This window comes from Flammeovirga sp. SJP92 (assembly GCF_001583495.1).
Classification (GTDB): domain Bacteria; phylum Bacteroidota; class Bacteroidia; order Cytophagales; family Flammeovirgaceae; genus Flammeovirga.
The window spans coordinates 1-57671 of record NZ_LQAQ01000042.1; the positions used below are offsets into that span (position 1 = coordinate 1).

At 34.3% G+C, this 57671-nt stretch carries 63 protein-coding genes (1 of these 63 running past the window's edge); 25 read left to right on the forward strand and 38 right to left on the reverse strand.

Annotated features, from left to right (window positions below; all coding sequences use genetic code 11):
* The 6 genes from AVL50_RS10225 to AVL50_RS10245 all read left to right on the forward strand — a co-directional run.
* Window positions 1-2314 (forward strand): DUF935 family protein (locus AVL50_RS10225; protein WP_062616405.1); only part of this gene is annotated, 2314 nt, incomplete at its 5' end.
* A gap of 164 nt (window positions 2315-2478) precedes the next feature.
* On the forward strand, window positions 2479-4341 hold the full coding sequence (locus AVL50_RS10230; protein ID WP_062616406.1) for a phage tail tape measure protein: 1863 nt from the start codon (window positions 2479-2481) through the stop codon (window positions 4339-4341).
* 22 nt (window positions 4342-4363) lie between these two features.
* Window positions 4364-4864, forward strand: a complete 501-nt coding sequence (locus tag AVL50_RS10235; RefSeq protein ID WP_172826807.1) for a phage virion morphogenesis protein — start codon at window positions 4364-4366, stop codon at window positions 4862-4864.
* On the forward strand, window positions 4864-5400 hold the full coding sequence (locus tag AVL50_RS10240) for a hypothetical protein (RefSeq protein WP_062616408.1): 537 nt from the start codon (window positions 4864-4866) through the stop codon (window positions 5398-5400). Before AVL50_RS10235 ends, AVL50_RS10240 begins: the two co-directional genes overlap by 1 nt.
* 38 nt (window positions 5401-5438) lie before the next feature.
* Window positions 5439-5651 (forward strand): hypothetical protein, encoded by a 213-nt coding sequence (locus AVL50_RS32945; protein ID WP_157491255.1) that lies wholly within the window; start codon window positions 5439-5441, stop codon window positions 5649-5651.
* Between the two features lie 105 nt (window positions 5652-5756).
* The gene (locus AVL50_RS10245; protein WP_062616409.1) at window positions 5757-5963 is read left to right on the forward strand and encodes a hypothetical protein; all 207 of its coding nucleotides are present in this window, start codon (window positions 5757-5759) and stop codon (window positions 5961-5963) included.
* Window positions 5964-6007: 44 nt separating this feature from the next.
* Here the strand turns inward: AVL50_RS10245 and AVL50_RS10250 are convergent, their stop codons facing one another.
* Both AVL50_RS10250 and AVL50_RS10255 read right to left on the reverse strand, forming a co-directional pair.
* Window positions 6008-6511, reverse strand: a complete 504-nt coding sequence (locus AVL50_RS10250; protein ID WP_062616410.1) for a hypothetical protein — start codon at window positions 6509-6511, stop codon at window positions 6008-6010.
* Between the two features lie 3 nt (window positions 6512-6514).
* Window positions 6515-7717, reverse strand: coding sequence for an ImmA/IrrE family metallo-endopeptidase (locus tag AVL50_RS10255; RefSeq protein ID WP_062616411.1), 1203 nt, complete (start codon window positions 7715-7717; stop codon window positions 6515-6517).
* Window positions 7718-7991: 274 nt separating this feature from the next.
* Between AVL50_RS10255 and AVL50_RS10260 the strand changes: the two genes are divergently transcribed.
* Window positions 7992-8378, forward strand: a complete 387-nt coding sequence (locus tag AVL50_RS10260; protein ID WP_062616412.1) for a hypothetical protein — start codon at window positions 7992-7994, stop codon at window positions 8376-8378.
* Window positions 8379-8445: 67 nt separating this feature from the next.
* On the opposite strand, the gene AVL50_RS10265 is transcribed toward AVL50_RS10260, so the two are convergent.
* The 13 genes from AVL50_RS10265 to AVL50_RS10330 all read right to left on the reverse strand — a co-directional run bounded on the left by AVL50_RS10265 (window position 8446) and on the right by AVL50_RS10330 (window position 16282).
* On the reverse strand, window positions 8446-8760 hold the full coding sequence (locus tag AVL50_RS10265; protein ID WP_062616413.1) for a hypothetical protein: 315 nt from the start codon (window positions 8758-8760) through the stop codon (window positions 8446-8448).
* A 3-nt stretch (window positions 8761-8763) separates the two neighbouring features.
* Complete coding sequence (locus AVL50_RS10270; protein WP_062616414.1) at window positions 8764-8946, reverse strand: hypothetical protein; 183 nt, start codon at window positions 8944-8946, stop codon at window positions 8764-8766.
* Window positions 8943-9281 (reverse strand): hypothetical protein, encoded by a 339-nt coding sequence (locus AVL50_RS10275; protein ID WP_062616415.1) that lies wholly within the window; start codon window positions 9279-9281, stop codon window positions 8943-8945. Before AVL50_RS10275 ends, AVL50_RS10270 begins: the two co-directional genes overlap by 4 nt.
* A complete protein-coding gene (locus tag AVL50_RS10280) occupies window positions 9278-10009 on the reverse strand; it encodes a hypothetical protein (RefSeq protein WP_062616416.1) in 732 nt (243 codons plus the stop codon). Before AVL50_RS10280 ends, AVL50_RS10275 begins: the two co-directional genes overlap by 4 nt.
* A complete protein-coding gene (locus AVL50_RS10285; protein WP_062616417.1) occupies window positions 9987-10274 on the reverse strand; it encodes a hypothetical protein in 288 nt (95 codons plus the stop codon). The genes AVL50_RS10280 and AVL50_RS10285 overlap by 23 nt, the downstream gene beginning before the upstream one ends.
* A gap of 294 nt (window positions 10275-10568) precedes the next feature.
* The gene (locus AVL50_RS10295) at window positions 10569-10967 is read right to left on the reverse strand and encodes a hypothetical protein (RefSeq protein ID WP_062616419.1); all 399 of its coding nucleotides are present in this window, start codon (window positions 10965-10967) and stop codon (window positions 10569-10571) included.
* Between the two features lie 12 nt (window positions 10968-10979).
* Window positions 10980-11615 carry a DUF3164 family protein gene (locus tag AVL50_RS10300; RefSeq protein WP_062616420.1) on the reverse strand — a complete coding sequence of 212 codons (636 nt, stop codon included), beginning with the start codon at window positions 11613-11615 and terminating at the stop codon, window positions 10980-10982.
* Window positions 11616-11685: 70 nt separating this feature from the next.
* Complete coding sequence (locus AVL50_RS10305) at window positions 11686-11976, reverse strand: hypothetical protein (protein WP_062616421.1); 291 nt, start codon at window positions 11974-11976, stop codon at window positions 11686-11688.
* A gap of 47 nt (window positions 11977-12023) precedes the next feature.
* Complete coding sequence (locus tag AVL50_RS10310; RefSeq protein WP_062616422.1) at window positions 12024-12509, reverse strand: hypothetical protein; 486 nt, start codon at window positions 12507-12509, stop codon at window positions 12024-12026.
* Window positions 12510-12511: 2 nt separating this feature from the next.
* Window positions 12512-12796: a hypothetical protein gene (locus tag AVL50_RS10315; RefSeq protein WP_062616423.1), complete on the reverse strand. Its 285-nt coding sequence runs from the start codon at window positions 12794-12796 to the stop codon at window positions 12512-12514.
* 34 nt (window positions 12797-12830) lie between these two features.
* The gene (locus AVL50_RS10320) at window positions 12831-13832 is read right to left on the reverse strand and encodes an ATP-binding protein (protein WP_062616424.1); all 1002 of its coding nucleotides are present in this window, start codon (window positions 13830-13832) and stop codon (window positions 12831-12833) included.
* A complete protein-coding gene (locus AVL50_RS10325; protein WP_062616425.1) occupies window positions 13810-16092 on the reverse strand; it encodes a hypothetical protein in 2283 nt (760 codons plus the stop codon). The genes AVL50_RS10320 and AVL50_RS10325 overlap by 23 nt, the downstream gene beginning before the upstream one ends.
* Complete coding sequence (locus AVL50_RS10330; protein WP_062616426.1) at window positions 16079-16282, reverse strand: hypothetical protein; 204 nt, start codon at window positions 16280-16282, stop codon at window positions 16079-16081. Before AVL50_RS10330 ends, AVL50_RS10325 begins: the two co-directional genes overlap by 14 nt.
* A gap of 128 nt (window positions 16283-16410) precedes the next feature.
* On the opposite strand from AVL50_RS10330, the gene AVL50_RS10335 reads away from it, so the two are divergent.
* From AVL50_RS10335 to AVL50_RS10350, 4 genes are all read left to right on the forward strand, one after another.
* The gene (locus AVL50_RS10335) at window positions 16411-17049 is read left to right on the forward strand and encodes a S24 family peptidase (RefSeq protein WP_172826808.1); all 639 of its coding nucleotides are present in this window, start codon (window positions 16411-16413) and stop codon (window positions 17047-17049) included.
* 169 nt (window positions 17050-17218) lie between these two features.
* Entirely contained in the window at window positions 17219-17836 is a 618-nt protein-coding gene (locus tag AVL50_RS10340; protein ID WP_062616428.1) for a T9SS type A sorting domain-containing protein, read from the forward strand.
* Between the two features lie 1080 nt (window positions 17837-18916).
* Window positions 18917-19369 carry a hypothetical protein gene (locus AVL50_RS10345; RefSeq protein ID WP_157491256.1) on the forward strand — a complete coding sequence of 151 codons (453 nt, stop codon included), beginning with the start codon at window positions 18917-18919 and terminating at the stop codon, window positions 19367-19369.
* An 85-nt stretch (window positions 19370-19454) separates the two neighbouring features.
* Window positions 19455-19901, forward strand: coding sequence for a hypothetical protein (locus tag AVL50_RS10350; protein WP_062616430.1), 447 nt, complete (start codon window positions 19455-19457; stop codon window positions 19899-19901).
* 70 nt (window positions 19902-19971) lie between these two features.
* On the opposite strand, the gene AVL50_RS10355 is transcribed toward AVL50_RS10350, so the two are convergent.
* Both AVL50_RS10355 and AVL50_RS10360 read right to left on the reverse strand, forming a co-directional pair.
* Window positions 19972-20964, reverse strand: a complete 993-nt coding sequence (locus AVL50_RS10355) for an NAD-dependent epimerase/dehydratase family protein (RefSeq protein ID WP_062616431.1) — start codon at window positions 20962-20964, stop codon at window positions 19972-19974.
* Entirely contained in the window at window positions 20957-21763 is an 807-nt protein-coding gene (locus AVL50_RS10360) for an SDR family oxidoreductase (protein WP_062616432.1), read from the reverse strand. The genes AVL50_RS10355 and AVL50_RS10360 overlap by 8 nt, the downstream gene beginning before the upstream one ends.
* Before the next feature lie 477 nt (window positions 21764-22240).
* On the opposite strand from AVL50_RS10360, the gene AVL50_RS10365 reads away from it, so the two are divergent.
* Together AVL50_RS10365 and AVL50_RS10370 are read left to right on the forward strand one after the other, a co-directional pair.
* Window positions 22241-22681: a hypothetical protein gene (locus AVL50_RS10365; protein WP_062616433.1), complete on the forward strand. Its 441-nt coding sequence runs from the start codon at window positions 22241-22243 to the stop codon at window positions 22679-22681.
* A 619-nt stretch (window positions 22682-23300) separates the two neighbouring features.
* Window positions 23301-23642 (forward strand): hypothetical protein, encoded by a 342-nt coding sequence (locus AVL50_RS10370; protein ID WP_062616434.1) that lies wholly within the window; start codon window positions 23301-23303, stop codon window positions 23640-23642.
* Here AVL50_RS10370 and AVL50_RS10375 read toward each other — a convergent pair.
* The 5 genes from AVL50_RS10375 to AVL50_RS10395 all read right to left on the reverse strand — a co-directional run bounded on the left by AVL50_RS10375 (window position 23637) and on the right by AVL50_RS10395 (window position 28211).
* Window positions 23637-24575, reverse strand: coding sequence for an IS3 family transposase (locus AVL50_RS10375; RefSeq protein WP_063850656.1), 939 nt, complete (start codon window positions 24573-24575; stop codon window positions 23637-23639). The genes AVL50_RS10370 and AVL50_RS10375 overlap by 6 nt on opposite strands.
* Window positions 24576-24583: 8 nt before the next feature.
* Window positions 24584-24868, reverse strand: a complete 285-nt coding sequence (locus AVL50_RS10380; protein WP_062616435.1) for a transposase — start codon at window positions 24866-24868, stop codon at window positions 24584-24586.
* 528 nt (window positions 24869-25396) lie between these two features.
* On the reverse strand, window positions 25397-26623 hold the full coding sequence (locus tag AVL50_RS10385; RefSeq protein WP_062616436.1) for a hypothetical protein: 1227 nt from the start codon (window positions 26621-26623) through the stop codon (window positions 25397-25399).
* Window positions 26624-26780: 157 nt separating this feature from the next.
* The gene (locus AVL50_RS10390) at window positions 26781-27554 is read right to left on the reverse strand and encodes a hypothetical protein (protein WP_062616437.1); all 774 of its coding nucleotides are present in this window, start codon (window positions 27552-27554) and stop codon (window positions 26781-26783) included.
* Window positions 27555-27557: 3 nt separating this feature from the next.
* Window positions 27558-28211 (reverse strand): hypothetical protein, encoded by a 654-nt coding sequence (locus tag AVL50_RS10395; protein WP_062616438.1) that lies wholly within the window; start codon window positions 28209-28211, stop codon window positions 27558-27560.
* 89 nt (window positions 28212-28300) lie between these two features.
* Between AVL50_RS10395 and AVL50_RS10400 the strand changes: the two genes are divergently transcribed.
* A complete protein-coding gene (locus AVL50_RS10400; protein ID WP_157491257.1) occupies window positions 28301-28798 on the forward strand; it encodes a hypothetical protein in 498 nt (165 codons plus the stop codon).
* A gap of 337 nt (window positions 28799-29135) precedes the next feature.
* On the opposite strand, the gene AVL50_RS10410 is transcribed toward AVL50_RS10400, so the two are convergent.
* On the reverse strand, window positions 29136-32501 hold the full coding sequence (locus tag AVL50_RS10410) for a CHAT domain-containing protein (protein ID WP_062616441.1): 3366 nt from the start codon (window positions 32499-32501) through the stop codon (window positions 29136-29138).
* Window positions 32502-32702: 201 nt separating this feature from the next.
* Between AVL50_RS10410 and AVL50_RS10415 the strand changes: the two genes are divergently transcribed.
* The 8 genes from AVL50_RS10415 to AVL50_RS10450 all read left to right on the forward strand — a co-directional run bounded on the left by AVL50_RS10415 (window position 32703) and on the right by AVL50_RS10450 (window position 38801).
* Window positions 32703-33692: an AraC family transcriptional regulator gene (locus AVL50_RS10415; protein ID WP_082795748.1), complete on the forward strand. Its 990-nt coding sequence runs from the start codon at window positions 32703-32705 to the stop codon at window positions 33690-33692.
* Between the two features lie 233 nt (window positions 33693-33925).
* Window positions 33926-34453 carry a hypothetical protein gene (locus tag AVL50_RS10420; protein WP_157491258.1) on the forward strand — a complete coding sequence of 176 codons (528 nt, stop codon included), beginning with the start codon at window positions 33926-33928 and terminating at the stop codon, window positions 34451-34453.
* 11 nt (window positions 34454-34464) lie between these two features.
* Window positions 34465-35067 carry a hypothetical protein gene (locus AVL50_RS10425; RefSeq protein ID WP_157491259.1) on the forward strand — a complete coding sequence of 201 codons (603 nt, stop codon included), beginning with the start codon at window positions 34465-34467 and terminating at the stop codon, window positions 35065-35067.
* 674 nt (window positions 35068-35741) lie between these two features.
* Complete coding sequence (locus AVL50_RS10430) at window positions 35742-36305, forward strand: hypothetical protein (protein WP_062616445.1); 564 nt, start codon at window positions 35742-35744, stop codon at window positions 36303-36305.
* A 387-nt stretch (window positions 36306-36692) separates the two neighbouring features.
* Window positions 36693-37304 carry a MarC family protein gene (locus tag AVL50_RS10435; RefSeq protein ID WP_062616446.1) on the forward strand — a complete coding sequence of 204 codons (612 nt, stop codon included), beginning with the start codon at window positions 36693-36695 and terminating at the stop codon, window positions 37302-37304.
* Between the two features lie 17 nt (window positions 37305-37321).
* Window positions 37322-37816 carry a mechanosensitive ion channel domain-containing protein gene (locus AVL50_RS10440; RefSeq protein ID WP_062616447.1) on the forward strand — a complete coding sequence of 165 codons (495 nt, stop codon included), beginning with the start codon at window positions 37322-37324 and terminating at the stop codon, window positions 37814-37816.
* Between the two features lie 106 nt (window positions 37817-37922).
* Window positions 37923-38435 carry an adenine phosphoribosyltransferase gene (locus AVL50_RS10445; RefSeq protein WP_082795749.1) on the forward strand — a complete coding sequence of 171 codons (513 nt, stop codon included), beginning with the start codon at window positions 37923-37925 and terminating at the stop codon, window positions 38433-38435.
* Window positions 38436-38483: 48 nt separating this feature from the next.
* Window positions 38484-38801 carry an antibiotic biosynthesis monooxygenase gene (locus AVL50_RS10450; protein WP_062616449.1) on the forward strand — a complete coding sequence of 106 codons (318 nt, stop codon included), beginning with the start codon at window positions 38484-38486 and terminating at the stop codon, window positions 38799-38801.
* A 73-nt stretch (window positions 38802-38874) separates the two neighbouring features.
* Here the strand turns inward: AVL50_RS10450 and AVL50_RS10455 are convergent, their stop codons facing one another.
* The 5 genes from AVL50_RS10455 to AVL50_RS10475 form a co-directional block, all read right to left on the reverse strand.
* Window positions 38875-39222 carry a hypothetical protein gene (locus AVL50_RS10455; protein ID WP_157491260.1) on the reverse strand — a complete coding sequence of 116 codons (348 nt, stop codon included), beginning with the start codon at window positions 39220-39222 and terminating at the stop codon, window positions 38875-38877.
* 185 nt (window positions 39223-39407) lie between these two features.
* Entirely contained in the window at window positions 39408-40580 is a 1173-nt protein-coding gene (locus AVL50_RS10460) for an adenylate/guanylate cyclase domain-containing protein (protein WP_062616451.1), read from the reverse strand.
* Between the two features lie 11 nt (window positions 40581-40591).
* The gene (locus tag AVL50_RS10465; RefSeq protein ID WP_172826809.1) at window positions 40592-41803 is read right to left on the reverse strand and encodes a Pycsar system effector family protein; all 1212 of its coding nucleotides are present in this window, start codon (window positions 41801-41803) and stop codon (window positions 40592-40594) included.
* Between the two features lie 10 nt (window positions 41804-41813).
* Window positions 41814-45446, reverse strand: a complete 3633-nt coding sequence (locus AVL50_RS10470; RefSeq protein ID WP_062616453.1) for a metallophosphoesterase — start codon at window positions 45444-45446, stop codon at window positions 41814-41816.
* 1 nt (window position 45447) lies between these two features.
* Window positions 45448-46269, reverse strand: a complete 822-nt coding sequence (locus AVL50_RS10475; RefSeq protein WP_062616454.1) for an SdiA-regulated domain-containing protein — start codon at window positions 46267-46269, stop codon at window positions 45448-45450.
* Window positions 46270-46562: 293 nt separating this feature from the next.
* On the opposite strand from AVL50_RS10475, the gene AVL50_RS10480 reads away from it, so the two are divergent.
* Together AVL50_RS10480 and AVL50_RS10485 are read left to right on the forward strand one after the other, a co-directional pair.
* Window positions 46563-47438: a phosphatase PAP2 family protein gene (locus AVL50_RS10480; protein WP_062616455.1), complete on the forward strand. Its 876-nt coding sequence runs from the start codon at window positions 46563-46565 to the stop codon at window positions 47436-47438.
* A 256-nt stretch (window positions 47439-47694) separates the two neighbouring features.
* Window positions 47695-48393, forward strand: a complete 699-nt coding sequence (locus AVL50_RS10485) for an SDR family oxidoreductase (protein WP_062616456.1) — start codon at window positions 47695-47697, stop codon at window positions 48391-48393.
* Between the two features lie 107 nt (window positions 48394-48500).
* Here the strand turns inward: AVL50_RS10485 and AVL50_RS10490 are convergent, their stop codons facing one another.
* The 10 genes from AVL50_RS10490 to AVL50_RS10540 all read right to left on the reverse strand — a co-directional run bounded on the left by AVL50_RS10490 (window position 48501) and on the right by AVL50_RS10540 (window position 56789).
* On the reverse strand, window positions 48501-49178 hold the full coding sequence (locus tag AVL50_RS10490; protein ID WP_062616457.1) for a hypothetical protein: 678 nt from the start codon (window positions 49176-49178) through the stop codon (window positions 48501-48503).
* Between the two features lie 133 nt (window positions 49179-49311).
* Window positions 49312-50175 (reverse strand): glycoside hydrolase family 25 protein, encoded by an 864-nt coding sequence (locus AVL50_RS10495; protein ID WP_062616458.1) that lies wholly within the window; start codon window positions 50173-50175, stop codon window positions 49312-49314.
* 92 nt (window positions 50176-50267) lie between these two features.
* The gene (locus tag AVL50_RS10500) at window positions 50268-50936 is read right to left on the reverse strand and encodes a thioredoxin family protein (RefSeq protein ID WP_062616561.1); all 669 of its coding nucleotides are present in this window, start codon (window positions 50934-50936) and stop codon (window positions 50268-50270) included.
* A 196-nt stretch (window positions 50937-51132) separates the two neighbouring features.
* Window positions 51133-51660, reverse strand: a complete 528-nt coding sequence (locus tag AVL50_RS10505; RefSeq protein ID WP_063850660.1) for a TlpA disulfide reductase family protein — start codon at window positions 51658-51660, stop codon at window positions 51133-51135.
* A 944-nt stretch (window positions 51661-52604) separates the two neighbouring features.
* Window positions 52605-52937 carry an STAS domain-containing protein gene (locus AVL50_RS10515; RefSeq protein WP_062616461.1) on the reverse strand — a complete coding sequence of 111 codons (333 nt, stop codon included), beginning with the start codon at window positions 52935-52937 and terminating at the stop codon, window positions 52605-52607.
* A 2-nt stretch (window positions 52938-52939) separates the two neighbouring features.
* A complete protein-coding gene (locus tag AVL50_RS10520; protein WP_062616462.1) occupies window positions 52940-54571 on the reverse strand; it encodes a SpoIIE family protein phosphatase in 1632 nt (543 codons plus the stop codon).
* The gene (locus AVL50_RS10525) at window positions 54571-55155 is read right to left on the reverse strand and encodes a SpoIIE family protein phosphatase (protein ID WP_062616463.1); all 585 of its coding nucleotides are present in this window, start codon (window positions 55153-55155) and stop codon (window positions 54571-54573) included. Before AVL50_RS10525 ends, AVL50_RS10520 begins: the two co-directional genes overlap by 1 nt.
* A complete protein-coding gene (locus AVL50_RS10530; protein WP_062616464.1) occupies window positions 55143-55532 on the reverse strand; it encodes an ATP-binding protein in 390 nt (129 codons plus the stop codon). Before AVL50_RS10530 ends, AVL50_RS10525 begins: the two co-directional genes overlap by 13 nt.
* Window positions 55522-55899: an STAS domain-containing protein gene (locus AVL50_RS10535; RefSeq protein WP_062616465.1), complete on the reverse strand. Its 378-nt coding sequence runs from the start codon at window positions 55897-55899 to the stop codon at window positions 55522-55524. The genes AVL50_RS10530 and AVL50_RS10535 overlap by 11 nt, the downstream gene beginning before the upstream one ends.
* 2 nt (window positions 55900-55901) lie before the next feature.
* A complete protein-coding gene (locus AVL50_RS10540) occupies window positions 55902-56789 on the reverse strand; it encodes a protoglobin domain-containing protein (protein ID WP_062616466.1) in 888 nt (295 codons plus the stop codon).
* A gap of 366 nt (window positions 56790-57155) precedes the next feature.
* Between AVL50_RS10540 and AVL50_RS10545 the strand changes: the two genes are divergently transcribed.
* On the forward strand, window positions 57156-57671 hold the 5' portion of the coding sequence (locus tag AVL50_RS10545) for a GNAT family N-acetyltransferase (RefSeq protein WP_062616467.1). The gene runs 27 nt beyond the window's last position; only the first 516 of its 543 coding nucleotides appear in the window; its start codon is at window positions 57156-57158; its stop codon lies off the right edge, out of view.

Consider the following 57671-nt stretch of genomic DNA (forward strand, 5'->3'; position numbering starts at 1 on the left):
GAAGAATCTACTAAGAAAATACTTTATCACCCGGAACGGTGAAAAAGATGAAGAAGCGACAAAGCTATTCAATCAGCCTGCTATAAGACGCTTCTTCAAAATCGCATTGGAGTCACTATTCAAAGGAAACACTTTGACTGAAGTTAGCGAGATTGACGAGAAAGTAATCAGTGACTTTTTATTGATCCCCCGTGAAAATGTCGACACAAGAAAGAAAAAAGTCTATCTCAACGAAGATAAAAGCAAATGGATCAATTATGATGAAATCAGCTATAAGCCTTATGTGATCGAAATATTATCTCCTTATCATTTAGGTATCTTGAACAAAGTGGCTCCTTATGTGATTTGGAAACGCAATGCGATGCAGGCTTGGGCAGAATACACGGATATTTTTGGTATTCCTTTTCGTCATGCCACCACCAATTCAAAAAATCAAAAAGAGATTGATCAGGTGGAAATGATGCTGAAGGAAATGGGTAGCGCAGCTTATGGTGTTTTCCCAGTTGGTACAGAGGTGAAAATCGAAGGGAGTGCTCAACCTGACGCTTACAAGGTTTTTGATATGATGATACAAAGATCCAACTCTGAAATATCAAAAGCCATCAACTCCGTGACCATGCTTTCCGATGACGGTTCAAGTAAAAGTCAGTCAGAAGTACATGAACGTATGCAGGAGCGTTTAAGAAATTCCGATGGACTTTTTATTAAAGAAGTGGTCAACTACAAGTTAATCCCACTTTTGATCACACACGGTATTTTACCGGAAGGATCAGAGTTCGATTGGGACAACACGCAGGCACTAACCAAGGAAAAGCAATGGGAAATCACAAAGGAGCTGTTGCGTACACATAAAATCCCTACAGATTGGTTAAGTACGAATTTCAATATCCCTATTGAGGGAGAAAAAGAAGCACAGGTAAATTTTCCCAAGGGGAGTAATGAGTCAAAAGCATTACTCCCGAACAAGGATTTAAAAGCGGTTTACACACCTATTAAGATGCAATTAAACCTTCCTGATTATCCTAAACAGGGATGTTGCAGTGGATTGCATAATAGTGAGTTTTCAGAGTCCGAGGAAATCAAAAAAGCCACAGCTGACATTCTAAAAGCCTACAAAAAGGGAAAAGAACTCTCAATGACCGACAAACACGCTTACCAATTGGGAGTGGCTACCGCAAAGGAATTATACCAGGTACTTTTATCTGAATGGAACGACAGGCTTCAAAAAGTACACAACGTCTATAATGCTCCAGACCATAAAGCGGTGATGGCAATGGAAACAAACCTATTTCATTTCAGCTTTGCGAAAAGCAATTCTGCATTAATAGAACTGAACAACTTATTAGTACAGGAAGACGGAAAGGTGACGCCTTATGAAGATTTCCGCTACGAAGCGAAAAAGCTCCTTTCAAGGTACAACAAAAACTATCTGAGAGTCGAATACGGCAAAACAATAGCCGTAGGTCAAAACGCTTCCTCTTACTTTGAAATGATGGACAATGAAACAAAGTCCGCTTATCCTTATGCAAAGTATACCACCGTAGGTGATAGCAGAGTAAGAGACAAACACCGCCTGCTCGATGGATTGGTATTCAAAAAGGATGAAACTTCTTGGAGAAAGTTTATAGGACCCAATGGTCATGGATGCCGTTGTGAGATAGAGGACTTTACGGACGGTATTCCTCCGGAAATCAGTAATGGAAGTGATGTCATTGCTCTTTTAGGGGAAGATTACGACAAAATGAAAAAACAAGGGTTTGCCGTCAATTTCGCAGATCAGAAAGAAGTTTTCACTCAAAATCAGCTTTATATCAAGAATTGGGAAATTGGCGATTCTATCAATGAATTGAATGCCAAGACCTTTGACCGTAAGAAGGTGGAAGACCTAATGAAGGCTTCCAAGAACACTCTTCCTTTTGACCAAGGTATCAATGAAGAAGATATTGCGGATCTGTTTTTAGAAGACACAGTACTCAAAGGGATGCCCTTCAGGGACTACAACGGCAGACTTCTAAAGCTAACTGCAAAAGACTTCAAGCGACACACGAAAGGGAAATATATTAAAACTCCGCAATTGAGACATCAGTTATTTCACTTGGTCGAAGAAGTATTGAATAATCCAGACGAGGTATGGCTTTACAATTTGAACCAAGGCAGACCGATGAACAACAGGTACGTGAAGTTTTATAACGATAGAGTGATGATTGTAGAAACAGAAATTTCCTCGAGCGGTGAATACTTTATCAGAACTTGGTATCCAAATCAAGGGAAAAAGAGTTTGGAGGATTTCAGAGTGGGAATTCCGATAAAATAAAAAAGGCTTCAAAATGAAGCCCTTGGTGATTTTAACAGGGGTATTACTTTCTAAGGCGGTTATCCAAAGCGTATCTCGTGCGTTGGTCGTCACCAGCCAGACGCGCACTACGTTGACAAGTCAACCCTGCATAACAAAGATACACAATTTCAATAATTTATAAAATGTCAAAACGAAAAATACAGGTTATCCTTGATCTGAAAGACCGGCTTTCTAAAGGAATAACCAAAGCCAAAAATAAGGTCAATAAGACCGTTGACGGCTTGAATAGGAAGATTGGCAGTTTTAAAGCAAAAAACATGGAGATGTTTTCGGCAATTTCCTCAGAGATTCCCGGAGTAGGTCGGGCTTTGGAACTGCTCTCCAATCCGTATGTTGCAGGAGCCGTGGCAGTCGCCGGCATGATTGTCGGCGTAGTGAAATTGACAGGACACCTTATGAACTTGAGTAAGGAAACGAAAACAGTTCAGACGGACATCAGCACTACAATGGGACTGACTGGCAATGCACTGAAAGAAGCAACTGCCGATTCGCAGGCACTCACCAAAGTCTTTAATGTGGATAGAAGGGAGCTGATCAACTCCGCTAATGCCATGAGTAAAGAGTTTGGCATTTCGGCAAAGGAGTCAATGGGAATAGTCGAAAATGCTTTGATCGCTACCAATGGAGTGATTGACCTTGATCAGTTTCGAGAGTATTCTACACAAATGAAAGCTGTAGGTATGAATGCCGATCAAATGGCGGGATTAGTAGCAAAAGCCTTCAAAGATGGCGTCTATCAAGACAAAGCAATTGATTCGATCAAAGAAGCGAACTTAAGATTGAAAGAAATGCCCAAAGCAACTCAGGAGTCTTTAAGTGCATTGGGGTTGAATGCTGACGAGATTCAAAAAGGACTAAAAACGGGAGCCTTATCAACGATTGATGCAATAAAGATGGTCAGTCAAAAACTGGGAGAATCTTCCGGACAAACCAGACAATCTGCAATTGCTAATATTTTTGGATCACCGGGGGAAGATGCAGGGGAAAAATTCCTCACCTCTTTAGCTACTGCTGAGTTCAGCATGAAAAAGATGATCAATTTGCAAGATCCTTTTATCCAAAAGCAAAAAGAACGCTTAGGGTTGGAAAAAGAGCTTTCAATGAAAATACAGGCTTTTTCGGGTGATTTCAATAAGCTTTCAAATGTATTCCAAGTAGCTTGGCTCAAGGCAAAGATCTTGTTTTATGACGGCATTGGAAGAGGCATTGCTTATGTAAAAGAAATGTTCGCTCCTTTAGTTTCTGCACTCAATACCTTTTTTCAATATGATATAGCGGTGGCAGGAATATTACTGCAAACGGTATTCAATAAGTTGAAATTCCTTTTTAATGGAATATTGGAAATCATAAGGATAGTGGTTTCTGCGGTTACTGGGTTTATCAATCTTTTTAATTTCGCGAGGAAAATGCTCTTCCAATTTGTGAACTGGGTCTATGAGGTATCCGGAACAAAATCAATACTGCACAAACTTTTCGGTCTAGATGAGTCAGACTCCATCACCAGTAAGATTAAAGAGATATTTGATGGTATCGCCATCCGACTGGAAGGACTGACGGGGTTAGCAAAAAAATCATTGGATGTAATCAATTATGGTATTAGAGGAGAATTTTCAAAAGCGAAAAGCGGTTATGCAGAACTGAAAACAGGATTGAAAGATGTATTGTCTGATGATTATGTCAAAAGACAAAAAGCATTGCGAAACCCAACAGTGGAGAAAGTAACCCAAGGGAAAAAGAATGTCAATGATTTAATATCGCATTATGACAACACTTCTATTAGTGGCGGTTCTGCTTCCAATCCTGATACTATAGCAGACAAGGCGAAAGCTTCCCACAATATCACAGTCAATGCCAATTTCAAGGGTGCGGAGCAAATTACCGTACATCAAGAAAATGGAGATGACAGTCAAGTCAATGACATGTTGGATATGATGGAGGAGATGTTTGTAAGAGCACTTAATAATTATGTAAGGGGTTATGGATGATCTTAGGAAATTAACAAAGGAAATGGAGGAACTGTCAAAACTACATCGGCAGTTCCCTACCATAGCCGGAACGGAAGGGAAAGCTTTTTTCAAGGAGCGTTTTCGTGCTCAGAATTGGATTGACACACATACCGAGCCGTGGAAGCCCCGCAAAGATCCAAAAGGAAAACACAAAGGGAAAGCGATATTGGTACAGTCAGGAGCACTGAAAAGAAGCATCAAAGTACTGCACAAAGACAGAAGTCACGTGATTATAGGCAGTGCCAATATACCTTACGCCCAAGTGCACAATGAGGGATTTAGAGGAAAAGTAAAGCAGACCGTAAAAGCCCACACAAGACGAAAACACCAACGAGCTTTAAGAAACGGAAAAACGGTGAGCTTCCTTCCTCAAAAGGTAAAACAATATTCCAGAACGCTAAATATGAACATTCCGAAACGTCAGTTTATTGGCGACAGCGCTTATTTAGGAAAACGACTGGAAAGAAAACTGAATGCTAGAATTCTAAAAATAATAAAGTAATGCTTGAGATTTACAACGCTATTAAAGCACGTTTAAAGGAGCGTGAAGACCTGTTTAAACAGTTGGATCTTCCACCCGTAAAACACATCGACTATGACAAAGGGCAATACCTCAGTCCACAGGATTTTGAGATATTCCCAATGCCGGCACTTTTCTATACCTACAATGCCACATGGAGAAACAAGCCGGGCAATACTCAAATAGGAACAGCCACGGTAGACCTGAAGATTGTAATGCCTACTTCTGCTAGTATTGCACTCAATAGCTCTTCTATATTACAAGCGGAAGAAGTGCTGAATTATCACAAAGTGGTACATGCAAGCCTGCAAGGGTTATCCACAAATGAGGTAAGTCCACTGCGTAGAACACAAAGCGGTGATGATCCAAGCCCAGTAGGTCTACATATTCATAATATCACCTACACCGCAGAAGTGACAGACAATTCCACTCATCTTTTAGAAGGGTATGTGGATACAGAAATTGAAGATTTAAATATTAATGGAAAGGTAGGAGCAATAGAATTTTTAATTGAATAACCCCAATCGTGTATTATTTTATTGCGTAATTTTACACTATGACGGCATTATCAACCAGAAAAATTAACAGTGAACTGAGGTACCACGCCCTCCAAGAACGCTTTGATGAGCTGTACAACAAAAAACGACTTCGGCATGATGATGTTCTCCTTCAATTGGTCAATGAGTTTTATGTTGGAGAGGAAAGCATTCGGCGTATTCTTCGAAAAAGACTAATTCCAAAGGAACAGCTTTTAAGGTGTAAAAAATAAGGCTACTTGCAGGGTGCAAGTAGTCTTACTTTTTTTCTCTCTGAAAGTCAATTGTTAACGTGTAATTAATAGTAAATATTTACCAACCATTTAAAACCTTGAAAAATGGGAGAAATAGCCGATGAACGTGGTGATATCTGTGATCAAATTTGTGAGTATCTGAAAATTGATGAGAATGCATACGATGCAATATTTGGAGATTGTATAGCTGGAGCACTTGAACCAAGCCTTATTACAGTCGAAAATAATATAAAACTTAATAAGTACATTATAGAAGATGGTACTTTAAAAGTTAAAGACGACACCATTTAAACAAAAAGGCTACTTACATAAAATAATGTAAGTAGCCTTTTTAATTAGATTACATAAAAATCATCCTCATTTATATATCCTTCTTCAATGCTTAATTGTTTAAATGATAGCATTAGTTCAAAATAATCAGGATGACCATAATCTTTAAGCCATTTGTATAAAGTATCTAATACTTTATAATGCCTGTGAGTGGGAGCAAACCTTGCATCACCTCCAATTTTCTTGCCTTTTATTTTTTCTAAACCTTCTCTTAAATAATAGTTTTTGAGTTCTCTAATATTTTCAGAGATTTCTTTGTCTTCAATAGGTAATTTGCTAATTAACCTTTGTACTTTATAGAAATAATAATAGCTCTTCTTCTGATCTGAAAAAGCAGGAAGTTCAGTCACTTCATTCTCCAACTCTTGATCAATAGACTTGATTAATTCCTCATCTGTAAGTTCTACATCTACTGAACTTGGGAATGGAATCATACCATCATTAATTATTGTATCTATCAAGCTGTTTACTTCAGCTAACTTATTTTCAAAATTCTTATCTTTTTCCATTGTTTAATATTGGTTATATACTTGCTTTAAAGGTTCTACAACTTTCTCTATGTCATATTTCATTCCTAGAGAATGTACTTTAAGATTTTTTACTGCTATATCTGAAGGTATCAGATAATTATTTTTAAGGTTAAACTTTTTATAATCTTTACTATTAAAATGTAGATGTCTTCCATAAATGATAGAAGGATGAATACTTAGACGGAATGCTAATTTCTCTATAAAATCTTTTCTATTAATTCTTGTTTTAGCTGTTTGATAGAGTTTATCAGAAAGGATTTGTTCAGATGCCCAATTGTCTGCTCTTTCTTCCATAAATAGAATATCAGGTTGAGATGGGTCTGTAATATGATATGGTGTTGATAAAAAAGTATCAAAATCATATAATGAATGATATAGTTCATGAAATAAAGTAAACCATATCGTATCATACCTTTTTTGAAAATTAGTAAGAACGATATAAGGTTTATTATCACGGACAAATGTAGCACCTCTCACAGTTGATTTAGGCTGATACTCTTGAATAATTACAGTTATTCCTAATTGCCATAAAGCCACACAAGCTGCTAGAAGTCCTTTTTCAGGATTTGCAATACATTTTTTTATATTTGGTAAAATAGCTTGTACTTTTTGAGGGTCAAAAGGATTAGGGTTACTTAAAAATTTTGCTTGTTTCAGTGCACATAGCTTCCAAATTTTAAAACTAGTTTCACTTGGAGATAGTTTTGCTTTACTGAATAAAATAGACTCATAATCTTTAATTGATAAGATGGAATCAATTTTAAAAAACTCCTCTAATCTCAGAATTATTTTATCTAAATCTTTAGTTTGTTCAATTAGCCCAAGTTTTTTTAACTCCTTCAAATCAAAGTTTGAAGCAACAAAACTTCTTTTTTCTGCTTGAATTATTTCATTATTCTTTACAATATCTAAGCCATCAATATATTCTTGAAGGATTTGTTGAGTACTAATATTAAGTACTTTGCTAAGCTTAATAACTAGAAAAATATCAATTTTTTGAGCATCATTCTCCAAAATTCTTCTCAAAGTAGGTCTAGTAATACCTAGTATTACACAAAACCGTTCTTCAGAAATAGAGAACTCTTCACAATAATCCCTTATTCTTCCAATTAATCCTTTAGGTGCACTATCAAATAAAACATTGTATGCTTGTTCTAATAAACGCTCTTGTTCCTTTTCATTCATATCTGTATAATTTTATACAAAAAAAGGTATTAATAATTACATATTCAAGTTTTTTATTTAAATAAATGTATAAAATTATACAGAAAACTCACTTTAAAATGAAGTATCACCTCAATTATAATCATTTCTTTTCTGTAGTAGAGTAGGTCGTTATTTGTTGACAAAATTAATGCCTTGATAATTAATACTTTATTATAATACTTAATCTTAAAATCAACTTTTATTTATTACTACCGTAGATAGCCTTAAGTTAACATTAACAAATCAATTAAAAATGAATAAACAACAACAAGATATAGCTTGGAACAAACTCAAACCTTTAGGTAAGAAAGACCCATTCTTGTGGAGACAAGATCAATGTGGTGCAGCTATATATAGATACTCATATGGAAAAACAACTGCTTTTGGATGGGAAGTCGATCATATTTACCCTAAAGGTCTTCAAGGTAATATTACGAAAAAAGCTGTCAATGGTATCAATAATAGCTATAATTTAATAGCTATGCATTGGAAGAATAACAAGTCTAAAAGTATAAATTATCCCTCTTTCAATAGTGCAGTTACATATGATAGTAAAAAACGTGCAAATGTTAATAGTAACAAGAATTTCACTGTTAATATATTGGTTCAAGTTATTTTAAGGTTAATATTTGGAATATAAGTAAATTAAAAAAGGTTACCTCTCATAAGAAGGTAACCTTTTTTACCATTATTGAACTTTATATCTATCAATTAAAAACCACATCTACATCAGCTCCAATCTCCAAGTCTACTCTTTCAGAATAAGGGCTAAACGTTCCTTGTTTTACTTTCCATTCCTTCAGCTCTTTATTTCCCCTTTTGAGATTATGGGTGATGTACCATTTTGTTTTATTGTTATCGACTTTTTTGGTGGTACACATTATAGTACAACTTAGCTCTTCGCTGTTAAACTCAATTGTACCTTCTTTCACAATGTCCTGTACTTTTCTACTCCCAGCAGGAGTTTTGAAAATCAACTCTCCAGTAGAAGAGCCATAAATTCTTATTTTCTTTTTTTTCATGATTTAAGAGGGATTAGTTCTGTAATAATCAAGTTGACTTAAAAAGAGCTTTCTTTGACGCTTCAAAAATGCAATCTCTGATTTCAGCTCTTTTTGTCTGCCTTTTGAAGTCGAGATCTGAACAAACCAATTGGCTCGTTCTAATCTCTTGTCTATTCTTGCGATTTCTTTTTGTTCTAGTGTCATGACAGCAATGGGTTGTAAAACTGTATACTTCTATAGCCATCCAACTCTCTTTCTAAATTGTATTTCTTATCTAAGAGCTTATCATAATTTTTGTGTTGAAGATGAAACTTCCTTTCATATAGATCCTGCTTACTTCTTAAATCAAAAATTTTATCATCCCGCTCTTTTAACTTCTTCAAAGTTTTAGGAGTTGGTGCTTGCAAAAGATCAATTATCTCTTGAGTTGCTTCTAGTTTCATAGAGAGGTAATCTGCATTTAACTCATCATTGATTTTTTGGATAGCCTTTTCACACCGTTTGATGGATTCTTGAACAACCTTCTGAAAAATTTTCATACCGTTCTAAATTTATTTGCTAAAACATTCATTTGCTGTTGTACCTTTTCCTCCTGCTCCCCGGAGGCTTGGGGTTGTTTCGGGGGAGCTTTGTTCTCTGGAGCACCTTTTACCCAGTTTCTTTTTCCTCCCGACTTATCCAATCTATACCCTGCATTTCTGAGTTTACGCCAGTACTCTTGTAGTGCTTTTCCTTCTAGGTTTGACTCTAATTGAGCATCAGGAACGATCGCAGGTTCTTTGGTGCCGTTTTTCAACTGGGCCACAAGGCGTTTTAAAGTGTTCTGAATTTCGGGTCGGCAAAATTCAGTTACTGTTTTACCTTGCATATTCCACTCTGAAGATTCGAGATACATCTTTATTTCATCGTCGGTTGTCTCTACGAGCATCAGCATACCAGCTTCTTTCTTTGACATTTTGTACTTGATGCCTATCATCTCCAGATAAATCCTTGTCCAGTCTGAGATATAGTTAAAGGTGCGTGTGTTGAGTGCTTTGTCTGGTGAAAGCTCCTTGACTTGGAAGTACTGACAGGCTTCAACTTTTTTAAGTGTCTTAGGTAAAGCATTAAACAACATTTCCATTGCTTCCTCTTGTAAATACTTTCCTTTGCTCTTCAATGTGACCTCCATTGTCTGTAATTCGCCCGTTTCTCTATATCCAATAACGACTCTACCTATTACACCTTTCTTGCGGGATTTGAATTCAAACTTTCTTCCTTTCTTCATAACTTCTCGCTAAAGGTGGACTGATAATTTTCAATGCTTGCTGAGGACTTCCGTTTTTAAACAGCTTGTAAGCATCGTTTAATCTTCCGTAAGAAGCACTGTTCAATCTTTCCAACAGAACGTCCTGTTGTCTACCAGATGGGAAAGAAGGTTTATAAAAGCGGTGCATCTCTGATACCATACACCAAGAACTTACAGAAGTGTCTCTTTTGAAGTCAGGACCGACAATTTTGCGGTAACCTCTTTGGGGTTGTATTGCTTTCATTATAATTGTATTACGATTTGATTATTCCAATTCCTCAACTCGTTATTAAATTCATAATCTATGGGTACGCCTTCTTTAGCATGAAAGTATTCATATATAGCTCTTCGAAATGCAATAGCTTCATGCTCTTTAAGTTTGAAGGAGTTCGATTTAAACGAGCACTTATTTAATGAGGGGTTTAGCATTAAATCTTTTAGAATAGACCTTTCCAAGACACCTAAACCATAGCACATTTTTGATTGAACAACATTTTTAATAAATGATTGAAACCAAAACACTTGATTTACTTCAAGTTTAATTTTTTTCATTTCGGGCTCTTAATTGAAAGATCAACTCATCAAGTTCTTTGAGGTTGTAACTGTATAGTTTCTTTTTGTAAACCCCGTACTGGAGTAGGAACTGGTCAAACTTTTTATAATCTAACCTTGAAGCTCCTTTGCGGTCTGTATAGGTATAACCTAGCTCTCCCATTAAAGCATAAACTATTTTCAGCTTTCTGTCATGTTTAGGCTTTAATTTGTTTTTTTCTTGCTCCAAGCACACTGTAAGTGCTTTAAATTCATCTTTTGTCAACCCTCTGATGGAGTCAGTTCTTTGATTGGAAAAAGATAGGAGAATTGTTTTCTCCTGATCTCTCCAACCTAAAAAGCCTAACAAAAAGAAGAAGTGAGCATAAGGATTTTTCTTTGCCATAGTTAGACTCCCTTAGTCACCCTTTTCTAAAACTTCCTCTGGAACTGGAAGGCTTGCAAAATCAAGAGTGATATTATCATAGCCTCCATATTTATTCTTTTCTCTCACATAGAAATAGAATCTTGCATACCTTTCGGTATATGCTTCATTAAATAATTCAACAGCTTCCATAAGCACTTTATCATTATTCAATTGTGCATGGTTTGCAATCTTTTGAATTTTCTGATAATCAAACTTTCCATTGTTATTTTTATCTAAAAGATCAACAATGAAACCCGATTGCCCTTCATCAGAAAACTCACTCCTAATCCAGTCCCTTACCTTCTCAGCTCCAAGTTCTGCACGTTCATCGTATTCTTTTACAAGATTCATTTTAAACTCAATCTTGTGTTTAGAGCCAATAAGAGAACAATTCTTTTGCCCTTTTTTTACTTCACCATATTCTTCCATTACATCAATAAAAGCTGTAATGTCCTTAAATGCTTCAGTTTTTAAAGCGATAAGTTCTTTCTGTTTTGCCTTGAATTTCGCAACCCATTCTTCAAGTAGATCTTGTTTTAGGGCTTCATAAGACATCCTTTTAGAACTAACTTCTTTTTGCTTTTTCGCCTGTAGTTCTTCTAATAATTTTTCTTCTTCCTGCGTCATTTTTAATAGATTTTTGAGTGTGAGCGTAGACTGACTACGCTACACACAGTAACAAAATTTTCAATCAACTTTAGTTCATCGCGTTATCGATGTTGGGCTTTAGTTGGTTGTTTGCTTCCATCAGGGCAAAGGCTTCTTTGAATGCCTTATACCTTTCTTCTGAAAATAAATCGACTTCCTTACAAGTCATTGTCCCGGCACTGGCTCCTTCAAATTCCAAGGGGAGTACACTGTATACTATTCTTTCGGTATCGTAGTCATAGTATAAACCATTAACTTCTACCTTTTGAAAATTTTCCCCATTGAAGAAATAAGCCGTCTGTCTTGGACAATACGTGTTTAGGATTCCTGTTCCCGTCATTGCTTTATAAAGTTTACTAATTTCACATTACTCATCAGACTTACACATTAGGTCAAGGTGTTTTCTCGAAGCTCTTTTATAAGCGCTGTTAGCTTTTTTTGATGTTCTCCCTCAATACCCCCTTCAATGCATGTGATGAATATTTCGTTAATAATATTAGAGATCTTAGAATCGTTCCGGTGATCTCTAAAATAGTTCTTGCGGTTATAGTTTTCTGCCCAGTCGCGCACTTCAAATGCTTCTTCTGAGTTGATTTTACTGCACAACACTACCACTCCTGTTCTTGTAAATGCAGTGGTGGTCTGCATCCCCCCGTTAGTTTTTACTTTGATATAATCCCAATGTTTGTACCTTTCCAACAGGTGCAAATAATTGTTCTTATACGTCTTGATCTTATCCTTTGCCTCTTTCCCTGGTCTAAAACCCAGTGCTTTTCCTAACTCGGAGTTAGTGATAAAAAAATTGTCTAATTCTTCGTGAACGTAAATGCCTACTTGAACACCTTTACGTGGATATACCGTAATTTCTTTCATTGTTATTTTTCTTTTCTTACACCGAGTTCGTTTAACATATCATCTACTGAAACACTCGCCGAATTGGGCGTTAAGGTGACTACACCTTTTGAATTGCAGTAGAGCTTTAAACCTTTGATCAACTCCAGCTCTCCTTGCGGTGCCAAGGTTGGATTCTTTCTCACTTGCTCTATGATCATGTCAAGTACTTTCTTTTGTTCATCCCTAGTTCTTTCTATTTCGGATTGATACAACTTGAAGGAGTTCACCAGTTCGTGAAAGCTCACCTCTTTTTTTTTCTTAGTCATTTTTATGTAGTGGGGGGATAAGTTAATTCTTGAGTTATTTATTGATCTGCTGTTTTAATCGCAGGTCTTTTATGTAGTCAATCGTTCTTCTCATATCTCCTCTAAACTTATTGTTGTAGAAGGCTAGAAGCTGTTTGTCTGTCTTCGTTTCCGAAATATCAAAGTGCTTTAAAGCCTGTTTAATACTGTTTAAATAATCAGTATCTCTTGCTTTTAGGAAGCTCTCTGTTGTTTTGTAATCCTCTGGCATGATTTCCATATTGAATTCATTTGACCCAAAACGGGAGAATATCTGAGGGAAAAACATCTTCTCATTATCATGCTTCATCTTCAGCCAGTTGTAATAGCTAACACCACTACGGGGAGCACCGATCAGTACAATACCGCATACACCTTTCAACTCATCCGTAAGTGTTTTGATGGTCTTGTAGTTTTTCAGTGAAAGGTTTTCGGCCTCATCGATAATCAGAAGAGGATTTGCATCCAACTGGATCAACTTATCAATCACCATTTTAGTGAGCTTGTACGTTGTGCCTTTTGCAGGAATACGCTTGTCGGTCTTGGTGTCCATTTGCGTAAGCCCCAGTTCTTTCACAAACAACCCTACAAACTCCTTTTGTGTCAATGTACCGTTACAAGTGATCAGAAAAGTATGCTGTATTCCTTTCTTGCCGTGCTTGTTGTATTTTTCTGAAGCAAAGGTTTTGCCTGCTCCCGTTTTTCCATTCAGCACAAGAAAGGAGCTGTTGTGTCTTGCGATGTTAAAACAGTTGACTGCCTCTTTGTAAGCTTTGTTTTCAATCACGCAATCGCCATCCAAATACTGTTTAATCAATGTAAACTTTGAATCATTGATCTTTGAAGGTTCAGGTTTACCTGTATTGATTTCGTACTTGCCATCTTTGATATGATTCAAGTGAAGTCCTGCTTTTGTTGCTTTCTGCAAGTACTTCCAATGCAAACCTGTCTTAGCTTGAAATTCTTTAAGTTCCTTTGTGAGCTCTTGTTTCTGCTCAAGTGTCCATGTCGCTGTCATTGTCTTCGTCGTTTTCTAGGTTTCTAAAATACTCATACATCTTATCGGCTTCAGTAGGGGCGGTATCTTCCTCCAAAAGTGTTTCTTCTTCTTCATACACTTCCATTTCATCCTCATCAAAATCGTAATGTACTTTTTGATTTTCCCCTTCCCTTATACTCCCCTCAGAGGGGGTGCTGGCCAATTCTTCTAAATAATCCGATTCAGCAAGTGATTGCTCTTCTTTGCTCATGCAATTCCAAGCTACCTGATGCCCATCGTACCTGTAATTTAGATCCTCCTGTTTGTCCATAACTTCTTTACGTTGTTCCCTTCGGGTTTTAAGTCGGCGTTCGATTAAGTCTTTATCACCTTCCTCAAAATCGTAAATTGCCCTTTTGGTCATTTTGGTAGAGGTAGCCCATGCAATAAATTTCTGATTTTCATTGAAAAGAGCTATTCGTTTTTTATCTAAATCGTTGACGTTGTATTTCACTTTGAATTTTAAACCTGTATACTTCTGAAGGAACCTCTGATCAATTTCCCCTTCAGTATCCAGTACCTCGTAATTGAACGTTTTCTTACCAAATGTGAGTGCAATGCCATGATTATAGAAAGTAATATCAGATGCTTCTTTGAATGATGGCAGTTTACCCTGTTTACGCATCCTGTCATTCACCTTATATTCCCAGAATAGATGCATATTTTCTTTTTCGCCTAACCAACGGAAATCAACATAATCAGGGCTGTCATTGTAGCGTTCATTTGGTGATTTATCATCCACTCCCTGTTTCAGTGCGTTCCATATTCTCATATCTTCCTCAAACTGAGACATGGCTTCTGCCAGTGTTCCGAAGGTTTTCTGATATTTCTCCAGCTTGTCGACATTTAAACGGGAACGATCTGATTTTGCTAATACATTTTGCCCTGTAAAATTGATATGACGGGACATGATATAACGTTGCATTCTGCCAAATACACTTTCTATGATTTTTGACTTAGGATTGCGTGCCTTGGCATTAAAAGCAACCATTACTTCACTTGCTCCTTGGAAGGCTAATTTGTTGGCTGAATCACCATCATAAAGCAACTGATAAGGGAGCGTGTTTCCGGTACTTGCAATTGACTTTGATAAGGCTTCACGGATCACATAAGCATTCTCACCATTGGTACTGAAAGAGTAACCAAGTATTCTCTCTGAGTGAGCATCAAGAATAACGTACACGTCCAGTCTTGCTTTTGTTTTACCTCCCTCACGGTAGTAATAATTGACCTTGGTGCCATCCGCTACCCAAAGGGCATTTCTTACAGAAGGTTTGAAGGTGATATTGGTGTGCTCAAACTTGTTTTGCCAAGCCGAAAAACCATGATGAATAGCATACCAGAAGTATTGTATAGAAGGCAGGTTCACTCTGTCTCTGAAAGACCTAATTTTCACTTCTTCTTTACCTTTTTGAACTCTGATGCGGTTAAAGGTAGCACAAGCATCTTTTACCGTTGGTTTTCGTGGGTCTGACATCAGTTTGATAATCATTTGATCATCATCCACATCGTACTTCAAGCTGTTGGTATTGCCATACTGACTTAGGAACATTCCTGCACCTTCTTGCTCATATCTTTTGATATTTCTTAAAAGTACCTGGTCATTATCGGAGAGCTTGAGTTTTACATCATAAGCCAGTTCATATTGCTTGGATGCCTTCACTACCAACGTTCTAAAATCGGCAGGTCTGTGATACTCTTCATCAAAGCGTTTGCGAAGCATCAGTTTGTCATCTGAAACAAGCAAACTATAAAACATGCATCGTGCCTGTAGCTCCTTGAGCTTATCCGCCGGTAGACTCCCTTTGGTGTCATAAACCAACTCGCCCGTATCAAAATCAACTCTTGGTTGTTCAATTACATAACTGTCAAATACATCACTATCACGTTTTGATAGTGCGGGAAGCAAATCCAAAATCTTTGTGACCAAATAGTCTTGTTTTCGGTCTCTTTTGAGATTGTTTGCTTGCCTTTCTTTGTCGAGAAGTAAAGCCCAAACCTGATCTTCAGACGGTGGATTGTAACGCTTCGGGATGCTTGTCAATAAGACTAAGTTTTTCCGCTTGTCTGTGGGGTCTTTGCGGTTGATCCATGTGGTGGAGTTGGATTTGCGTTGTCTTAAAACTCCTTTTTTAATAGCTCCTAAACTAACTCTTAACAAATCAGTTGCGAAGTTCCAAGATACCCATATTTCGGAATCAATAACTTTTACTTCTGATACGAAGCTATTCAAGCTCATTCAGCAATTGTTCTTGTCTCTTGTCTACTGATTTTCTTTCATCATTATAAACAAGCATCTTAAAATAATCTGTACGGTTCATTTTCTGCGATTTTGCTTTTCGATCTAGGATCGTCAAAAAGTCTCCATCAACCTTGAAATTGATTTGCTTTTTTTCCTTACCAGAAGGGATTTTGTTTTTAACAGTCATGATAGTATATTTAAAATCTACATGAATTATATACAATGTGTATATATTATCTACATCACAAATATTCGTACTTTAGTTCTAATAAACAAACTATAGTTCGATTATTTCTCAAACTAAAGCATAACAAATTGATTATCAATCGAGTAAAAACTATAATAGAGAAAGAGAATTTAAGTGTCAATGCTTTCTCAAAGCTAATAGATGTTAGTGAAGCAAGGATTAGGAAAGCGATTAAAGAAAGTTCGGATATAAGTTCGAGTATTATTTCAAAAATCATTCAACAATTTCCGAACTATAGTTCGAGATGGGTGTTAACCGGAGAGGGAAACATGCTATTAACTAATAATCAAAATCACTTAGATGCAACAAATGGGGTTTTAGTTCCATTTTATGGTTCAAAAGCAAGTGCAGGACATGGCTTGGATTTAACAAATGACTTTATAGAAGAAATAATCCCAATCCAATTCGCAAAAGAGGGAGATATGGGTATACAAGTTTACGGTGACAGTATGCTTCCTTCAATTTCTAACAAAGACTATATTATTGTTAGGGATTATGATTTTGCTAGTTACCAATTGTTTGGACAAATTCATGTTTTTGTTACTGAAGATGGTGTTTTGTGTAAAGTTCTTAAAGAAATTGATGATGAAGGAAATGTAATTCTGGAAAGTCTAAATACTTCTTATAAAGACATCAGGTTACCAAGCGATAAAGTATATAAAGTGTACTTAGCTGTTGGAAAGGTTTCATTTGATAAATTCATCTAATTATTTATTTGTCCACCCATTTGTCCACCTAAATGTCCACCCATTTGTCTACCTAAATTCATATTCTTTGATTTGCGTATTGAAATAGGTAGCTTTAAGAGAAAGTTAAAGCCTTCTTAAATGAGGGCTTTTTTTGAATTAATTAAACTTAATCAAACTGCAATTTAAAATGAAACTAAGACTCTTACTCTTCTTTTTAACTATCTCTTTTGGTGTACAGGCTCAAAATAAAAATATTAAGTACGAAAGGAGAACAGAAAAAGACTCATTAGGAAACGTATGGGGCTATATAGACTATGTATATGATGAATTGAATAGAGTTTCTGAAGTGAAATACCGTACTAGCACTGAAGCTATTAGCAGTAGATATACATATACTTATACTGATGATACTATTCTTGAAAATTACTACCGCAAGGACTATCCACAACCTACTGGGTACTTTACTTACACAGGCGTCAAAGAAGACGGATCTTCCATAAACTTACTCCTAGATCGCATAGAAGCCCTAGAATCAAGACTTTCCCAGTTAGAAGGAGACAACATCACTTCCAGTACATCCACTGCCCGCAAGGTTACACTCTTCCCCAATCCTACATCCACCACATTCACCATTCCGAACGGTTTCCGTTTCATCTCTATCAACAACCATGAGGGACAAAAAGTAGCCATAAACAGCCTCTCAAGCTATAAAAAGGACATTTCAGCACTTCCATCAGGTGTTTATATTGTTTTACTGGAAGACGCAGAAGGGAGGGTTTATAGTGAGAAGGTTTTGAAGCAGTAAACCTACTTTACAGCTCTTTTCAGTCAAAAAACACTACCTTTAAGACACATTCGGACAGAATCGAGGTATTTAGGACAAAAAACTGCCACCTCAGGACACGTTCGGACAAGAGTACATTCCGTTTGGCAAAGGGTGTATTTCTCTGGATACCAAAAAAGGGCGCTGATACTATCAAAAACGAAACGTTTCTTTTCTTTTTTTTTTTTTCTCCTTTATATCTTTTTATATGCCCCCTTTAAGGTAGAAGAAGTTTGTATGATATAATGCCTGATGAATTTAAATATAACTGGAATCATCCGTATTATATAAAACTTTCTTTTTATGAACCATTTTATATCAATGAGGCATCTGATTGATATTCCCCACTGTTGATAATCAAGAACCTTTTTATAACTTTAAGAAGAAGAAGGGAGATAGGTTCTCAAAGCCAAAAGCAATACAATATTCTATTATTTTTAAAGGTTATACAAAATATTTTCTATAGGAACAAAGCAAACTATCTTTCTAAATAATAAGATGAAGTTTAAAAAGGTTTGAAGCTGAATCTCTCAAAAAAAGATTATTATCTTTTCCACTTAGACAGTCCGAACTAGTGGGGTAACTATAGTCAAAGACTACCTCCTAATTATAATAGTGATATGATTGATGCTAGTTTAAAGTTTGGTACAATATTGAAAATCCTAAAATTGCATACATGAATATACCTCCTCGATAGTCTTAAATTGCAAATTCATACCTTTATCTATTCTTATTATAGAAAGTTGTTTTTTTGAGACCAATAGGGGATTTAATGTATCTCTATCTGGTTGAGATTGTCACTCTCCTAAAGGTGAGGTGTTCACCCTTATAAGGGAAGCGATCACGACATGTAAAGGGGAAAGAGATGTACCTACTAAGGGTGAAGAGTGTCACATTATAAGGTGAGCACCTGCGCCCATTTTTTACTTACTATTTGTAATTTGGAAACCTTCTCATCAGCAACATATTAATATGAAAGAAAGTGAAAAATTAATAAAAGCATAAGGAGCTATTTAGAGTGGCGACCTAATTGATAACGTAAATAGTTTTAAGAATTAGAGTATGAAAAATCTGTTTGTTTTAATATTTCTATTGTTGAATATTGAAAATGAAATTGTTGTTACAGAGTACATAAGCAAATCAAATGAAATATTTAAAATTGAGAAGAAATGTCTCTTTATGAAAGAGAATGGTATTTATAAATACTATTATAAAAGTGATACTTTAACTGTAACATATGATAGCAATTATCTGTTAATTCAAAGTTTAGATGAAATTAATAAATATGTATTAGAAGAAGATATCAATTTGCTTTTAGATAACTCTACTGAGAAAATTTTAATTTTTAGAACAGATAAAATTGAAAATATTGACAGAAATGTCAAAGTAGTTTTTTCAGAAAGATATGGAATTATTATGATATCAAATTCATCTTGGAATACTCATATTATGTATAATGAAGATGATGAAGTAGTCAATACTATTCAAAAATTTATATTAATTAATAAGAATTGAAAAATTCATTCACTCCGCATCCAGTATAGGATATTACTAAGTTAAATTAGGTAGTTTTTATTTCATTGAACACAAAAAAAGTAGAATGAGGTTTATTTTAATTATCATGTTTTTTTCAAATTATACCTACGCTCAGCTTTATGATATTGAGGATATTGATATGAAAGAAGTGGGAGTTGTTACGCTAAGAAAACCAATATTGGTTTTCCGAAAAGAAGGAGGTAAATATGTAACTTATATTACTGAAAAAAAGTCAATTAAAACGATTGATAATAAAAAATATTTCGATATAAACCATCATAGAAGAAATGATAAATTCACAAACAAGAGGAAAAGAAAAGGTCAAATTATTTATACTATTAAACCTAAAAATAAGAAGTTAAGAAACAAGCAAGGTATATATAAATTTATTGAATATGAGATAAGTTTGGTTGAATATAATATTGTGAATTATGGTTTTGATATGTCTCAATGTTTAAAAGAAGGTGACTATAGTGAAATATTAAATGTTTTAATAATTGATGATAAATAAAGGTTGATCTTACCATACAGTAGTTTAAGTATTATCATAAATAAGTTATAACCATCAATACCTCAATACCTCAATATCCATTCCTCCCATACCAAACCAAAGCCTCCTCAATACTCTCCCCAACATCCGTTTGATTCATGCCTAGTTCTCGTATCGCTTTTTGATTTGAAAAGTAATTATCCAGCGTCAATAACCTTAAGTTGGAAGAATGGAATGGGACTTGAATGCCGAATATTTTTTTAATACCAAAAGCAAGGGTTCCAAGAAGGGAGAAAAGAAGCTTAGGAATTGGTATTAATAGCCCCTTTTTTTGAGTACTTTGATGGACCATTTCGAAGAATGTACGGTAGGTGAGGTTTTCTCCTGAAAGTAAATAGCAACTTCCTTTTTTCCCTTTTGTCAAACTTTGAATAATGGCTTTGGCGACTTCTTTTACGGCTACAAAGCTTTTTCCTCCAGGAGGGTAAAAAGTGATTTTGTGTTTTGAACCATACAATAATAACACTCCGCTAGAAGGACCTGCATCTCTTTCGCCAAGCATAAAAGTAGGTGCAACGATAAGAGCGTCTAAATTGTCATTTTGAACACGGTTTATTATTTCTTGCTGTGCTAAGTATTTGCTGTAGGCATAAGGGACATCTTTAAGCCAATCCATAAAAGGAGAGTTTTCATGACCGGGTTTCTCTAAGGTGCCGTTGGTAAAACAGTTGGCAGTGCTGACAAAAACTAAACGTTTGATTTTGTGTTTTAAACACAATGATGCAATTGCTACTGTGACATCAATATTTATTTTCTGGTAGGGAGAGAAGTCGTTGATGTTTTGTTTGGTCAGTGCGGCACTATGAATCACATAATCACATGTTTTGATTACTTTTTCAAGGTCATTATTATTAGTGATTTCCCCTTCAAAAATTTCACAATTCAAGCCTTCTAAAGACAAACGGTTACATGATGAACGGATCATTGCTACTGGGTGGTAGTTGTCACTATCCAATAAATGCTTGACAATATTGGCTCCTAAAAGTCCATTTGCTCCAGTTACTAAAACTCTTTCCTTACGCATAACTCATCATTTCTTTTAATACATTTTTTCTGAAAATTCTCAAGCGGATGGCATTCGGGCATACTCTAAAAAACAGACGGCTTATTTTACCAGCCATGCCAGGGATAATTTCGGTTTTCCCTTCCAAAAGTTCTTTCATGCAGATTTTAGCCACTTCTTCAGCAGTCAAAATGGTTTGTTTGACCAGTTCATTGTGGTTGTTGATACGCTCAGAAACTTCTTTGTTGGTGGGCATTCCACCGGGGTATGCCACGCTCACCTGAATGTTGGTGTCTTCTAGTTCAGTTGCAAGACCAACGGAAAAAGAACGCACAAACGCTTTGGAGGCAGGGTAGACGGTTTTGAAAGGCATCGCCCCAAAAGAGGCCATACTTGAGATGTTAAGAACATGCGCCTTAGAGTGTTTTTTAAGTAAAGGTAAAAGTCCTCTGGTCAGTAAAACCAATGCTCTGATATTTAAGGATAAAATGCTGTCAATATAATTCTCTGAAGCTTCCTGAAATCGTTTTGTACCTCCAATTCCTGCATTATTGATCAGCATATCTACACGGTACAAATGCGTGATGGTTGAAATGAGTTCATGTAGTTCAGTTTCCTTACTCAAGTCAATTTCATAACAGCAAACATCTATAGCATACATTTCGATCAAGTATTTTCTGAATTCTTGAATTCCTTCATTCGGAAGCGAAATCAAGATAAGGTTTCTCCCTCTCTCAGCACATTCAAACGCCAAAGCTTTCCCCAGTCCTTGACTAGCGCCCGTAATCACAGTATGTGTTATTAATTTAATTTCTTTCATGATTGATAAATTGAGATTTCTTCCCAAAAGCCCATAATTTCAATTATGGGTCTACGTAACATTCTTCCCTTAAAAAAGTATGCTACTTTGTCCTAATACTTAAATGATGATGCAAAACTAAATCATAGAAATACTGAGAAGGTTTGAAATCTTTTCAGTTGTGGAAAATGATTTTTCAATTGTAGAAGAAAAGGGTTTAGTTGTTCAGTAGCTTTAAATGAAAGTGTTTGTGTTATAATGAGATTGATTAAGACACTTTCTTAATAAATTGTCAATATTGAAAATTGACCTTTATCTTCTATTTATTACATTAAGATCTGTATGTAAAGTACATATTCTATAGATCAGTCTACCTACTTGTTTTTGGAACCAATATTGATATTGCCTTACCCTAAGTGTATTTTAATATAGCAACATAGTTTCAGTATTACTGATTCCCCAACTATGTTCAATTTTTTAGTTTAATGATTTAAAACGATGAAACGTTCATTTTTAATTTTTGTACTACTAATTTTATCTGTAAGTGCATACTCGCAAATCAACTTCAAAGGTTATGTTATTGGAAAAGAAATTCCAGAGAATAAACCAAGCTCCACTAATATGTCTTTTGCAGGTCATTATGGACATTTTGAAGCAAAAACTAATCAACAAGGAGTAATCACCAGTATCTCATTTGAACCTAAAAAAAGTGGCACTCCAACCTTGTTAACAAAGGGAGAAGTTCAAAAATTCATCACTTCTTTAAAACATTATTTTAGAGTTGATATGAAAAGAGAAAGTAAAGGGCAAAGTGGAGTTTTTAATGGAAAACATAATGATTGTAATTTCAAAGTAAATTACGAACATAAGCAGTTTAGTAATGGTAGTTATTATCATATTGACTTACTAATCCACAATCCTAAATATCAGTCTATTTAGAGAAGAATGAAGAGTGAAGGAAAATGGGCTGTAAAGTGGTTTTTATGGCCCATTTTTCTTAATTCTTCCTTAAAAAAAACACTTTTCCTTAGTATTAATAAATACAGTTTGTCAATCATTCTACTCACTGATAGTACCATATTAATAATTGATAGATGGGTGTGTTTAATAATCTAGTAGGGGAGGCTAATCTTTCGGTCAATAAATCAATTGTCCTTTTTTTGTAGTGAATTACAAATAGAAGAAATTAACCTTTTCTATAACAGTTAAAGTCTTAATCTGATACAGATACATAATAGGTATTACTTAGAGTATGTTTGAAACATCTTTTTTAATAAAAATCCATCCTTTCAGAACGTGAGTTTATTTATTTTATCAACTATTGAACCACAATTTTCTCTGGAATTAATTTCCTCATAACCTAAAATGGAGTTTTTTTAATTCTAAAATATATATTTCAAACATGCTCTTATTGACTAATTTTGGAATCAATATTGATAAGAACATATCCTAAATGGATTTTAAACAGTTGAACTAAAAAACTACTTAATAAAGTGACATAGTTTCAGTAGGACTGATTCCCCGACTATGTTCATTTTTATTCTAAATAAATTAAACTATGAAGCGTTCATTTTTTATTCTTGTACTATTACTTTTATCTGCAAGTACATACTCACAAATCAACTTCAATGGTTATATTATTGGAGAAGAAGTTCCATTAAATAAGTCTAGCGTTGCGAAAATGCCTTTTGGAGGTCACTATGGACATTTTGAAGCGCAAACAAATCAAGAGGGGATAATTACCGGTGTTACATTTCAACCCCAAAAAAGTAAAACTTCTAGATTGTTAACAAAGGGTGAGTATAGTTACCCCACTAGTTTGGACTGTCTAAGTGGAAAAGATAATTATCTTTTTTTGAGAGATTCAGCTTCAAACCTTTTATTAAAACCCATTTTATGATTTGTCAAGGCTGGTCTGTGTTGCGCCTGCGGCAGACCATTCATCTTGGCCTTTACAACTCATAGAATGTGGTTTTTCTTTTGGTTTTGAGCTTGTGTCTCGGCGACCCTTCTCAAAGATATAGAAAGGTTTTTGATTATCAATTGAACTATGTCGTCTTTCGTGATTATAGTAAGACATATATTCTATTACCCCTAAAGCTAACTGATGGCCATTACTATAAGAATGTTTATATATTTTCTCATATTTCAAACTTCGCCAAAAACGCTCTATAAATATATTATCAGTTGCTCTTCCTTTACCATCCATACTGATGGTTACACTTTGACTAATCAAGTACTCTGTAAATACATCACTTGTAAATTGAGCCCCTTGATCTGTATTGACAATTTCCGGTGCTCCATGCTCTTCTATACATTCCTGTATCGTCTCTTTGCACCATTCCGCTTCCATTGTATTGGAAAGAGACCAGCCTACAATGTAACGGCTGTGTATATCAATTACAGCCATTAAATACATAAAACCCTTTTCCATTGGAATGTAGGTGATATCGGTTGCCCATACTTGATTTACTTTATTAATGACCATATTACGAAGGAGATAGGGATACTTTTTGTGCTCTTTTATCCCTTTTGAAGTATGAGGACCAGGAATAAGTGCCTGCAGGTCCATCATACGGTATAATCGGGCGATACGTTTATGGTTGACTAACATTCCCTGATCCAGACGCAACCAAGTAGTCATACTCGGAACCCCCATGTGAGGATGCTTTGTATACTGCTGATCTATGATCTTCATTAACTCAAGGTTTTGTGCGGACTCTCCTTTTGGTTTATAATAATAACTAGATTTTTGTAAACCTAATAGCTGACATTGACGTGTGATGCTTAGCTCTGGATGAGCCTTGTCGACAATTTTTCTCCGTTCTGACAACGACTTATTTACGACAAGGCTTTCTTTAAAAAATCCACTTCAACTTGAAGTTTACCAATTTTTGCATAAAGCTCATCTTCTTTCCCTTCACTCGCTTTTTGAAGCTTCTTTTTCTCTCTAGACTTTTCAAAAACACTGGATGCACCATCTAGAAATTCCTTTTTCCATGTACTGATCTGAGTAGGATGAAGATCATACTTTTGGGCTAATTCTGTTGTAGTCTGTAAATCCTTGATGGCTTCTAAAGCTACTTTGGCTTTAAATTCTGAGGTGAATTTTCTTTTACTTTTCATAACACTGCAATTTACTTAATTATTAATTTAGATTGCAGTCCGTTTTGATGGGGTAACTATAGAGGTCACAAAATTTATCACTTCTTTAAGGCATTATTTTAGAGTTGATATGAAGGGACAAATCAAAGGACAAAGAGGAGTTATTAAGGGAAAACAGAATAATTGCCATATCAAAGTAAATTACGAACAGAAGCAGTATAATAATGGTAATTATTATCAGATTGATTTAATAATCTACAACCCTAAATATCAATCTATTTGATGACTAGGACCTGTTCTAGGTAAGAATTAAGAGTGAAGAAAATGGGCTATAAAGTGGTTTTATGGCCCATTTTCTTCACTCTTAATTTTTCCTTAGTATTAATAAATACAGTTTATCAATTATTCAACTCAGTAATAGTACCGTATTTATAATTGATAGACGTGTGATTTGTTTATACTCAATATTTTTAATTTAAGTCTGATTGCTTTTTCGTACAATCATAAGTATGGAGGAAGTAGAACTTAGTATATTATATTTTTTATCGTTTATATAATCTCCTTAGGTAAACCTTTAATTGATTTTTTCAGCCTTTTATTCAATCTATTTTTTTCAGCTTCTTCAGTTTGATTGTGGATGTAATTCACTACAATATAATACATCATCACTCTATTGTATAAATCCAACTCCCCATCTTCAATCATAGTAAACAATTGACTTTCTACCTCTTCTTTATTTTTAGTTTCAGAAAGTGCTCTTCCAATTCTTCGTATTTTTCCAAAATAATGGTTTTCAGATGGATTATTGATCTGAAGAGAAATCCCGATGATCAGATCTAAGACATTAATATTCAGTTCTTCAAGTTCCTTGATATACGTTTTTCGTTGACCCCATGCATAGCTTGCATCACTGAAGCGTTCAAAACTGTCATTCATCACATCTAAATGAGCTTTCAGAAATATTTCCCATTTATATGTTTCTGCGGAAACCATAGCAATATTAACAGCATGTCTTCTCGGACTGTCATCTGCACTGCATCCTCCCATTACACGAGTATTACGTAAAGTATTGAGTAGTTTCTCCTGATTTTCTATTGATTGTTTTTTCCAATCTTCAGGTAACCCTTCATGCCAGCCATAATCAGCTCCTTTTTTAAATTTTGTAGTTGTAGTATCAATCAGGCAGTCAGAGTAACTGATCATTTGAGAGTAGCTTTTAGGGAGTTCTTTAGACTCCATTTTACTAGGGAAATAAAAAGCTGAAATAGACTCTTCAGAATAGGTGGTTTTTTCATTATGTTTAAAGAGCCAGTTGGAAAGGTTTTCGACTTTGTATTTTTCAGGCTCACCCCAAAAACGTAATTCAAAATTAAATCTATTATTAACATTGACCTCGTTAAAATCTACCACATCTTCTCCTTCAATGTTTTTGTAATCATATCTAACGATCAAAATGTTCTTTGTAATAATAGCTTTAGGATATTTTTTTTGAAATTCCTCAAGGCTGATATTATTTTCAATATCTATCTTCGCTTCCTTCACTTTTTTCTTATAAAGCTTAACCTTATGCCCAAAAATTTGATAGTTAGAATTAAAACGTTTATCAATATCGCATACCTTAAATTTCAGATTCAAAGAATCAACAATCGTTTTTAATTTAGTCATTGTTGATTCACCATAAATCAACCCGTTTTCCTGAATTTCAAACTCACCATCCTGAGCAAATGATAATTGAAAAGTAAGTGTCAATAGTAGTATCAGAATTCTTTTTTTCATTTCTATGGTTTTTATGAATAGATTTTTCTTTTAGCTCACTCGACTTCAATAGTTTACTTCTTTAGAGTGCTTTAAAATTTTATATAGGTTTACTTGAAGTGAGAGATCTGTAGTTCCTTACTTTATGGACCCGGTAATTACTCGGTAAGTTGGTTTATCAAAGAAAATAAATTAGGCTATCCACCTTAGGAGCTGTGAACTTTCTCCTTAATCTTCTGTAATCACTGGATTGAGGTGATAAATCAAATTGACTTTTCTGTATCGTACATTGTATAGAATCAGAATAAAATAATTGATTGTTGACCTTCAGTTTTACTCTAAGAAATGTATCAAAATTACCTGCGTATTTAGGTATTTGAACAAGCATCATTTGATGAGCAGGCAAAGCCGTTATCCAATAACTATTCCCACATTTGCTATAGTCAAAGTATTCAATATTTTTCCATTCGCCATCTTCATTTTTTGCTTCTTGAATAAGGAATACCTGATTATCTTGTTGTTTGATACCAATTTCTTCTTGAGATAAATTTTGGATGCAAAGTAGGTGTGAAGGATAGAACTTACTTTCTTTTACCACTTGATAGGAAGTGTCAGAAACATTTTCCTGATGGTAAGATATCACTTCGTAGGGTAAGTGCTCTACATTATGAAGAGAAAGTTTTAGATTCAGATCTAGTGGATAGGTTTTATTAAAAAAAGTAGGTTCTGTAGTGGTGTAATTTCCATTTGCTGTAATCGACAAAATACCGAGATTCATATTTTTTGCAATAGAAGGCTCTTTGATATTCTTAGAAGAAGATAGCTTTTTTGAAGTATCACTTAAGAAACTGAAATCAATCTCTGAAAAATGAGTTTTGATAATAATATCATCATTCGTATGACAGGAAATCAATAAAAATAGTGATGCAATATAGAAAGTGAGTTGTTTCAAATTTTAAATGCTCTTGAATATTTTTTCTATTTCTTCTTCTAATTCATCTTCATCAGGAATTTTACCTGTAAATGGATCTTCTTTAGGGTGTAATTGTACCCAAAGCTTCAATTTTTCATTTTCAAATCCCGTTTTACGGAACTCCTCTATTATGCTCACCAATCTCCTTTTTAAGGTCACTCTTTCAAGCAATTGGGGTTGCATAAAGTGGAGAAACACTTTCGATGGATTTTCACTTAAACTACGATCTATTCCATTATTTGAAAAATCCCTTTGTATTAAATTACTAAGACTATCATAATTAAATGTGCCAACATCATATTTTTTTATGGAATCATCAAGGATAAAAATTATATTTCTTGACCGAGTGCAAACAATAGTTGACCCACACATATTAATTAAGTTGAGACGATAATTAATACTGTCGGTATCAATCACTAATTGTACTTGACTGTCATGGTCATTACATACTACTTCATCAATACTTTTATAGAGTGAAAGGAAACTCACTGTACTATCTACATTAATTTGGACCAACTTGTCCTTATCATCTGGACCAAACTTCATAAAGGTTGCATTACTGCATGAAGTCAAGATCAGGATTGATAAGATTCCTATAAAATGGCTTTTATTTAGTTTGCTTAAACTTTTTTTCATGGCCTGACTTAGTCTATTGCTAGTAAATAAGGAGGTGTTTCGACATAGAAGTTGTAACTTGTAATAAAGATAAAAGCAAACTCTTTAAAATGAAACAAATAATATTTTTAGTGATCACACTATGCCTTCCTATCATCATTAATGCCCAATCCGATACTGTTATTGATAGCATAAAATGTTACAGAATTCCTTGGCATTTGTATTCAAGAACTAATATTCATAAAAATGAACTCATGTATAACTTTATAGAGAGTAAAGTTGAGATAACAATTCTATCATCAGATTTGATCAATGATTATCAGAGTATTGATTTGTTAAGCCCTAAGTTATTTGAACCGGAACCTATTTCATTCGATGACATTGATTCAAGAGCACTAATAGTGATTTATTATAGAAATAAAGAATACGATGAAATAGTATTAGATAGGAATTCATGCTTTTATTATCAAGGGTATTATTATAAAATAAACCCCAAATTATTGATTTGGCTAATGTCTGTAGCTCCTTTGAATGATAGTTCTTTCGAGTACTTTACAGATCAGCAAGTGAATAATTTAAAGTATAAGCTTAATTTTATGATTGATTAGATTTTACTACAAAGTAAACTTATGACAAACCATGATAACGTTAATAGAAATAACCCATTGGTTATAATATTTCTGTCTTCTTTAGGAATAATCATCCTATTGGCAACAGTTACTTTTACCCTGGGACTTACCACTTCAGGAGGAGATCAAAAGCCATTTATTTTTCTAGTTAATACAGCATTTCTAGTACCTTTGACACCTTTTGTACTGACATTATTTTTTACGTTTAAATCATTAAGTTGGGCAAAAAAATATTGGTTTTTGATTCTGATATTATTGATAGTATCTAGTTATCCTTTGTATTATTTATTGAAGGTCGCTTTTCCTCTATTTTTTATCAATTTGTTATTGTAAAAGCTCCCCAATAATATGGACTTCCAAACTCTTCCAACATATTGAGCTGTGCTGTTCTGAAGGCTTCATTTTTCGGTTTTCCATCCATGAAATTTCTGTAAAAATCACTCATAAGTTTTTGAGTTGCAAAGTCATCTACATCCCAGAGGCTCATAATCATACTTTTGACACCTGCGGTATGAAATGAAAACTTCAAACCCAGTACCTTTTCGTCTTCAAATGAGTTGGTAATCCCCGTTTTACATGCAGAAAGGACCAATAATTCTGTATTTTTTAAGTTAAGAGTAAGTACTTCATAAGCGGAGAGAATGCCGTCATTTCCTTTATTATATTTATCATCAAAAGACCTCGAATTTACCTCACTTAAGATCAATCCAGATTGGAATAATGCACTGTTGATATTGTCTTTATTGGTATTATCAAAGAAGAAACCATGAGTGGCAATATGGAGAATCTCTGGTGAAGTTGTAAAGCTTTTGATGTTAGTCTCGGTGGCCTCTTTTTGAGTGTAATCATCGACTTTCCATTGATGTTCAGTAAGTATAGTGCTGATTTTATTCACTTCCTTTTGTGTGCCCGGCAAGGAGGAAATAATATATTCCGAACTCAAATTTCTACTACTATCATTTTTAGTTGCAAAATCTGGATTACCGAAAATTACAGCTGTCTTATCTTTAAATTCAAGTTGGGTGTCTTGCAGTAGTTTTGCCGAAGAAACTAATGGCACAATCGAATGAGACTCTAAAATGTATTGATTCGTTTTTTTGTTTTTTAAAGTATTGATATTGATCAATCGATACACTCCGTCATTTACTAAATAAATCGTCTTTGGTTGTTGCTTCAGCAGGTCTAATTTTTCTTGAATAGGAGACCAAAACAAGGTATAAGCATCAATTTCTCTTTGGTGTTTTTCTGCTAGAACCAATGATCTTCTTGATGTCATTTCTCTTAGATAAGTAGTATAACCTTTTTCTTCTAGCAGTTGTGTTTTTCCAAGTGGAATGAAGTCTGGGAAGGGGCTGTTTTTTGAAATTAGAAGAGCGAAATAATGAGCTTCTTGGGTAGTTTCAAAAAGTTGTGCTTTTACAATTTCAATTACCACTTCGTCCTCTTTTAATTTCTCCTTAATATCATTCCATTGGAAGAGATCATTCTCCTCTTTTTTTTCAAATTGTGCTGAGGCTCTGATCAGTGTTTTCTCTAAATTTCCAGCTCTCAAATCAGTTTCAATCCATTGGTCTCTGTAGTTTTTTTGGTTCTCTTCTGATCCAAATTTAAATGTTGCAATTCTCGACTTCATCAAGTTGAGCTGGGTCAGATATGAAGGGTAATGATTACTTCTTCTGTTGTTTTGGAAATCGTAAAGTTTGGAATTTCTTTTTTGAGCATCAAGCCAGTAGAATTGATAATTCATCAATTGAATATCATAGGCCAAAGCAATAAATTGTTGATAATGTGTTTTATCGCATCGCATCAAAAGGTCATAAAAGATATCAAAAGCATATTTTGTTTTCTTCAAATAAAGACGCTTATCTACTTCATTGGCAGAAATAAAGTAATGATAATACAATTGTTTTCGATTCTCAATAGCCTCATTAATGGTTTTAAAAGCAAGATCCCATTCCTCTTGAACGGAATAAAAATAAGCGAGGTCACTCAGCGTTTTAGAATAGAAAATATTACTTTCTTCTATTTGACTCAAGATCCTCTTATAATGCTTTTCAATACCTTCATTCTTTCCCTCGTGCACCTCAATGTTCAAAAGGTAGCCTTTCACTTTCAAAACATCAATATGCTGATTGGTATATTGTATTACTTTCGCAATTTCCAGTGCTTTTAAGAATGTTGCCTTGGCCTTTTCAATTTCCCTATTGGCATAATAGGCATGCCCCAGAAACAATTGAATCATAAAATCTTCATACGGGATAATTTCAGGACTTTCAGCAATTATTAGCTCTAACCGGCCAATAGCTTTTTTATAATTATTTCCTGTCAACATACTGTAAACTTCAAGGAGGTCTGCATTAATATCGAATTTCTGATTACTGCTTTTAGAATTGACTAAGTATTCTTTCCATTGTTCCAGTAAAACATTCGCCTTGTTGAGCCTTCCTAACAAAATAGAAAGTCTGATGTTGAGCTGTACAGCCAAATGATCATCAAATGTAAGGTACTTTTTGCCTGTCAGAAGTGGGTTCGGAATTTTTGAAAGATTAATTTCAGCGTTATTGTATTGCCCCGAAACCATGTATCTTTCAGCTTTCAGAATATAGAGCAAAGTATTGTAATCCTGATAGTCAAACTTAATATCATGCAGGCTTTCTAATAGTGCGTCAACTTTATCATACATTCCCAATTCAAAATAACAGTAAGCAAGCTTGACTTTTATACGGTTCCTTTTGTCAGGGCTTGTATCTTCATTGTACTGTTTCAGCGTTTTCTGCAGAAATGGAATACACTCATGGAAACGTGAAGTGTAAATTAAAATAGCACTTCGTCTACTGGAAACATCTCCTAAAAACTCCACATTATTGGGCAGGATCTGATAGATTACTTTTTCATACTTATCATATGCTTCTTCACTTTCTTCAAACTGTTCTTTAAAGAAATAGGCATTACCAATGAATAAAATAGTTTTTGCATATAATAAAGAATGTTCAAGGTGCAACGACTCCAATTTGTCCTTAATAACGTTGAGGTTCTGTAAGGCAAGGTCTTCTCTTGAAGTATTATAATAAATTCGATTTAAGAATAGCTCCATAAACAAATAACGTCCATAATATTCCGATGGAGTGGTCAGCGACTTGCTCATTGCAATGGCAACATGTAATTTACTTTCAGCTTCTTCATACCTCTTTAGCTTGTAAGCATACATTCCTTCATTGAAAAGCAAATTCGCATAGCTAATATTATCTTTGCCGATACTCTTTTCATGAATTTCATTAACTTCATTCAGTAACGTTTTAATGTCATCCAGATCATTGAGTTTTAGCTTGGAGTAAATATAAAAATTCAATGCTATGCCATAATCGGGATAAAGCCACCCTGTGTTGTCTTCAATAATTTTTAAAACACGTTCCAGGTAATAATTTGCTTTTTTATACTTCTCTAAAAACATAAAAACCTTGCCTGCATTCATCAGTGGAATGATAAGTTCAACAGGCGAACTTTTTTGCATTTCGGCTTCTTTCAGCTCTTTTAAAGCCAATTCCTCTTCTACCTCTAAATCTCCATTCAAGTAAAAATCCCCAAGAGCATTGGTTTGTAAAGTATTTTGTGCAATGACTTTTTGTGATGTAAAAAGATGTAATACAATCAAAAAGAAGAACCAATATCCATTTTTAATCATAGTTTTTTGCAAGAGTTGTTGATCTTTTTAAGATACAAAAATATGCTGTAGTAGATCAAATTATTTGATCATAATCAGAATCTCTAGAATTATTTTATAAATCAATTCTTGAAATAAACTCATTTTGACAGTAATCATTTAACTTAAGTTCTAAGCAAAAAATAATCTTGTCTTGATATTAAAAAGAAAACCGATCAATAAATGAGCAGATACGAATTTGACTATTACTTGGATTTATGGTCAATGGCTTTCAAAAGCGAACGTAAAGGTGATGTAATTACATTAGACAAAAGTATGGGTGAGGGAGAAGTGAGAGGATATAAATGTTCTGAAAACATTGAGATTTTGAAATTCGACTTTTTACTTCATGAACCTCTTCATATTAATAGGGGAGAACTTCAAATTCCTATGGAATACCAGCCCATTTTTTTTGGAGAGCCTGTTGAAAATAGCATTATAAAAGAAGTGATTTATGAGGATGGTGAAAAGATAATTCAAGATCTGACATTTAATTCTAATGGTGCTATTTGTACAAATACAGAGAGGGAAATCAGTTGGACCTACAGCGGAGGAAGAAGAAACAGATTTATAAGTGTAAGGTTGAAAAAAGAGTATTTTAATACGTTTATAGGTAGATCAAATACTTTAATGAACCTTTTTAAACAAGACGATACCTTTTTTGTTTTTGAAGAATTTGATCATCAAATGAAAGTCCTTTTTCATCGTATTTATGAAGTAAAGAACGATGATATTTTTGAACAAGAATTGATGCAAGTTTATGGGAGTAACTTAGTGCTGCATTACTTTGAAAATATCAATAAAAGGGAAAGTATGATTGAAACTAATAAATATCCCTTCAATATTGAACCGGTGATGAAAGCAAGGCAAATACTGCTCAATATCCTTGACCGCCCAGTGAGTATTGATTTTCTGACCAAAGAATGTGGATTAAGTGAAAGTAGACTGCGGTTTTTATTCAAGAAAGTATTTGGGACCACCATTCATCAATATCATCAGGATGTACGCCTGAGCAGATCAAGAGATTTTCTTCACGAAGGAAAACTAACCATGTCTATGATTGCAATGGAATTGGGTTTTTCGAGTTCAAGCCACTTCTCAATGGTTTTTAAAAAAAAATATAATGTCACTCCCAAAGACTATAAGCAAGATCGTTATTTATGGGAAAGTTGAAGTTAATCTTAATTTCTTCATTCTCCCATTGATGAAAAGCGAAGCAAAAATCTAGGCTTTGAAGAGAGTATTACAAAACACTCTTTTCTTATGTACTAGTACTTACTTACTATTCAAATAACCATTTTTTGATGAAATAGAGTTGTTTTTTAAAAGTCCTGTTCTGGGAAATAGAGTTTAAGCTTAATGTCACACAATCAAAGTGATACATTAATTCATTAAACACTATAACAATGAAAATCAGGATTACACTTTTAATTTTAATGTCAACTTTTGTTCATTTTGCAAAGGCAGGGAATTTAGGCTTAGACCCATTAAAAAATGCAGATGGAGAAATTGATAAAACTTATTTATTCCAAACACCACAAGGGACTATAGATGTCAATGGAGGAAAGAAAGGTAAAATTGAATTAGGTCTACGTTTTTTATCAGATGTCGGTATTGATATGACGTATAATCTCAACAAAAACAGATTACATTTTACAGGTACTTTTACACACAATTTTCAATTGGCGATGTATTATGATTGGATGTTTAATGTGAGTTCTGCACCAGGTTTATCAGTTTATGGTGGTGCAGGTATGGCAGTTCGTTTTGAAGATTGGTCTCCCTTCGGTATTGGTGGTAATTTAGGTGTCCAATATGCCTTTTCGGGTGCTCCAATTGCAGTTGGTTTTGACTGGAGACCAACATGGTGGTTAGCCAATCATTCTTATTTTGATTCAGGTGATTTTGCCTTTATGGTTAGATTTCAGTTTTAAAGATCAATATTTTGAGAAAGATTTTCTTCACTCTATTGGGGGTGGTTTCCATGGCTTACGCTTGTAAAGTATATGAGCAACAACACCTCATCCAACCTGATGTTGATTTAATGATTGATATACAATCCACAGGTTTGGAAAGTAAAGATAATAATGGAGTTACACATCAAGCTTTTCTAGACTTTGATTCCATTTTTGTCCATATAAATTCCTTTCAGTTAGCGGTCAATGATGATACGCTGTATTACACGCTTCCAATAGAAAATCATAAAATAGATCTATTGAGCTTTGTATCAAAAGATACAGTGCTTTGGAAAGAAGTTTTCATACACAGAGGCCGTCTTGATTCAAAAGGTGTCTTAGAAGTGACAAATGAAGGGAATTATGTAGTGGATCATCAAGGAGATCGGCATCCTTTACAGCTTCGTCAACCATTCTTTAATTTTGAATTATTCTCAAAAATGAAGATTGAAGAACCCTTAAAATATGGCATTAAACTAGATTTTATGCACAGCTTACAAGTAGTAGAACATGATGATGGCACTTATACGCTTTCCCAGAAAGATAAAGGAGGATATCAAAACGGAATGATGTTCTTATATCAACTTCAATAAGAGATGTTCAAACATGCTCTAAATGAATTTATAACCCAAAGATAAATGTATATTAAATAAAGTTAGTGTTAGTTTAGATTGTATTATACAACCCATTGACTAACTATCTATTCCAACAATGTTTCTTTTTTTCATTTGCATAAAATGAAAGAAAAAGAAGCTTGAAAATAGGACTTCAAAAGGTCACAGTACTGAATAATAGATCAAAAAATATTTAGATTTTGATATACCCAAAAACAGATAATAAAAGTTCACATATTTGTATAGATGAAGTAACCGTCACCTATTTAGGAGTCGGTTACTTTTTTTATGGAGCTGTATTACGCTGTAAACTAAATTCCATTCCTTTCACTTCAATGATATTAAACTCGCTTTGCTCAGAAAAAAAATCATTTTAACGGCTCAATCCTTGAAATTCTTAACGATTTTCCCTTCAAGGCCAGGGGGAGTACTAGAAAGCCCACTGGCGCGAATGTAAAGCGTTAGCGTCATTCGTGTCCTTCAGATCATCAGAAATCTCCTGATTTCTAAATACCACAAATAACGAAAACTTAGTTTACAATGAAGTATGTAATCGTATTAATAGAATCGGAATTTAATAATCAATAACCAGATTTTATCTGAATCTGAAATCAGACTACCGTTAACTATAACATCAACAAAATAATAATTACATGAAAACGATAGTTCAAATTACAGCCCTACTTTTATTAGTATCCAGCACTCTCTTTGCTCAGAAAAGATACCTTTCAGATGAAGTTATGAATGATTCAGAAAAAATAGCAGAGGAGATTGCGGAGCAGATTTACAAAACAGAACCGGATACCTATTTGGAAAGTATTTCTTTAGTCAGTTTCGACGAAATTGAAGAAGATTACTTTTCAGTGTATCAAGAGGTTTCTGAATATTTGATAGATGAAGATGCTTATGAAGTGGTGGTCCTTTTAGAGGAAACAATAGAAACAAGATATTATAATGCCACCGGCCATATCTTTCTTACTGTTGAAGAGCATACAGAAACAACTTTTCCCATGGAAATTCTTCAAAACTATGCGAAAGTTGCTCCTGCTTGCGAAGTGACAAAGATGACTATGATTAAACCTTTTGCGTTAGATAAACAAGAGGTTTACAAGGTGACATTGAAGCAGGAGGATCAAACAAAAGTAGCGTATTATAAAAAGATGGAGGAGGAGTTCTCTGAAATAAGATTCAAAGATATCTCTCTGCTTCAAAAGTAGTATTAATAAATGAAGGGATTTCAAAGTATAGATTATTGATTGGTGTACAGAAAACTTTGAAATCCCTTCTTTTTTTCTAATTCAAATGCTATCAATTAGTGACAGAAAACAAATTATTGCTGATATTGTTTTACAAATAAGTACTAAGACAAAAGTAATCGGGTGTTTCTTACACCATAGTTAAAACTATGGGCAGGTGATACAACAACCTAATCAAGACTTTAGTCTTGAAGGTTGATAACGGAAGCAACATTTTAGTGTTATTGGAGTCAATATCACCAGCCTATAACTTCAGCCATGGTGCACGTTTTGCTCCTTTTCTACATTCAAAAAGTCTATTTTATTTGTCCTAGTACTTAACTCTCATTTTGCTTAAATCATAACATCATGTTCCAACTATTTTTTACTAAATTCATTGCCTTTTTTACTGTAATTGATCCAATAGGCACTATACCAGTCTTTATTGCAGTAACATCAAAAATGAGTAAGGATCAAAAAGTGACCATCGCCAAAAAAGCAACTTTTGCTGCAAGCGGTGTTTTGTTGTTTTTCATTGCCGTGGGAGAAGTGATTTTAGAAGTCATAAAAATCCCAATGTCCAATTTTCAGATAGCTGGAGGTATTGTTTTATTTTTATTCGCACTGACCATGATTTTTGGAGCAAGTAAGCCAGAAGAAGAAATTTCCCATATTGACCAAAAAGATGATGTAGCAATTTTCCCTTTGGCAATGCCCTCCTTGGCAAGTCCGGGTGCTATTCTTGCAGTGATGTTATTGACAGAAAAAAGTAAATATAGCGTACAAGAACAAGTAATCACCTCATTGATTATGCTTACTGTGATGGGATTGGCTTGGTTATTTATGCTTTTTTCATCAAGAATATTCCACAGAATAGGTAACAGTGGTGCAGCTTTAATAAGTAGAGTAATGGGCTTAATTTTGTCAGCAGTAGCGGTGAATCATATTTTAATGGGATTACGCTCTTTTTTTGAAAACTAATAAATTAAACGAAGACAATGGAAGGTTTAGAAACAAAAATCATTATTACGCTTGGGGTATTGCTTTCATTAGTAGTACTTCTAGGAATCACAAGCAGATATCTTTCAAAAGTGGCAGAAGAAAAAGGGTTCTCAGACCACAGAAAAGTTTACGTCAGCAATTTCTTCACAGCAGGTTATGTTATCGTTGTTATCATCATCCTCATTTCAGTTTGGGATGTATCCATTCAAGGGGTATCAATATTTGTGTCTTCCTTTTTTACATTGTTAGGTGTTGCATTTGTAGCACAATGGTCTTTGTTGAGCAATATTACAGGTTCAATTCTTTTGTTTTTTGCATATCCTTTTAAAATTGGAGATTACATTAGAATACAAGATGGAGGGGAGAACTCTGTGGAAGGAAAGATTATCAATATCACACTGTTCAATATTCGTATCTTAACGGATGATGGGGTTGATATTGCATACCCGAATAATTTAGCACTTCAAAAACCAATTAAAAAAATAAAATAAAAAACAATTGAGGCTTCAATTCCAAATGCTTAATAACTCTAAGTCAAATTTTATACAAGATGAAATTATTGTACTTTTAAAAAATCTATAAAATTTGATTAAGAAAATGAATTTAAAAGATTATATCAGAGACGTCCAGGATTTTCCAAAACCAGGTATTGGATTCAAAGACATTACACCACTTTTACTAAACCCCCAAGCTTTAAAACAAGGAGTTGAGCAATTTGTGAAATTGGTAGAAGGAAAGAAAATTGACAAAGTAGTTTCTATGGAGTCAAGAGGTTTTTTCTTCGGTCCTTTGATTGCCAATGCTATTGGAGCAGGTTTTGTACCTGTAAGGAAACCAAATAAATTACCTTATGAAACGATCTCCCAAGAATATGCATTGGAATACGGAACAGATGTTTTAGAGATGCATGTTGATGCCATTCAGAAAGGTGATAAAGTACTGATTCACGATGATGTACTTGCGACAGGCGGAACTGCTGAGGCAGTAGTGAAGATGGTAGAAAAAGCTGGAGGAGAAGTGGTTCAGTTGGATTTCTTGATCGATCTAACCTTCCTCAATGGAAAAGATAAATTAGAAGGATATCAGATAAATTCTTTAATTGAATATTAACTTATACAAGTGTTGAGATGTAGAATTTCAACACTTTTTTTTGACATTATGAAAATAGCAAACACACCAAAACCACCCTATTACGCAGTAATTTTTACCAACTTAGTCACTGAGGAACTTGAGGGTTATGAAGAAACAGCCGACAGAATGGTAGAATTGGCCCAACAGCAGGAGGGTTTTCTAGGTTTTGAATCTGTAAGAGATGGATTAGGCATTACAGTCTCTTATTGGAAAGATCTAGAAAGTATAAAGAATTGGAAGTATAATTTAGAACATTCCGTTGCACGGAAAAAGGGTAACGAAAAGTGGTACTCCTCTTTTAAAACCAGAATTGCTCTTGTGGAAAGGGATTATGGAAAAGAATAAAACAAAAAGCTCCAAGGTGACAATCATCTTGGAGCTTTGTTTCCAGTAATTCAAAAGAAATAAGTTTGAATTCTTATTGACAAGGAACTGTGGCTAATAACTTTAGTAGTGGAAGTTGAACTTCTAATTCCGCCTTTAATTCTTCCGCTTCCTCTTCAGATTCAGCATAGAAATCAATAGCATCATAGATACATTCCTCATTTTCCTCGATAAAAGTAAGTAGCGTTTCTCCAGCCACTTTTTTCTCTTCACAAGTAGCGTTATCGTTTTCAAGAGTAGCAATCTCGGCAGCATATGTAGTCTCTATATTTGCAAACTCTGGAGAAATAACACATCCCTCAGTTGTAACTTCTTCTTCAAAGCAAGAAGTCATTGTCATTGAAAGTAGTCCTATTAAGAAATAGGCGAGTAGCTTGTTCATAAAAAATAGTAAATAAGTATAAATAACTTCTACAAAAATAAATCAATGTGAATTATTGTGAAAATTATACTTCTCTATTTTCTTAAATCGTCATCTTTTGTAACTGAGAGTCACAAATTGTGGACAAAAAAGCCCTAAAATCTACTGACCTTAGGGCTTTGTTATTATAAAAACTTTAATAGAAATTAAGCTCCTTCTACAGAACCATCCACCTTTTTAGGAAGTAAAGCACTTACAGTACTTTCTATTGACGGACATTCATGTGTGAATGATTTAGCCAAAGGTTTACTTTCTGTTGTGAAAATTTTGATAGGTTGTTTTTTACCTCTGAACTGATGTGTTCCCACTTCTTTGAATTCTTTGCCTAAAAGGTTTACAACATCTTCTGACATCAATACCTGATAGCCCAATTCCTTACATTTCTCCTGTAATCTTGAAGTAGCATTAACGGTATCTCCATGATACGCTACTTCTCTTTTGATGACACCTACTTGTGAAGTAGCGACAATTCCAGCATGGATACCTGCTTTGAATTCAGGAACAACTCCATATTTTTCCATGAAATATTCCCTACGGCTTTTGATTGTAGCGTCTATATCATAAAACAATTGTATACAACGGTTATCTTTGATTCCTTTTTCAATAGGCCATGTGAGTACAATCTCATCACCAACATATTGATAGACCGAAGCTTTGGAATAGCTAATAGGGTCAGTCATGGTTCTGTAACAATCTTGTATCAAACGGCTATACTTCATATGGCCCAAACATTCTGCAATAGAAGTAGAATCATACAAGTCTAAAAACATAAAAACTCTATGTTCTTCTTTAGGAGTATAATAATGTCCTCTGAGAGCGGTTTGAAACAATTCAGGCCCCAATATATCTTTCAACTGGAATAAAGAATTGATCAATGCTCCAGCCATCATGACATAAATGGCATAGATGACAAAGCTTTGTTGAGAAAGTTCATTGAAATAGGGTAGACCTTCGGGATAAATATTCTTGCCCATATAATCTCCAATACTCAATAGTAGAGATGTTTCTATGGTGACAATTAAAAATATCATTATACCTCTTTTCCATGAGCTGAACTTGGCCCTTTTATCTAAAAAGAAATAAAAATTCCATGAAAACCATCCTAAAAATAAAGCAAGAACACCGTTGGCCAAAAGGGCAAATTTGATCTCACTATGAATAATAAAGAATTCTTCATTATCTATAAAACGGTTGTAAAACTGTAATGCATCATATCTAATCAGTAGATAAAGTGCATTGATAACATACCAAAAAGCACTTGAGATGAGGTAGCCTTTGATATATTTCTCAAACTGATAACGATTTTTTAAATATTGCATGGGTTAGTTGGTTAGTACACTGAGAAAGTGATAATGAATGAGACCACTGAAATAGTAATACCAATCATAAAGAAATTAAATGCATTTCTTACTTTCTTATATTTTAGGTCTAGCACCTTTCCTAAGTAGTAGGCATCCTTGCTGAGTTTATCGTATACTTCTTCTGGATATAAGGTGGTTTCTCTTAAGAGTTGTTGGTATTCTTCTAATTCTAAATCTACAAAATCTCCAAAGAAAAGTAAATTCAGATCCTTCTTATCTTTCTTAATATGCTTCTTTACATTAGGTCTAGTTGCTAAAACAGCTAAAATAGCTGATACTAAACCTGTTATTGCCAAAATTAAGCTAGGCCATAATAGCTCTGGAAGCTCTTCAATCTTTCTGAAAAGATAACCGATAGCAAAAGAAGTTATGATGGAGTTAATGGAAAGTAATGTACTTGCCTTTCGATCGGCGATAGAACTTAGACCTAATTGATTTTTGGCTAGAGTAGAGTACATTTCCTCAATATCCCTTCTTGGTTTTACCAATTTCGGAACTCCATTAAGCATTTCAACTTCCTGGACTGGGGGCTTCTTTTCTTTTTTCTTTTTCTTCTTTTTTTCTTCTTTTGTCTTCCCCTCTTCCATAATGCTCTCTGCCTGTTTTAAAATGGATTGCAGATATTCTTGTTTGCGTGGTTCAAAATGTGTTCTAGCATAGTTTGTGAAAAATCTATGTTCAGTCATAAACCTAGCATTCATCATTAACCACTGAGACTTTGAAATATTTCCTGTCTCCAATATTTCTGATTTCTCTTGACGCAGTGCTTCAGAAAAAGTATTGAAGTCTTCTTTTCCCAAATGAGCCAAATCTGCATCACAGATAATTTGCTCCATTAAGTTTCTTGGTGTTTGAGGCAATTGGGTTGCCATTATACACTCTTGAATTATTTTTATATCTTCTTGAGAAATTTTATCTTTTAAATATTCCTCACATATTTTAGAGCTGTTTTCTTCATGATTACTACAGCTGGCTTGCGTATAACCTGTGTCATGAAACCAAGCGGCAATTTCAAGAAGTTGTATTTTTTTCTCTTCTAGGTTTTCATTTTCGCCAATTTCACGAACACCTTTAACCACATTTTCTGTGTGTTTTACATTATGATAAGGTAGATCTTTGATGTTTCCTTTAGCAAATTCAGATGCTGAAGCGATCAAGTTATCAAAATTTATGTCTGTCATTTCCATTGAATTAAAAACTAAAGCCTATGTTAAAATATACATTTACTCGTTCATCCGAAGCTCCTACAATTGAAGAAAGTGCAATTTTATCAACAGGTGCAATATAAATACCACCACCATATGATTCATGCCATTTGTCAGATGTTTCTCCTTCAAGCCAAACTCTACCAAAATCATAGAAACCGATGACTCCAAAAGTGAAAGGTATAATACTATTTTGGAATTTAAAAATATCCAAATGTGCATCAAGGCTGTTATAAAGACTTGCATCTCCATAAAAGCGGTCCCTTCTGAAGCCTCTCATATTTTTATTACCTCCAATTTTATTGGCCATCAAATAATGATAATCACCATAGTTGGTTGCTCCACCTACATGATAAGCCAACGTTAGATCTGTAGGTAACTTGAAGGTGTAATGATAAGTAAACTGACTGCTCAGATTAATATAATTGAGGTTGTCGTTTTCAAAATTACGAAGTGCTCTACCTGCTACTTCAAAGTGTACGCCTTTTTTAGGTAGTAAACTATTGTCTCGTTTATCTATTTCAAAACCTATGGCAGGGCCAAAATAATTTTGAGCATCCAAAGCTCCTTCAAAATTGAGATAGTCGCCAGACTCTACAAAATATCGATCTTCAAGGTATTTATTGTTACTTACATCTGTATGTATAAACGTTCCTCCTAGTTTTAAGTTTATACTTTTGTTGAATTCTACACGGAAGTAGGTGTTTACTACATGGTAAGTATACAGGAATCGGTAATAATCTTCATCCCTTCCTTCATCTGCCTTTGCTTCATTTCCTAGTCCATAGTAATTGGAGTTTTTAGGAGATCGCAACACTGCATCGATCACAAAATCTGAATTGCCAATTACATCCGTAAATTGTCCTTTGTATTTCAACTTAAATGTACCAACATTAGCAGTACCAATAGCACCATACAATGTATGTGTTGACGCATATGGCAATTTTCTAAAGCTGTGGTTTGTGAAGACAATGCCGCCTCCTAACAAAACACCATCATCTGGAATATACCCGCCGTATAAAATGGGTAGGATTGAATTAAATTTGAATTCTGCTCTATTGTAGTTGTTTACCTCATGCTTTGCAGAAAGCTTTTTCTTGACAGCACCGCCTTTATTGACAATATTCGTACTATCTCTAATGTCATAGATTAAGATATTTTTCGAGGATTTTTTATCGGTATTATCATCAATAGTATCTTCACCATCACCGCCAACTACTCTGACTTTGATTTTACTCTTATATTTTCCTTTAAAGATAAAGGTGTCTTTTCCATCAAAACCATAAATTCGGATTTCTCTTGTTTCTTTAGGATTGAAAACTCTGTGATATAACGTCTGCTGAACTTTCCCTTTCTTAGAGATCTTCTTTAATGTTACTTCTGTGAAACCATTTTCCAATCTTTCAACAGTGACCTCCTCCATTTTATCAGAACCTAAAACAGATACATTTTTAGAAAGGTGTAGGTAATATTCCTTCGCAATTTCAGGTAATTGAGCTCTTCTAGCTTTTAAAACTCTAAAAATTTCATCATGATGAAAAGCTCTGATTTCTTCAGGGAGGTATTGAAGCGCTTCCAAAATCACATCATCAGTAATGTTTTCTTGGATGTATTTGGCCTGTTTTAACCAGTCCTCTAAATCTGCTTGAGCTAAGAAGTAACGGTCAAAAAACCTTGCATTGAAGTTAAAACCGGGAGCCCAATTCATTTCTTCATCAAATCCTTCAAACTTTGGCAGAACGTATTTGTTAGAGGCAATTTTAGGAATGATGCCTTCATTTAAGAAGAATACTTGATCACGATCTCTCGGAATAGGACGGAACATTCTCTGTCCTTTCTTTTGTTTAAATGCGGCCCATCTCCATTGATCATCATGTCTGTCCCAGTCACCAATTAGCATATCAAATAATCTGGACTTAAGCGTGAACATATAATCAGTATAATTATCATTGTCTTCCCTTAATTTTTTAACGGTTTTGATAGTACTATATATTTTTTTCGCATTACCAAAACTTTCAATATCCCCTGTATTTTTAGAAGGTCTTTCCTCTAGCATATACACTTTATTGGCTGCCAATTCTTGGTATATACCAAATTGAGGATCATCTTCTACATACACTACCTGAGGGTTGGCATGATAGATTCCAATAGCATCTGCCATAATCGGTACAGTGAGCGGAGAATAAGGGTGAGCGGCCGAAATCTGATCTTGAACTACTGCTTTCGCAATAGTTTCTTTAAGCTCCTCTGGAATGGCTTTAATAGGGTTTTTATCAATAGAACGTAAAGTATATTGATTTCCTAAAGAGTCTTGCAATCGGAAGGAAAGTGTTGCCATACCACCGCCTCTTTGTACAATTTTGACTCCTCCTTTAAATTTGGATAGATCAAAAACTGGCATTTTGATTGGCGTTTCCCATTCCTTTCTATAATTTTTTCCCATCCATTTTTGTTGGGAAGCACTTGTGGCATAAAGGGTACTAGCCGCTACAATAACACTGTCAGGAAATCCTTTGATGTTCTTGTCAGTAACCGTTTCTTCTACTTCTTTCGGAAAAAAAGAAGTATTGAAAAGTTCAGTTTTTTTGTCAAAATATTGAATGTTAGTGGCGCCACCTTTTTCAAAAGTGACCTTGCTAAAACCTTTAGTACTTTGAGCAAATTTTGAATATTTGCCTTTTTTGACAAAAGAAGTTTTTGAACCTGAACCAGAAACTATATAATGGACATTATCTTTGATGTTGTATTGCAACGTATGTTCGTGTCCACTTGCGTAAATTATATTCGGGTGGTTTTTGAAGATGTTTTGAAAGGATGAAACCATTTTTTGATTCACCTTGTTCCCAGTATCCTGACGGTTTACACCTGACTTTCTTGCAATAGGGTAGATCGAACCTACAACAGGCAGAGGCACGTAAGCCCATGATGCAAAAGAAGTCAAAGGAAATAGATGATCTTTTGCTCTGAATACACCTCCATGTTCACCATATGTGACTACAGGATGGTGCCCGGCAACAATCAGCTTTTTATCTTTATTTCTAGAAACAATGTCTTGAATTGCAATTAAGGCATCATCAACTGTTCTGTACTGACAACCATTGTATTCCGCCTTTTCGATATAATCAAAAATCAACCATTGCGTATCAATCAGCAATAATGTGACTTCATCATTCAAAGGAATCTCAACAGGATCAGGACAGCCATCAAAAGGAGCCAAAGTGGAATCTCCAAGAATAGCATTAACAAACTTTTCTTCATTTCTCAACCTCTCTAAGCCATTCTTTTTTCCTCTGTTATAATCATGATTTCCAGGAACCATAAATACATTTCCTTTAAAGGATTTCAGAGATTCTAATTGAGCTTTTAATATTTCTTCACCTTCCTTACGTCTCTTTTCTCCAACATTCTCTAACCCATGAGGGTATACATTGTCTCCCAGAAAAATAACGGTGCTGTTTTTATTATTATTACGGTTGATCTGTTCAAAAAATGATTGAAGTACTTCATCATCTTTTGTAGCAAGGCCTGCATCACCAATTAGAAAAACTGTGTGATCTTGAGCGTATCCTTTGATGCAGAATAACAAATAAAGGCTTAAAAAATAGATGGACTTCTTCATATTAAAATTCGAGTAGGTTGGCTTTAAGGTTATCACCCATTTCGTTTGAGATAAACAACCTGCCATCAGGTGAAATGCAAATACCTTCAGGTTGTTCAAAAATACTTCTTTTTATTTTTACGGTTTCGATGATTCCTCCTGAACTGCTATTTTGTCCGTCTGAAGCAGCATTAACTTCATCTGAACTTGCATCAATAAAAAAGATTTCTTTGGATCTATGTGATAAAACAATAACTTGATTGTTTTTCTCATCATAAAATACCCCAGAAGGTCCCGTACTTTTTCCTTTTGGAATTTTAAAAGCTAATTGAACATCCGAAGGGTCTTCCAAGCTTACCTTATAAATGCCTTTATAATCCGCTTTTTTTCCATTAAGTCCACCTCTACCTTTTAGAGCAACAAGAAGGTGCTTCTCTCCAAATGTACAAAGCCCTTCTACATCATTATCAACCGTAAAAGGTAATTGGTATTTATCTACATTGTTACTTTCCTCATTAACAATGTAAAGTTTTCCCTTACTATTGATGACATAAAAGAACGGTTTGTCATAAGCAATACCTTCATAATCTCCATTTTTTCCAAAGGGTATGGTTTTTACAATTTCCTTTTTCTTAATGTCATAGAGGTAAATTTTGCCCTTTTCATCATTGATAGTGGCAATCGTATTTTTTGAATGCCATGCTAGACCCGATATTTCTTCTAATTGATAAGGAAGAAACCATTTGTTTTTTGGGGAATCAAAACGCCCTTTCTGCTCTTTTTTGCTTTGAGCACAGGAAGTGAAAGAAGAGATAAGTATTGACAGTAGTAATATGTATTTCAAATTCTATTATTTAGTGGTTGAAATAGGAATAGAAATATAAAAATAAAGAATCAAAAGATGCATTGAAACTAAAATTTGTATTTCTGGGTCAAAGTTAATCAAAAATACATAAATTGTTACAACAAATAATAACATGGAGATATTTGGAGTGTTAAAATTAGAATTCCAATAAAAAGTTTAAACTTTTAAGACATAAATAGGGTTAGTGTAGTACTTTATTAAAAAAATTAATACATTCAATATTTAAGAGATGTCATAATCATCCTCTATTTTTTCAATCTCATCATTTACTCATGACTAGAATAGTATTACTTCTATTTTGTATAACAGTATCCACGCTTACTTTTGCACAGAAAGCAGACTCTTTAAAATGGTATAAATCACATTCCAAGGTTTATTATGCTCCTCCAGTAACAACAGGAAGTATAGCAGCTGCAGGATTGTTGGCCAATTATTTAGGAATTCGTATGTTGAATAACCGACCATCTTTGAATTTGGAGGAGATCAAAAGATTGGATATCAATAGTGTAAATCAATTTGACCGTCATGTATTTGATCACCCTGTGGAGGATAGAGAAAACTCTCATAATTTTACAGATTGGGGACTTTATGTATCGGTGGTTTTGCCGTTTACATTATTCTTTGATAATGAAATTAGGAAAGATTGGATTGAGGTTTCTTTAATGTACTTGGAAACACAAATGATTGCAGTAAATATCTATAATTATTTGGGGCCAGGTGTTTTTAGAAGATATAGACCAATTGCTTATATGCAAGGACACCCTGATGTGCCGGATTATGAATTAACGGACAATAATAATGAAAGGTCATTTTTTAGTGGTCATACTTCCAATACTGCCTGTGGTACTTTCTTTACGGCCAAAGTTTTAACAGATTACCATCCAGAATGGTCTACTGGTGCAAAAATTGGTGTTTATGTTGCGGCCTTTATTCCTCCTGCTTTGGTGGGTTATTATAGAACAAGAGCTTATAAACATTTTTATACTGACGTAATTACAGGCTGTGCGGTTGGAGCATTGACAGGTGTATTTGTACCGCAGATTCATAAAAAATTGCGTACTAAAAGAGGTGCCGATGGATCGGGTACAGCGTTTATGCCAATTATGCAACCTCAGATGATGGGACTGTACGTGAAAAAAACATTTTAATGGATAGTGTTGTAGACACATTATTCTTGATAAAAACTCCATTTTGATCACTGATCTGATTAATTCAAATGATTATAAGTTACTATTTTCATTAATTAATCATTTCATAATCTAAAAAATGGAGTTTTTTATGTTTAAAATACAGGTTCCAAATATGCTCTAAGCTTTTATTTTTTACCTTTGTAACGAAACACAAACTAAACACTACCGAATATTAGAGTATGTTTGAACATGCTCTTTTCAAATTCTCGAATATATGTATCAGAAAATCGCGTTGGTGACAGGATCTAACCGTGGAATTGGGTTTGCTGTCGCGAAAGGGCTCTTATTGAAAGGACATAAAGTAATTATTACGGCAAGAAATGAAAAAGATGGGAGGAAAGCCGTGAAGTTTTTAAGTGTATTTGGAGATGTAGACTTCCATACTTTAGATGTTTCTAATGAGGAAAGTATCCTTCAGATCAAAGAGTATGTTGAAAAAGAATATTCTCAGTTAGATATTTTAATCAATAATGCAGGAACCAATTATGATACTTGGCAAACTGCACTCAATGCAAATTTGAAAGAAGTACATGAAACCATAGAAACTAACCTTTTTGGTCCGTGGAAAATGGTACAGGCATTTCTTCCAATGATGAAAAAAAATAAATACGGAAGAATAGTCAACGTGTCAAGTGGTTCAGGTGCTCTCAATGAAATGAATGCTGGAACTCCAGGTTACAGTATATCAAAAGCCGCGTTGAACGTCTTAACAATAAAATTAGCCCATGAGGTCAATGGAAATGATATCCTTGTGAACTCTGTGTGTCCAGGTTGGGTAAAAACAGATATGGGAGGTGCAAGTGCTCCAAGAACCCCTGAGGAAGGAGCGGAGACAATCATTTGGGCTGCAGAACTAGAAGATACTAGCTTAAATGGAAAGTTCTTTAGAGATAAGAAAGTAATAGAATGGTAGAACTAAAAAAGTTGCTCTTTTTCAAAATGGAGCAACTTTTTTATGGATTATATTTTCCAATTAAGTACTAAGTCAAAGATAGGTCATAGTTAATTTTGAATTTGTACCTATTTTAACTGATACATGCTAAAACCTTCTAGAAAACGGTTGGTAATTCCTTCATGATGTTCTAAGTTGCCTTCAGCATTAAAATCCAAAAAGCCATCTTCTTCATAATATGCGCTTTCATAATCCACTCCATCAAAAATGTAAGCAAGATCAACGACTATGGATACTTGATGTAATGAATCTTCAATGATGTCAATTCCCATTGTATTGATGATGGAGATGGACTCTTCAATAGTTGTTGAATAATGGAAAGGATGAATGACCACGCCGTTGGGGTGATAATTACCATGAATATCTATAGAAAGACTGCTATCAAGTGCTGAAATAATATCAAGCTGAAACAATTGGTAATTACCTTCATCAATATTTCCATAAGGCAATTGAGGTTCAGTAGTATTTTCAATTAAATCACATATAAAAGGACCTTCAAAATCTGGATTAGAACTATTAGTTTCTTTCTTTAAGAAAGTAATTTGATCCACAGCTATTTTCACATCCGTGAAAATATAATTAGGTTCATTCCTTGCGTTTGAAGGTTTTCTGTAATTAGAAACAATATTTAAAACCACATTGCCGTCAATTACTGGTAGGTCATTATCAATAATAGAATCTTTTTGACAACTTGATCCTGCAATAATGGATAGAAGGATTAAAGGAATTAGGTATTTATAATGCATATTGATGGTATTAGTTCATGTGAATAAGCACAGGTAACAATGTAAGACTACCGACGCGTTGCAAATGTAAAAGAACCAATTCTCAAAAATTGTGAAACACCTGAGTTTGAATACTAATAATTTTAAAGCTGGATTAATTACTGCTGCTAAGTTGTTTGTAACCTTTCTGATGTCCTATTAAAAGACTTTTCTGAAACTTCTCCCAGTCACCATCAAACACATTCATATCTACTTTATTGGGAATGCCGTCAATATTGGCTTCTTGTGTGTGTTGCCACATGGTCCATCTTGATTTAGGAGCTTGGGTAGAATGGCCATAATTGGCAATCCAAACTCTATATTTTTTAAAATGCCCTCTGAAATAATCTTTATAAAAAGAGTCGCCAGTATAAATCATTGGTTTTACTCCATACTCTTCCTCAATGGCAAGTACAAACTCTTCTAGACGATCTCTCATAATACTTGGGTCTACACCATCCAATACTTCAATATCTACGACAGGAACTAGGTCTTCAGGATTTAGTTTTCCAACTGTTTTGATAAAATAATTGGCCTGTTCTTTTCCTGAAGTCTTGGGGCGGAAGAAATGGTAAGCACCAAAGATCAGGTTGTGTTCCTTGATTTCTTTTCTATTTCTTTCAAAATGTCGGTCTTTATGGTCTTTTCCCTCTGTTGCTTTGGCATATACAAATTTGATAGCTGTTTTTTGAGCATAGAACTCAGAAACTCGTTGGAAATCAATTAATTTTTGATGATGAGAAATATCTATCCCATGTACAGCGTAACTGTTTGGTATTTTCACTCCATAACCTTTGAAATTCTTATAAAAAGGAGATTCGGCATAATCTCTTACATTTAAAACAAAATCAATTCCTTTCTGGAGATAAGGGGTGAACTTTTTATGAGCCTCTTCGTTGACGTTGATATAATAGCCCAAGGCCATAAAAAATAAAAGTACAAAAGAGGAAAAAGGAAATATGTTTACTTTTTTACTCATCAATAAAACGTAAGCTGAAAAAATGAAAAAGGTTGTTATGAACCGAAGTCGATAACAACCTTAAATTTATGAAATTTTGATGGATTTAAAGCCTATCCTTTTGAAGTTTTGATAGAACAACCTACTGCTTTTGTTGTTGTTTCAGCCACTTCTTTGTTTTCTAACAATGCATTCAAAGCATTTTCCAAGTAAGTAACTTTCACTTGATCAGCACTCTTGTAGTTGTCGTCAATAGCACCGATGTATCTTACAAAATATTTCTCACTTTCTTTCTCTAACAAGAAAACGTGTGGAGTTTTTGTAGCACCATAAGCAGGGTAGATTTTCTGTCCCTCATCAAATAAATAAGGGAAAGTAAATCCTTTCTCTTCAGCTCTTACTTTCATCTTATCAAAAGAATCATCAGGCTGTTGCTCTGGATCATTTGGATTGATAGCAATAACAGGATATCCTAGCTTTTTGTATTTTTTATCGATGGCGATGATACGGTCTTCATAAGCCACAGCGTAAGGACAGTGGTTACAAGTGAAAATCACAATCGCACCTTTATTATCTTTTAGGTCATTTAAGGCAACCATTTGGTCGTCTATATTTTTTAAGCTGAATGCAACAGCTTCATCACCAACGCTTAATCCCATTTTCTTTGCAGGAGTAAGTGGAGTAGCTTTTGTTACTTCTTGTGAAGTTTCTTGTTTTTTCTCAGGTGTAGAACAACTTAAAACTGATCCGGCCAACATAGCCAAAACTAGGAGTTTGAACATTTTCATGGTTAAAAATTTATTTAATAAAAAGTAAATATGCTGTAACTAAATTATCTTCAATGAATAGGTAATTATAGGAGTAATGGTTTTGAAATATAGCATCCCATCATCTCTCAAAGATCACCTTGTTTCTAATTGTTATAGATATTTGATGATTCAGTTTACAATGTAGTGTATTGATAGAGAAGTATTGATTTTATTTTAAGACAAAATTTTTCAATTCTTCATAATCATGGAAATCAGTATTATGGAAAATTGTTTTGTTTTGATCAATGACTAAAGTGACAGGAATGGCTCCATCCCAATTCGCATTCACTTTGCCTAGCCATGCATTGGCATCAGCATCATCCAGCCATAAGGTAGGGGTTGTGAGGTTCTTTTTTTTGATATAAGTCGAAAGATTTTTTTCATTCATATCCAAGCTGATCAAAACAACTTTTGCTTTTTGACCATTTGCTTTGAATTCTTCTTCCAACTGCTGGAAATAAGGAAGTTCTTTTACACAAGGCTTACACCAAGTTGCCCAGAAATTTATCACTCTAAGTGTATCATCTTTGTGAGTGAATAAAGGAGCTAAGCCATCAAATTTATTGAATTTTAAAACTTCTTGCTGTTCAAGCTGAATCACTTCATCCGGTTGTAAAACCAATGGTTTTTCTTGACTACAAGAAAAAAAGAAAAGTAATGTGATGAGTGATAATGTGTTTTTAAAAAAGTTTGACATAATGTTATGGAAGTTCATTTATAATTCAATTCTAAATTTAGCATAAATGGTCAAAAAGTACATAGCTGAGGTTTAAATAATTTATTTATCTTTTTTAATCAATTTCACACTAAGTGTAGTACAGGGCATTTTTTGATGAAAAATAAATACCTTAAAAATAAGATTTATCAGCGGAAACAAGCAGATTAAAATCATATCTTACTTTTTAGGTATCACAAATTTGAACTGATTGTGAGTATTAACAGTAGTAAGAGTCATATCTATTTATCCAATTAGTAATTATGTCAACTTTAACCCCTAACTCAAAAAGAAAACTGGTTGTTATCTGTCTGATAACACTGTTTACTATGTCGACTGCAATCATTCTTGATCAAAAAATCGAAAAATTAAATTTAGAAAAGGATTCACTAGTGGTGAACGGTGTATTAAACCAGCATCACCTCAGGTGGCATTATACACATTAAATTGTACTTTAGGAGGTAATGATTGCATATTTGATTAAAATTCTTTTGATGTAATTGTATTTTATATACATTGGTTGTAGACCAACCTAAATACTTTTTATGATTAAAAGCTTTTTAATTATTTGCTGTCTGGCGTTGTTTATTGTAGCGTCAGTTTTTATCGCTGGAGGCTTAACACATGAAGAAAGAGAAAAGTCTTCTGTTTCAGAACAATTCATTGAACAAGAGATTCAAATACCCCTGACATTCTCTAAAACCACGGGCTTCGAAGAAGTCAAATTAAAGCCCCTGCGAATTTACCTTAGTGAAAGGTAATGTTAGCCTAATTGTAAAAAGGAAGCTCTCCGATCAGTCGGGGAGCTTTTGTTTTTTTGAAGGAAAATGTATTTCGAGAAGGTAATAATCCAAAATGTCATCAAAATAAAAAATCCCTTATTACAACTGAATAGTAATAAGGGACCATCGTTGAATGAAACTATTTTAAAAACTCAAAATAGCCTCTTCATATTTGTCTTGTACTTCAATGATCAAATCAAAGCCAGATATTTTTAAAATCTCCTTTACCACATCATTTGCTTCACACACAATGAACTTCCCTTGTACTGCTTTGATACTTTTGGAAGCGGATAGAAATACTCTTAATCCTGAACTACTCATGTAAGAGACATCTTTTAAGTTTAATAAAAGCTTTGTATTCCCTTCATCAATTAATTTCAAAACCTCTTTTTCTACAATCGGCGAAGTACTGGCGTCCATGAAACCATTCACGTGTACTACAGAAATGTCTTTGATATTTGTTACTTCTATTTCCATTACTATATCTTTAAGAATAATGTTATTTTATTTTGGTCGTCGATACGTTTATAATCAATTTTACTTGCTAGATTCTTTACAATATGTATTCCTAAACCTCCAATGGGCCTATCTTCAACGGATAAGGTAGTATCAGGAGCTTCTTTTTCTAAAGGATTGAAAGCAATACCATTATCAAGAATCTGAATTTTTAAGCCACTTTTATTTTCAAGGCAAAATACTTTTAATTGAATATCCGTAATTTTTAACTCATTATTAGCATAATTAGTAGTGTTACTGATCAATTCGTCTAAAACGATCTGTACTTTCTGTATAAAAGCTAAAGGATAGTTGTTGTCTTCGAGAAAGTGATGGATTAATGGCGTGACTTTTTCTTTTTCATCGTAACTGGCTTTGAAGTTAATGGAAAAGTCAGGTGTACTCACTTTAGCATATTTCACACAAAGTACTGTGATGTCATCAGCTTGTTCTGATCCTTTTTCATGCGTGCTGATATCCTCAATTACAATATCCACTAGTGACTTCAACTTTTGAGCTTTTGATGCTTCTAAAAGGTCTATCAGTCGTTGATCCGAGTATAATTCATGGTTAATATTTTGTGCCTCGGTAACTCCATCGGTATAAGCAAAAATCAGCTGACCTGAGTTTAATTGTAATGTAGATTGAGAATACTCAAAGCCTTCCAATGCTCCAACTACTGGACCGTGTCTGTCATCTAATTTTAATGTCTTTTCATTTTCAGATAGAATATAGGATGGATTATGTCCAGCGTTAGTGTAAATCAGTTCTCCAGTTTTGATATTCAATAAGGCCAGGAAAATTGTGACAAACATGTTATTTTTATTTTCTTTGGCAATTTCAGTATTTACATGTGTAATTATCTGACTTGTTGAATGTTCCGTGATGGCAACACTTCTCAATAAGGATTTTGTCATGGCCATCAACAAAGCCGCAGGAACTCCTTTTCCAGAAACATCACCAACTGTAAAATAGAGGTAATTATCGTCAATAATCTGAAAGTCATAAAAGTCTCCACCTACTTCACGTGCAGGAACTAACTTGGCATGCACATCAATATTATCATCGGAAGGAAAATCGGTGGGCAACATACTCATTTGAATGTTTTGCCCAACAGCCAACTCACTCTCCATTCTTGCACTATTGTCTTTGGCTCTTTTTAGGCTTTCATACGAATCTTGTAAGTCTTTATTTTTAGACTGTAATTCTTTTAATAGTTCATCACGTGATCTTTCATTAAAAGTAAGAACTGCATCTTCTAAGCGATCGGCAGGGAAACGTTTATCAATAAAAAGTTCAAGAGCATCATCTTTGATATCAATGTTTACGTGGTGCAGGTAAATAGTAGGAATTTCCTTTGCAATAGCATAAAAAGGATCAAATATTCTTATTGTGATGTTTTTAACTTGATCTCCCATCGTCAGTATTTCTGTATCAAGATACACTTGTTGATGATCAATCATAATTTTTTTTAAGAGTGTAGAAAGCATTGTGGCAATTTTAACAGAGAAACTGTTATCGTCGAAACATATTAAAAAAGCCTGATAGACTTTCTTCCTCAAGTTCACAACGTCTTGTTCGTTTACTATTTTTTGTCTGCTAAATTGTTCAAACATTATTTTCTAATTTTTACAGCGATAAGAGAGGCATCGTCAAAAATTGAACCCCATTGTTTAATGATTTTTTTTGCTAATATTTCGCTGGAGAATAAATGGTAGTTTTTAAATTTCTCATTTGCAAAGGAAGAATCTACACCGTCACTGTACATCAAAATCACATCTTCATCATGGAGGTTTCTGCTGCTTACTTTTGCTGTTCTTCCTCTCACACCCAGCAGACCATCTGTCGATAATAATGTAACGTTTCCATCATTGATTACTCTGCAGGTAATATTGCCCAAACTGCCAAAGTAAAGGGTGTTATGAAGAATAGTACCAATGCCCAATGCAGCGCCTTCACTTCCAAGCATATGCTGATGGGTTTCTTGGATAAGTCTGCTGATGTCGGTATGAAAGTTTTGGGAGATAAATGCTTTGATTTTTTGTGAAATCTCAAAAGCAGGAGCACCATGACCTATACCATCAATTACAGCAAAAAAACAGATGTCTTCCTGCTGATGAATAAAAATAGCATCGCCGTTTTTCTTTTCTCCGGCAATGGGTCGGGTGTATCCTCCAATATCGATTTTTATTTTTTCCAATATGTTACTTTGATATGAGTTCCAGTTTCAGGTGTTGAATTAATTTCTAAAAGGTCTGAGATTCTTTTGATGCCCGGTAATCCAAGTCCCAATGAACCTCCAGTAGAATAGTTGTCCTTCAATGCCTTCTCAATATCCTTTATTGATGGGCCATTGTCAATAGCTTCAATTAAAATTCCTTCATTTTTATGAGTAGAAACTTTAGAAAAACGAACAAATCCACTTTCAGCATATTTTATGATATTATAAGCCAGTTCAGATATGATGATTGAAACTTTTGTAGTTTCTAATGTATTCATACCAATATCTTTAGCAAAGTTCATGGCTTCATGACTGGCATAATGAATATCATTTTCAGACTTTATTCTAATAGTCATTTGTTTTGTCCAATATTATAATAGCTTCATCTAAGCTAATGGAATAAAGTAGGTTGTCAATATTTGCGTCCATCATAATTAACGATGAAACAACGGAGGGCCTTAGCCCAGAGATAACGGTATTAAAACCTGTGAGTTTAATCATATTGATAATGGATTTTATTCTTTCAAAATCCACCAAATCAATAATCTCTAAACCAGAGAGATCAAATATGATCCCTTTAATATCAGTATGTTGCACAATCTCATGCAAGAGTTCCTGCTGAAACAACTTAAGAAGATCTTCGTGCAGGTCCAATTGGAAAGAAGCAATGATACATTGACTGTGCAATTGGATTGGAATGCCTGATTTAACCCAATTACCCATAGCTACTTTTTCACAATTTTCATGTTCAATTTTTCAAAAGCAATCTCAATGGCTGCTTTTAGATTGGCTGTAGTTCTGATAGTTCCCACATCAATACCAAGCTCAACAATGGTTTGGGCCACTGCGGGTGATAAACCAGAAATAATACATTCGCAACCCATCAATTTTGTGGCCTTAGTAATTTTGATAAGGTGATTGGCCACAGCTGTATCTACAACAGCAACACCAGAAATATCCAAAATGAAACTTTGAGCGTGGTGTTGTGAAATATAGTTTAAAGTATTGTCCATAATGTCCTGTGCTCTTCTTGAGTCAATCAACCCAACAACAGGAAGAAGTAATAACCCGTCCCAGAGTTGAGTGACAGGAGTAGACATTGCCATAAGTGTCTTGCTTTGAGCAGTAATTTTTTGATTAACAATGTGCTCATAACTTTGTACAATAATGGTCATGTCCATATGAACAATCTTGTTCAAGGCTCTTCTAATTTTATCAATTTTTTCCCTTGACCAATCTTGAATTAACAGTACTTCAATAAAAAGACTTAAGAAGTGATCCACGCCTGCCAAATAGATTTCTTGTGATAGACCAATTCTAGCATGAACTTCACCCACACTTTTTCTTGTGGCAACATACTGATCATCAATATTTGCATCAAAAAACTCTTCCCAGAAACTTAATTGCATACGTTGAACTCTATGGAGAGTGGCAGGGTCAGCAAAATACTCTTGAAATTCAGCTGTTGTTTTCAGCCATTTATACCATGATTCAACCATTTTTGGCACCTCATTAATGGCCACAGGTTTAAACTCATGTATTGCATCTATATCTTCTTTTGTAATCCCATATAAATCACAAAGCTGAGTGGCATTTCTAGATATCACTTCCATTAGTATTAGATAGTATTGAGGAAAAAATGTTTCATTAAAAACAAATTTAAGGTTTAGTTGTTAATTAGCAATTATTATTTAATATAAACGCTCAGACAAAATTATTTAATACTAATTCCAATTATTGTTTTGCGATTACTGCTTTAAAAAACGATCAATAGAGAACCACTTTTCGCCTGTTTTTAGCGTTGTACTTACAAAAAAACAATTGAGAATTAGCTGTCAATTCATTTTGACTCAGTACTTAGAACGTTTTATTTTGAATATCGTCCAACGGATAAAATTATTATGTATCACTTAATAACTTGAAATACTTTACTATATTATCTTTATTAACCATAATTGTTAGACTTATACCGATCATAAATGAATAACACAACTAAACCTAAAATAAAATTGAAACCCTTGGAAATGGAGGATGCAAATGCCATTTTCAAGATTATTGATCATCAAAGAGAATACATAGGACAATGGTTGCCTTTTGTACAATACACTCGTGAAATTGAAGATACCCGAAAGTTTGTTTCTTCTATGCTGGAGGGACCTGAACAACATCTTTCGGAGGTATATTCCATTATGCTGAATGATGAATTGATTGGGCTAATTAGTTTTAAGGATATCAGTAAAGTAAACCAAAGTACAGAAATTGGATATTGGATTTCTAGGGATTTCCAAGGGCAGGGAATTATGACCAACGCTGTGAGACAATTATGTAAAATTGCATTTGAGGAATGGGATATGAATAGAGTAGTCATTAAGTGTGCGGAAGGGAATATTCCAAGTAAAAGGATTCCAGAGAAAATTGGTTTCCAATATGAAGGTACAGAACGTGAAAGTATTGTGATGATTGATGGTAATTTTGTCAATTTGGAAGTGTTTAGT

Coding starts and splice junctions, on each gene's coding strand:
- AVL50_RS10400 (WP_157491257.1), top strand. CDS start 28,301: ATGAAACAAATAATATTTTTAGTGATCACACTATGCCTTCCTATCATC.
- AVL50_RS10230 (WP_062616406.1), top strand. CDS start 2,479: ATGTCAAAACGAAAAATACAGGTTATCCTTGATCTGAAAGACCGGCTT.
- AVL50_RS10280 (WP_062616416.1), bottom strand. CDS start 10,009: ATGAAGAAAGGAAGAAAGTTTGAATTCAAATCCCGCAAGAAAGGTGTA.
- AVL50_RS10365 (WP_062616433.1), top strand. CDS start 22,241: ATGAAACGTTCATTTTTAATTTTTGTACTACTAATTTTATCTGTAAGT.
- AVL50_RS10345 (WP_157491256.1), top strand. CDS start 18,917: ATGAAAAATCTGTTTGTTTTAATATTTCTATTGTTGAATATTGAAAAT.
- AVL50_RS10535 (WP_062616465.1), bottom strand. CDS start 55,899: ATGGGTAATTGGGTTAAATCAGGCATTCCAATCCAATTGCACAGTCAA.
- AVL50_RS10235 (WP_172826807.1), top strand. CDS start 4,364: ATGGAGGAACTGTCAAAACTACATCGGCAGTTCCCTACCATAGCCGGA.
- AVL50_RS10380 (WP_062616435.1), bottom strand. CDS start 24,868: ATGAAAAGTAAAAGAAAATTCACCTCAGAATTTAAAGCCAAAGTAGCT.
- AVL50_RS10515 (WP_062616461.1), bottom strand. CDS start 52,937: ATGGAAATAGAAGTAACAAATATCAAAGACATTTCTGTAGTACACGTG.
- AVL50_RS10455 (WP_157491260.1), bottom strand. CDS start 39,222: ATGAACAAGCTACTCGCCTATTTCTTAATAGGACTACTTTCAATGACA.
- AVL50_RS10500 (WP_062616561.1), bottom strand. CDS start 50,936: ATGTTCAAACTCCTAGTTTTGGCTATGTTGGCCGGATCAGTTTTAAGT.
- AVL50_RS10415 (WP_082795748.1), top strand. CDS start 32,703: ATGAGCAGATACGAATTTGACTATTACTTGGATTTATGGTCAATGGCT.
- AVL50_RS10470 (WP_062616453.1), bottom strand. CDS start 45,446: ATGAAGAAGTCCATCTATTTTTTAAGCCTTTATTTGTTATTCTGCATC.
- AVL50_RS10240 (WP_062616408.1), top strand. CDS start 4,864: ATGCTTGAGATTTACAACGCTATTAAAGCACGTTTAAAGGAGCGTGAA.
- AVL50_RS10530 (WP_062616464.1), bottom strand. CDS start 55,532: ATGACTATTAGAATAAAGTCTGAAAATGATATTCATTATGCCAGTCAT.
- AVL50_RS10540 (WP_062616466.1), bottom strand. CDS start 56,789: ATGGAAGTGATATCTAGAAATGCCACTCAGCTTTGTGATTTATATGGG.
- AVL50_RS10310 (WP_062616422.1), bottom strand. CDS start 12,509: ATGAAAGAAATTACGGTATATCCACGTAAAGGTGTTCAAGTAGGCATT.
- AVL50_RS10480 (WP_062616455.1), top strand. CDS start 46,563: ATGACTAGAATAGTATTACTTCTATTTTGTATAACAGTATCCACGCTT.
- AVL50_RS10465 (WP_172826809.1), bottom strand. CDS start 41,803: ATGACAGACATAAATTTTGATAACTTGATCGCTTCAGCATCTGAATTT.
- AVL50_RS10340 (WP_062616428.1), top strand. CDS start 17,219: ATGAAACTAAGACTCTTACTCTTCTTTTTAACTATCTCTTTTGGTGTA.
- AVL50_RS10285 (WP_062616417.1), bottom strand. CDS start 10,274: ATGAAAGCAATACAACCCCAAAGAGGTTACCGCAAAATTGTCGGTCCT.
- AVL50_RS10325 (WP_062616425.1), bottom strand. CDS start 16,092: ATGAGCTTGAATAGCTTCGTATCAGAAGTAAAAGTTATTGATTCCGAA.
- AVL50_RS10255 (WP_062616411.1), bottom strand. CDS start 7,717: ATGAATGAAAAGGAACAAGAGCGTTTATTAGAACAAGCATACAATGTT.
- AVL50_RS10300 (WP_062616420.1), bottom strand. CDS start 11,615: ATGACGCAGGAAGAAGAAAAATTATTAGAAGAACTACAGGCGAAAAAG.
- AVL50_RS10275 (WP_062616415.1), bottom strand. CDS start 9,281: ATGAAAATTTTTCAGAAGGTTGTTCAAGAATCCATCAAACGGTGTGAA.
- AVL50_RS10250 (WP_062616410.1), bottom strand. CDS start 6,511: ATGGAAAAAGATAAGAATTTTGAAAATAAGTTAGCTGAAGTAAACAGC.
- AVL50_RS32945 (WP_157491255.1), top strand. CDS start 5,439: ATGACGGCATTATCAACCAGAAAAATTAACAGTGAACTGAGGTACCAC.
- AVL50_RS10505 (WP_063850660.1), bottom strand. CDS start 51,660: ATGTCAAACTTTTTTAAAAACACATTATCACTCATCACATTACTTTTC.
- AVL50_RS10315 (WP_062616423.1), bottom strand. CDS start 12,796: ATGACTAAGAAAAAAAAAGAGGTGAGCTTTCACGAACTGGTGAACTCC.
- AVL50_RS10445 (WP_082795749.1), top strand. CDS start 37,923: ATGAATTTAAAAGATTATATCAGAGACGTCCAGGATTTTCCAAAACCA.
- AVL50_RS10360 (WP_062616432.1), bottom strand. CDS start 21,763: ATGAAAGAAATTAAATTAATAACACATACTGTGATTACGGGCGCTAGT.
- AVL50_RS10330 (WP_062616426.1), bottom strand. CDS start 16,282: ATGACTGTTAAAAACAAAATCCCTTCTGGTAAGGAAAAAAAGCAAATC.
- AVL50_RS10440 (WP_062616447.1), top strand. CDS start 37,322: ATGGAAGGTTTAGAAACAAAAATCATTATTACGCTTGGGGTATTGCTT.
- AVL50_RS10385 (WP_062616436.1), bottom strand. CDS start 26,623: ATGAAAAAAAGAATTCTGATACTACTATTGACACTTACTTTTCAATTA.
- AVL50_RS10485 (WP_062616456.1), top strand. CDS start 47,695: ATGTATCAGAAAATCGCGTTGGTGACAGGATCTAACCGTGGAATTGGG.
- AVL50_RS10420 (WP_157491258.1), top strand. CDS start 33,926: ATGAAAATCAGGATTACACTTTTAATTTTAATGTCAACTTTTGTTCAT.
- AVL50_RS10450 (WP_062616449.1), top strand. CDS start 38,484: ATGAAAATAGCAAACACACCAAAACCACCCTATTACGCAGTAATTTTT.
- AVL50_RS10495 (WP_062616458.1), bottom strand. CDS start 50,175: ATGAGTAAAAAAGTAAACATATTTCCTTTTTCCTCTTTTGTACTTTTA.
- AVL50_RS10370 (WP_062616434.1), top strand. CDS start 23,301: ATGAAGCGTTCATTTTTTATTCTTGTACTATTACTTTTATCTGCAAGT.
- AVL50_RS10305 (WP_062616421.1), bottom strand. CDS start 11,976: ATGACGGGAACAGGAATCCTAAACACGTATTGTCCAAGACAGACGGCT.
- AVL50_RS10245 (WP_062616409.1), top strand. CDS start 5,757: ATGGGAGAAATAGCCGATGAACGTGGTGATATCTGTGATCAAATTTGT.
- AVL50_RS10460 (WP_062616451.1), bottom strand. CDS start 40,580: ATGCAATATTTAAAAAATCGTTATCAGTTTGAGAAATATATCAAAGGC.
- AVL50_RS10260 (WP_062616412.1), top strand. CDS start 7,992: ATGAATAAACAACAACAAGATATAGCTTGGAACAAACTCAAACCTTTA.
- AVL50_RS10520 (WP_062616462.1), bottom strand. CDS start 54,571: ATGTTTGAACAATTTAGCAGACAAAAAATAGTAAACGAACAAGACGTT.
- AVL50_RS10320 (WP_062616424.1), bottom strand. CDS start 13,832: ATGACAGCGACATGGACACTTGAGCAGAAACAAGAGCTCACAAAGGAA.
- AVL50_RS10350 (WP_062616430.1), top strand. CDS start 19,455: ATGAGGTTTATTTTAATTATCATGTTTTTTTCAAATTATACCTACGCT.
- AVL50_RS10435 (WP_062616446.1), top strand. CDS start 36,693: ATGTTCCAACTATTTTTTACTAAATTCATTGCCTTTTTTACTGTAATT.
- AVL50_RS10295 (WP_062616419.1), bottom strand. CDS start 10,967: ATGGCAAAGAAAAATCCTTATGCTCACTTCTTCTTTTTGTTAGGCTTT.
- AVL50_RS10265 (WP_062616413.1), bottom strand. CDS start 8,760: ATGAAAAAAAAGAAAATAAGAATTTATGGCTCTTCTACTGGAGAGTTG.
- AVL50_RS10355 (WP_062616431.1), bottom strand. CDS start 20,964: ATGCGTAAGGAAAGAGTTTTAGTAACTGGAGCAAATGGACTTTTAGGA.
- AVL50_RS10430 (WP_062616445.1), top strand. CDS start 35,742: ATGAAAACGATAGTTCAAATTACAGCCCTACTTTTATTAGTATCCAGC.
- AVL50_RS10395 (WP_062616438.1), bottom strand. CDS start 28,211: ATGAAAAAAAGTTTAAGCAAACTAAATAAAAGCCATTTTATAGGAATC.
- AVL50_RS10490 (WP_062616457.1), bottom strand. CDS start 49,178: ATGCATTATAAATACCTAATTCCTTTAATCCTTCTATCCATTATTGCA.
- AVL50_RS10410 (WP_062616441.1), bottom strand. CDS start 32,501: ATGATTAAAAATGGATATTGGTTCTTCTTTTTGATTGTATTACATCTT.
- AVL50_RS10270 (WP_062616414.1), bottom strand. CDS start 8,946: ATGACACTAGAACAAAAAGAAATCGCAAGAATAGACAAGAGATTAGAA.